This window comes from Mesobacillus sp. AQ2, assembly GCF_030122805.1.
GTDB lineage: Bacteria > Bacillota > Bacilli > Bacillales > Cytobacillaceae > Mesobacillus > Mesobacillus oceanisediminis_A.
Genome location: NZ_CP126080.1, coordinates 3,708,134 through 3,765,804, shown reverse-complemented (window position 1 = coordinate 3,765,804; position 57,671 = coordinate 3,708,134). Strand labels below are relative to the sequence as shown.

The 57,671-nt window shown below is 44.8% G+C and carries 59 protein-coding genes, 1 riboswitch and 2 other annotated features (2 of these 62 running past the window's edge); of the genes, 40 read left to right on the top strand and 19 right to left on the bottom strand.

From position 1 onward, the window contains the following. From menH to hmpA, 5 genes are all read left to right on the top strand, one after another. On the top strand, nt 1–592 hold the 3' portion of the coding sequence (gene menH, locus QNH36_RS18935) for a 2-succinyl-6-hydroxy-2,4-cyclohexadiene-1-carboxylate synthase (RefSeq protein ID WP_144477001.1). Its footprint begins 218 nt before the window's first position; 592 of the gene's 810 nt are visible here — the last part of the coding sequence; its start codon lies off the left edge, out of view; the stop codon is at nt 590–592. A gap of 15 nt (nt 593–607) precedes the next feature. Beyond that, entirely contained in the window at nt 608–1,426 is an 819-nt protein-coding gene (gene menB / locus QNH36_RS18930; RefSeq protein WP_144477006.1) for a 1,4-dihydroxy-2-naphthoyl-CoA synthase, read from the top strand. A gap of 71 nt (nt 1,427–1,497) precedes the next feature. Beyond that, the gene (locus tag QNH36_RS18925; protein WP_144477009.1) at nt 1,498–2,988 is read left to right on the top strand and encodes an o-succinylbenzoate--CoA ligase; all 1,491 of its coding nucleotides are present in this window, start codon (nt 1,498–1,500) and stop codon (nt 2,986–2,988) included. Next, on the top strand, nt 2,978–4,084 hold the full coding sequence (gene menC, locus QNH36_RS18920; RefSeq protein WP_144477011.1) for an o-succinylbenzoate synthase: 1,107 nt from the start codon (nt 2,978–2,980) through the stop codon (nt 4,082–4,084). Before QNH36_RS18925 ends, menC begins: the two co-directional genes overlap by 11 nt. Before the next feature lie 438 nt (nt 4,085–4,522). Further along, nucleotides 4,523–5,737 carry an NO-inducible flavohemoprotein gene (gene hmpA, locus QNH36_RS18915; RefSeq protein ID WP_144477014.1) on the top strand — a complete coding sequence of 405 codons (1,215 nt, stop codon included), beginning with the start codon at nt 4,523–4,525 and terminating at the stop codon, nt 5,735–5,737. A gap of 79 nt (nt 5,738–5,816) precedes the next feature. Here the strand turns inward: hmpA and QNH36_RS18910 are convergent, their stop codons facing one another. Further along, nucleotides 5,817–6,572 carry a hypothetical protein gene (locus QNH36_RS18910; protein WP_144477017.1) on the bottom strand — a complete coding sequence of 252 codons (756 nt, stop codon included), beginning with the start codon at nt 6,570–6,572 and terminating at the stop codon, nt 5,817–5,819. Further along, on the bottom strand, nt 6,556–7,083 hold the full coding sequence (locus tag QNH36_RS18905; protein WP_144477021.1) for an RNA polymerase sigma factor: 528 nt from the start codon (nt 7,081–7,083) through the stop codon (nt 6,556–6,558). Before QNH36_RS18905 ends, QNH36_RS18910 begins: the two co-directional genes overlap by 17 nt. 152 nt (nt 7,084–7,235) lie before the next feature. Further along, nucleotides 7,236–7,510: a binding site (T-box leader), on the top strand. Between the two features lie 51 nt (nt 7,511–7,561). Between QNH36_RS18905 and metG the strand changes: the two genes are divergently transcribed. Further along, nucleotides 7,562–9,199 (top strand): methionine--tRNA ligase, encoded by a 1,638-nt coding sequence (gene metG, locus QNH36_RS18900; RefSeq protein ID WP_283903979.1) that lies wholly within the window; start codon nt 7,562–7,564, stop codon nt 9,197–9,199. 171 nt (nt 9,200–9,370) lie between these two features. On the opposite strand, the gene QNH36_RS18895 is transcribed toward metG, so the two are convergent. After that, the gene (locus QNH36_RS18895; RefSeq protein WP_079510168.1) at nt 9,371–9,526 is read right to left on the bottom strand and encodes a DUF1540 domain-containing protein; all 156 of its coding nucleotides are present in this window, start codon (nt 9,524–9,526) and stop codon (nt 9,371–9,373) included. Nucleotides 9,527–9,774: 248 nt separating this feature from the next. Then, on the bottom strand, nt 9,775–10,740 hold the full coding sequence (locus QNH36_RS18890; protein ID WP_283903978.1) for a metal ABC transporter substrate-binding protein: 966 nt from the start codon (nt 10,738–10,740) through the stop codon (nt 9,775–9,777). Nucleotides 10,741–10,964: 224 nt separating this feature from the next. Between QNH36_RS18890 and QNH36_RS18885 the strand changes: the two genes are divergently transcribed. Beyond that, on the top strand, nt 10,965–11,528 hold the full coding sequence (locus QNH36_RS18885; RefSeq protein WP_144477029.1) for a beta-class carbonic anhydrase: 564 nt from the start codon (nt 10,965–10,967) through the stop codon (nt 11,526–11,528). Between the two features lie 29 nt (nt 11,529–11,557). Here QNH36_RS18885 and yidD read toward each other — a convergent pair whose 3' ends face one another. Both yidD and ytzI read right to left on the bottom strand, forming a co-directional pair. Further along, a complete protein-coding gene (yidD, locus tag QNH36_RS18880) occupies nt 11,558–11,812 on the bottom strand; it encodes a membrane protein insertion efficiency factor YidD (RefSeq protein ID WP_283903977.1) in 255 nt (84 codons plus the stop codon). 59 nt (nt 11,813–11,871) lie between these two features. Further along, the gene (gene ytzI, locus QNH36_RS18875) at nt 11,872–12,039 is read right to left on the bottom strand and encodes a YtzI protein (RefSeq protein ID WP_283903976.1); all 168 of its coding nucleotides are present in this window, start codon (nt 12,037–12,039) and stop codon (nt 11,872–11,874) included. Nucleotides 12,040–12,170: 131 nt separating this feature from the next. Between ytzI and QNH36_RS18870 the strand changes: the two genes are divergently transcribed. Next, nucleotides 12,171–12,611 (top strand): Dps family protein, encoded by a 441-nt coding sequence (locus QNH36_RS18870; RefSeq protein ID WP_144477039.1) that lies wholly within the window; start codon nt 12,171–12,173, stop codon nt 12,609–12,611. Between the two features lie 249 nt (nt 12,612–12,860). On the opposite strand, the gene QNH36_RS18865 is transcribed toward QNH36_RS18870, so the two are convergent. Next, nucleotides 12,861–13,115 (bottom strand): DUF6154 family protein, encoded by a 255-nt coding sequence (locus tag QNH36_RS18865; RefSeq protein ID WP_144477042.1) that lies wholly within the window; start codon nt 13,113–13,115, stop codon nt 12,861–12,863. A gap of 252 nt (nt 13,116–13,367) precedes the next feature. Between QNH36_RS18865 and QNH36_RS18860 the strand changes: the two genes are divergently transcribed. Both QNH36_RS18860 and ytkD read left to right on the top strand, forming a co-directional pair. Continuing rightward, a complete protein-coding gene (locus QNH36_RS18860) occupies nt 13,368–13,688 on the top strand; it encodes a hydrolase (protein WP_144477045.1) in 321 nt (106 codons plus the stop codon). An 86-nt stretch (nt 13,689–13,774) separates the two neighbouring features. Beyond that, on the top strand, nt 13,775–14,233 hold the full coding sequence (gene ytkD / locus QNH36_RS18855; protein ID WP_283903975.1) for an RNA deprotection pyrophosphohydrolase: 459 nt from the start codon (nt 13,775–13,777) through the stop codon (nt 14,231–14,233). A 297-nt stretch (nt 14,234–14,530) separates the two neighbouring features. On the opposite strand, the gene QNH36_RS18850 is transcribed toward ytkD, so the two are convergent. From QNH36_RS18850 to QNH36_RS18840, 3 genes are read right to left on the bottom strand one after another with little or no spacing between them, the layout of a single operon-like run. After that, a complete protein-coding gene (locus QNH36_RS18850) occupies nt 14,531–15,337 on the bottom strand; it encodes an ABC transporter permease (RefSeq protein WP_283903974.1) in 807 nt (268 codons plus the stop codon). Continuing rightward, entirely contained in the window at nt 15,318–16,094 is a 777-nt protein-coding gene (locus tag QNH36_RS18845) for an ABC transporter ATP-binding protein (RefSeq protein WP_144477055.1), read from the bottom strand. Before QNH36_RS18845 ends, QNH36_RS18850 begins: the two co-directional genes overlap by 20 nt. 17 nt (nt 16,095–16,111) lie before the next feature. Then, entirely contained in the window at nt 16,112–17,107 is a 996-nt protein-coding gene (locus QNH36_RS18840; protein WP_283903973.1) for an ABC transporter substrate-binding protein, read from the bottom strand. A gap of 117 nt (nt 17,108–17,224) precedes the next feature. On the opposite strand from QNH36_RS18840, the gene QNH36_RS18835 reads away from it, so the two are divergent. Together QNH36_RS18835 and QNH36_RS18830 are read left to right on the top strand one after the other, a co-directional pair. Continuing rightward, on the top strand, nt 17,225–18,013 hold the full coding sequence (locus QNH36_RS18835; RefSeq protein WP_481825287.1) for an alpha/beta hydrolase family protein: 789 nt from the start codon (nt 17,225–17,227) through the stop codon (nt 18,011–18,013). A gap of 42 nt (nt 18,014–18,055) precedes the next feature. After that, on the top strand, nt 18,056–18,298 hold the full coding sequence (locus QNH36_RS18830) for a DUF2584 domain-containing protein (RefSeq protein ID WP_144477779.1): 243 nt from the start codon (nt 18,056–18,058) through the stop codon (nt 18,296–18,298). A 367-nt stretch (nt 18,299–18,665) separates the two neighbouring features. On the opposite strand, the gene pckA is transcribed toward QNH36_RS18830, so the two are convergent. Continuing rightward, complete coding sequence (gene pckA, locus QNH36_RS18825; protein WP_283903971.1) at nt 18,666–20,255, bottom strand: phosphoenolpyruvate carboxykinase (ATP); 1,590 nt, start codon at nt 20,253–20,255, stop codon at nt 18,666–18,668. Nucleotides 20,256–21,118: 863 nt separating this feature from the next. Next, a riboswitch (SAM riboswitch) is annotated at nt 21,119–21,259 on the top strand. A 286-nt stretch (nt 21,260–21,545) separates the two neighbouring features. Between pckA and metK the strand changes: the two genes are divergently transcribed. Both metK and asnB read left to right on the top strand, forming a co-directional pair. After that, nucleotides 21,546–22,748: a methionine adenosyltransferase gene (metK, locus tag QNH36_RS18820; protein ID WP_144477067.1), complete on the top strand. Its 1,203-nt coding sequence runs from the start codon at nt 21,546–21,548 to the stop codon at nt 22,746–22,748. Nucleotides 22,749–23,002: 254 nt separating this feature from the next. After that, nucleotides 23,003–24,898 carry an asparagine synthase (glutamine-hydrolyzing) gene (gene asnB, locus QNH36_RS18815; protein WP_144477070.1) on the top strand — a complete coding sequence of 632 codons (1,896 nt, stop codon included), beginning with the start codon at nt 23,003–23,005 and terminating at the stop codon, nt 24,896–24,898. 3 nt (nt 24,899–24,901) lie between these two features. Here the strand turns inward: asnB and QNH36_RS18810 are convergent, their stop codons facing one another. Together QNH36_RS18810 and QNH36_RS18805 are read right to left on the bottom strand one after the other, a co-directional pair. Further along, entirely contained in the window at nt 24,902–25,780 is an 879-nt protein-coding gene (locus QNH36_RS18810) for a C39 family peptidase (protein ID WP_481825286.1), read from the bottom strand. 87 nt (nt 25,781–25,867) lie between these two features. Next, on the bottom strand, nt 25,868–26,389 hold the full coding sequence (locus QNH36_RS18805) for a gamma carbonic anhydrase (RefSeq protein WP_144477073.1): 522 nt from the start codon (nt 26,387–26,389) through the stop codon (nt 25,868–25,870). Between the two features lie 106 nt (nt 26,390–26,495). On the opposite strand from QNH36_RS18805, the gene QNH36_RS18800 reads away from it, so the two are divergent. Then, on the top strand, nt 26,496–27,299 hold the full coding sequence (locus QNH36_RS18800; protein ID WP_251544765.1) for an alpha/beta hydrolase: 804 nt from the start codon (nt 26,496–26,498) through the stop codon (nt 27,297–27,299). A gap of 24 nt (nt 27,300–27,323) precedes the next feature. After that, nucleotides 27,324–28,418, top strand: coding sequence for a tetraprenyl-beta-curcumene synthase family protein (locus QNH36_RS18795; protein WP_251544764.1), 1,095 nt, complete (start codon nt 27,324–27,326; stop codon nt 28,416–28,418). A gap of 878 nt (nt 28,419–29,296) precedes the next feature. On the opposite strand, the gene mnmM is transcribed toward QNH36_RS18795, so the two are convergent. Continuing rightward, complete coding sequence (mnmM, locus tag QNH36_RS18790) at nt 29,297–29,869, bottom strand: tRNA 5-(aminomethyl)-2-thiouridylate-methyltransferase MnmM (protein WP_144477081.1); 573 nt, start codon at nt 29,867–29,869, stop codon at nt 29,297–29,299. Further along, nucleotides 29,859–30,833: a tRNA modification radical SAM protein MnmL/YtqA gene (mnmL, locus tag QNH36_RS18785; protein ID WP_144477084.1), complete on the bottom strand. Its 975-nt coding sequence runs from the start codon at nt 30,831–30,833 to the stop codon at nt 29,859–29,861. Before mnmL ends, mnmM begins: the two co-directional genes overlap by 11 nt. Nucleotides 30,834–31,087: 254 nt before the next feature. Here mnmL and QNH36_RS18780 point away from each other — a divergent pair, with 254 nt between their 5' ends. The 20 genes from QNH36_RS18780 (at nt 31,088) to QNH36_RS18685 (ending at nt 47,905) form a co-directional block, all read left to right on the top strand. Beyond that, nucleotides 31,088–31,351, top strand: a complete 264-nt coding sequence (locus QNH36_RS18780) for a YtzC family protein (protein WP_144477087.1) — start codon at nt 31,088–31,090, stop codon at nt 31,349–31,351. Between the two features lie 17 nt (nt 31,352–31,368). Beyond that, nucleotides 31,369–31,548: a glycogen biosynthesis protein GlgD gene (locus QNH36_RS18775; RefSeq protein ID WP_144477090.1), complete on the top strand. Its 180-nt coding sequence runs from the start codon at nt 31,369–31,371 to the stop codon at nt 31,546–31,548. 293 nt (nt 31,549–31,841) lie between these two features. Further along, nucleotides 31,842–32,801 carry a hypothetical protein gene (locus QNH36_RS18770; protein WP_283903970.1) on the top strand — a complete coding sequence of 320 codons (960 nt, stop codon included), beginning with the start codon at nt 31,842–31,844 and terminating at the stop codon, nt 32,799–32,801. After that, nucleotides 32,801–33,250: a cytochrome c maturation protein CcmE gene (locus QNH36_RS18765; protein ID WP_251544761.1), complete on the top strand. Its 450-nt coding sequence runs from the start codon at nt 32,801–32,803 to the stop codon at nt 33,248–33,250. Before QNH36_RS18770 ends, QNH36_RS18765 begins: the two co-directional genes overlap by 1 nt. Before the next feature lie 21 nt (nt 33,251–33,271). Further along, nucleotides 33,272–35,245: a heme lyase CcmF/NrfE family subunit gene (locus QNH36_RS18760; protein WP_283903969.1), complete on the top strand. Its 1,974-nt coding sequence runs from the start codon at nt 33,272–33,274 to the stop codon at nt 35,243–35,245. Between the two features lie 5 nt (nt 35,246–35,250). Beyond that, entirely contained in the window at nt 35,251–35,721 is a 471-nt protein-coding gene (locus QNH36_RS18755) for a cytochrome c-type biogenesis protein CcmH (protein ID WP_251544759.1), read from the top strand. Nucleotides 35,722–35,733: 12 nt separating this feature from the next. Continuing rightward, nucleotides 35,734–36,111 (top strand): hypothetical protein, encoded by a 378-nt coding sequence (locus QNH36_RS18750; RefSeq protein ID WP_144477104.1) that lies wholly within the window; start codon nt 35,734–35,736, stop codon nt 36,109–36,111. 5 nt (nt 36,112–36,116) lie between these two features. Next, entirely contained in the window at nt 36,117–36,458 is a 342-nt protein-coding gene (locus tag QNH36_RS18745; RefSeq protein WP_144477107.1) for a hypothetical protein, read from the top strand. A gap of 14 nt (nt 36,459–36,472) precedes the next feature. Beyond that, on the top strand, nt 36,473–37,177 hold the full coding sequence (ccmA, locus tag QNH36_RS18740; protein ID WP_283903968.1) for a heme ABC exporter ATP-binding protein CcmA: 705 nt from the start codon (nt 36,473–36,475) through the stop codon (nt 37,175–37,177). After that, a complete protein-coding gene (locus QNH36_RS18735; protein ID WP_251544756.1) occupies nt 37,174–37,857 on the top strand; it encodes a heme exporter protein CcmB in 684 nt (227 codons plus the stop codon). The genes ccmA and QNH36_RS18735 overlap by 4 nt, the downstream gene beginning before the upstream one ends. After that, entirely contained in the window at nt 37,857–38,567 is a 711-nt protein-coding gene (gene ccsA, locus QNH36_RS18730; protein WP_251544755.1) for a cytochrome c biogenesis protein CcsA, read from the top strand. The genes QNH36_RS18735 and ccsA overlap by 1 nt, the downstream gene beginning before the upstream one ends. A gap of 20 nt (nt 38,568–38,587) precedes the next feature. Next, entirely contained in the window at nt 38,588–38,719 is a 132-nt protein-coding gene (locus tag QNH36_RS18725) for a CcmD family protein (protein ID WP_251544754.1), read from the top strand. Between the two features lie 16 nt (nt 38,720–38,735). Further along, nucleotides 38,736–39,242 (top strand): TlpA family protein disulfide reductase, encoded by a 507-nt coding sequence (locus tag QNH36_RS18720; RefSeq protein ID WP_283903967.1) that lies wholly within the window; start codon nt 38,736–38,738, stop codon nt 39,240–39,242. A 94-nt stretch (nt 39,243–39,336) separates the two neighbouring features. Next, complete coding sequence (locus QNH36_RS18715) at nt 39,337–39,861, top strand: NapC/NirT family cytochrome c (RefSeq protein WP_144477119.1); 525 nt, start codon at nt 39,337–39,339, stop codon at nt 39,859–39,861. Continuing rightward, nucleotides 39,854–41,287 (top strand): ammonia-forming cytochrome c nitrite reductase subunit c552, encoded by a 1,434-nt coding sequence (locus QNH36_RS18710; RefSeq protein ID WP_283903966.1) that lies wholly within the window; start codon nt 39,854–39,856, stop codon nt 41,285–41,287. The genes QNH36_RS18715 and QNH36_RS18710 overlap by 8 nt, the downstream gene beginning before the upstream one ends. A gap of 791 nt (nt 41,288–42,078) precedes the next feature. Next, a complete protein-coding gene (locus tag QNH36_RS18705) occupies nt 42,079–43,269 on the top strand; it encodes an MDR family MFS transporter (protein WP_144477785.1) in 1,191 nt (396 codons plus the stop codon). Nucleotides 43,270–43,457: 188 nt separating this feature from the next. Then, nucleotides 43,458–43,985, top strand: coding sequence for a CueP family metal-binding protein (locus QNH36_RS18700; RefSeq protein ID WP_283903965.1), 528 nt, complete (start codon nt 43,458–43,460; stop codon nt 43,983–43,985). Nucleotides 43,986–44,075: 90 nt separating this feature from the next. Next, on the top strand, nt 44,076–45,440 hold the full coding sequence (locus QNH36_RS18695; protein WP_283903964.1) for a sigma-54 interaction domain-containing protein: 1,365 nt from the start codon (nt 44,076–44,078) through the stop codon (nt 45,438–45,440). 352 nt (nt 45,441–45,792) lie between these two features. Further along, nucleotides 45,793–47,112, top strand: coding sequence for a GntP family permease (locus QNH36_RS18690; RefSeq protein ID WP_144477135.1), 1,320 nt, complete (start codon nt 45,793–45,795; stop codon nt 47,110–47,112). Nucleotides 47,113–47,128: 16 nt separating this feature from the next. Continuing rightward, a complete protein-coding gene (locus tag QNH36_RS18685; protein ID WP_283903963.1) occupies nt 47,129–47,905 on the top strand; it encodes a 3-hydroxybutyrate dehydrogenase in 777 nt (258 codons plus the stop codon). Nucleotides 47,906–48,079: 174 nt separating this feature from the next. On the opposite strand, the gene QNH36_RS18680 is transcribed toward QNH36_RS18685, so the two are convergent. The 4 genes from QNH36_RS18680 to QNH36_RS18665 all read right to left on the bottom strand — a co-directional run bounded on the left by QNH36_RS18680 (nt 48,080) and on the right by QNH36_RS18665 (nt 51,878). Continuing rightward, nucleotides 48,080–48,802, bottom strand: a complete 723-nt coding sequence (locus QNH36_RS18680) for a LutC/YkgG family protein (RefSeq protein WP_283905438.1) — start codon at nt 48,800–48,802, stop codon at nt 48,080–48,082. Then, nucleotides 48,796–50,226: a LutB/LldF family L-lactate oxidation iron-sulfur protein gene (locus QNH36_RS18675; RefSeq protein ID WP_144477144.1), complete on the bottom strand. Its 1,431-nt coding sequence runs from the start codon at nt 50,224–50,226 to the stop codon at nt 48,796–48,798. Before QNH36_RS18675 ends, QNH36_RS18680 begins: the two co-directional genes overlap by 7 nt. A gap of 24 nt (nt 50,227–50,250) precedes the next feature. Then, complete coding sequence (locus tag QNH36_RS18670; RefSeq protein ID WP_283903962.1) at nt 50,251–50,967, bottom strand: (Fe-S)-binding protein; 717 nt, start codon at nt 50,965–50,967, stop codon at nt 50,251–50,253. A gap of 176 nt (nt 50,968–51,143) precedes the next feature. After that, entirely contained in the window at nt 51,144–51,878 is a 735-nt protein-coding gene (locus tag QNH36_RS18665) for a FadR/GntR family transcriptional regulator (protein ID WP_283903961.1), read from the bottom strand. A gap of 297 nt (nt 51,879–52,175) precedes the next feature. On the opposite strand from QNH36_RS18665, the gene QNH36_RS18660 reads away from it, so the two are divergent. From QNH36_RS18660 to leuS, 4 genes are all read left to right on the top strand, one after another. Next, a complete protein-coding gene (locus tag QNH36_RS18660) occupies nt 52,176–53,870 on the top strand; it encodes an L-lactate permease (protein ID WP_144477152.1) in 1,695 nt (564 codons plus the stop codon). Nucleotides 53,871–53,961: 91 nt separating this feature from the next. Further along, on the top strand, nt 53,962–55,374 hold the full coding sequence (gene glcD / locus QNH36_RS18655) for a glycolate oxidase subunit GlcD (RefSeq protein WP_283903960.1): 1,413 nt from the start codon (nt 53,962–53,964) through the stop codon (nt 55,372–55,374). Next, nucleotides 55,371–56,702, top strand: coding sequence for a (Fe-S)-binding protein (locus tag QNH36_RS18650; RefSeq protein WP_283903959.1), 1,332 nt, complete (start codon nt 55,371–55,373; stop codon nt 56,700–56,702). The genes glcD and QNH36_RS18650 overlap by 4 nt, the downstream gene beginning before the upstream one ends. 191 nt (nt 56,703–56,893) lie before the next feature. Then, nucleotides 56,894–57,113: a binding site (T-box leader), on the top strand. Between the two features lie 74 nt (nt 57,114–57,187). Then, nucleotides 57,188–57,671, top strand: partial view of a leucine--tRNA ligase gene (gene leuS, locus QNH36_RS18645; protein ID WP_144477161.1) — the beginning only. Its footprint extends 1,931 nt past the window's final position; only the first 484 of its 2,415 coding nucleotides appear in the window; the start codon lies at nt 57,188–57,190; the stop codon falls past the right edge of the window.

Here is a 57,671-nt window from a genome sequence, read left to right as displayed (position 1 = left end):
CAATGACATCAAAGTTCTTTTAGACCAGCTCGGTATTGAAAAAACGGATTTGCTTGGATACTCAATGGGCGGACGGACAGCCATTACCTTTGCAAGTCTGTATCCTGAAAGAGTAAGGAAGCTCATTCTTGAGAGCACGACGCCAGGACTAAAAACATCTGAAGAGCGCGAAGCACGAATTCAGCAGGACCATAAACTGGCTGACAGGATTGAAAGGGAAGGCGTGGAGAAATTCATCGATTTTTGGGAAACGATCCCGCTTTTTCATTCGCAGTTGAATCTCCCCGCAGAAGTAAGGGAACAAATAAGAAGTCAAAGACTGAAGAACGACCCCGTTGGCCTGGCAAACAGCCTGCGGGGAATGGGAACCGGCGCTCAGCCTTCATGGTGGGATGAGCTTGTGAACTTTGATTTCGAGACCCTGCTGATTACAGGAGAGCTTGATGAAAAGTTTTGCAAAATAGCCGACGACATGGCCTTGAAGCTGCCAAATCCGACAAAATTGACGATAAATGGATGCGGGCATGCAATTCATGTGGAAGAACGAGAAAAATTTGGTACAATAGTAAGTGAGTTTTTGTCGAATACATAATAGGAGGTTATCTTAATGACAGTTGAATGGGTTTCAGAACGCAATTACGAAGATATTCTGTATGAAACATATAATGGCATTGCGAGAATCACCATTAACCGCCCGGAAGTGCGCAACGCATTCCGTCCGAAAACGGTTATGGAAATGATCGATGCATTTTCTTATGCTCGTGATGATTCAAGCGTTGGTGTTATCGTCCTTACTGGAGCTGGAGACGATGCATTCTGCTCCGGCGGTGACCAGAAAGTACGCGGACACGGCGGATATGTTGGTGAAGACGAGATTCCACGTTTGAACGTCCTTGACCTTCAGCGCTTGATCCGTGTAATTCCTAAGCCAGTTATCGCTCAGGTAAAGGGTTATGCAATCGGCGGCGGCCATGTGCTTCATGTCGTATGTGACCTGACAATCGCGGCTGATAACGCTATATTCGGTCAGACAGGCCCTAAAGTAGGAAGCTTTGATGCCGGTTACGGTTCAGGCTACCTTGCAAGAATCGTCGGCCACAAAAAGGCACGTGAAATCTGGTACCTGTGCCGTCAGTACAATGCCCAGGAAGCGCTGGACATGGGTCTTGTCAACACAGTTGTACCTCTTGACCAGGTTGAAGAGGAAACACTCAAGTGGTGTGAAGAAATGCTTGAGAAGAGCCCAACTGCTCTTCGCTTCCTGAAAGCTGCAATGAACGCTGATACTGATGGTCTTGCTGGACTACAGCAGATGGCAGGAGATGCAACATTGCTTTACTACACAACAGATGAAGCGAAAGAAGGCCGCGATGCATTCAAGGAAAAGCGCAAGCCAGACTTCGGCCAGTTCCCAAGATTCCCTTGATTTTATAATTATGACACAGCTTGATGGACCTCCATCAAGCTGTTTTAGTATGTAGAGAAAGGGTGACATCAATGTCAGAAACGATACCGAATTGGCTGAAAAAGCGGGCCGATCTCTCTCCAGACCGGGAAGCGCTGATATTTGAAGAACATACCTATACGTTTAAGCAAGTTTTTGAAAAAGCAAAAACGTATGCGGGAAAACTTGGCGCACTGGGGATTCAAAAAGGTGTGGCGGCTGCCGTGCTGTTTTCCAATCAGGCTGAATCTGCCTTTATTTTATACGCTTTGCAAATGGCGGGAGTCAGAGCGGTTATTTTGAACAATCGCCTGACATCAGAAGAACTGTCATGGCAGCTGGATGATAGTCAAGCGGTCGTACTTCTATATGAAACTCGCTTCATTGATAAAGTATCAGGAATTCATTCTGATACAAAGAAGGTCAGCATCAATGATTTAAAAGAACTCGAAGGAATAAATCCATTTATTCTTGAAGAATACGATATGGATGAAGTCACTTCGATCATGTATACATCAGGCACAACCGGCAATCCGAAAGGGGTCATGCAAACATATGGAAACCACTGGTGGAGCGCGAATGCTTCAGCGCTCAATCTTGGTTTGCATGTTCAGGATAAATGGCTTTGCACTGTGCCTATTTTCCATATTAGCGGCTACTCTATTTTAATGAGGGGCCAAATATATGGAATGCCGATTGTCTTACATTCTTCTTTCGAGGAGAAAAAGGCAATCGAAGATATCAGTCGATATCAGATCACCATTATGTCGGTCGTCAGCACGATGCTAAGGCGGATCATTGACGAATTGGGCTCTGACAGACTGCCGGGATCATTCCGATGCATGCTGTTGGGGGGCGGGCCTGCTCCTTTACCATTACTTCAATCCTGTCTGGAAAAAGATATCCCGGTATTCCAAACCTATGGGATGACAGAAACTTCTTCACAGTTTGCGACATTATCACCGGAATACAGCATTGAGCGCCTTGGTTCTGCCGGTAAAGCGCTATTTTCCAACCAGATACGGATTGTGGATGCAGATGGCCTGGATGTTCCGCCTGGTGCAGAGGGTGAAATTGTTGTAAAAGGGCCGAACGTGACAGTCGGGTACTTGAACCGCCCTGATGAAACGGCAGATAAAATCCGTGAGAGATGGCTTCATACCGGTGATATTGGCTATGTGGACGGAGATGGATTCCTATATGTTCTTGACCGCCGTTCCGATTTAATTATTTCCGGCGGGGAAAATGTCTATCCTGCTGAAATTGAAGGCGTCCTGCTTTCGCATCCAGGTGTGGCTGATGCCGGAGTGATTGGAATGCCTGATGAGCAATGGGGACAGGTGCCTGTCGCTTTTATTGTGAAAAATGATTTGGGCGTGTCAGAAGAAGAGTTGCTCAAGCTATGTGAACAAAAACTTGCAAAATACAAGCTTCCTAAAAAGTTCTACTTTGTTGACAGCCTGCCGCGTAATGCCGCAAAGAAATTATTAAGGCGCAAACTGCGCGAGTGGCTGGATGTGGAGCGTGATGAAAATGGCGATTAAGTCGGTACATTTATCGGTCATTAAAATGCCATTGAAGCAGCCTTTCATGACTCATTTAGGTTCCGTGACCGACAGGGAAGCGATCATAGTAGAAGTGGAAGATCGTAATGGCATCACTGGATATGGCGAAGGGGTAGCATTTTCATCACCCTGGTATACGGAGGAAACGGTGCAAACCTCATATCATGTGCTTAAAGATTTTTTGATCCCTCTTTTGAAAAAAAAGGGGATCAGCCATCCTGAAGAAGCTTTCGGGTTGTTCAGTTCCGTGCGCAGGAATCATATGGCAAAGGCCGCCCTTGAAACAGCACTCTGGGATCTGCAGGCAAAGAAAGAGGAAATTCCGCTATCGAGACTTATTGGCGGAACGATGTCAGAGATACCTGCAGGTGTGGTTGTCGGGAACCCAAATTTGTCTGAAGTCCTGAAACAAATCGAAAGCTATCTGGATCAAGGCTTCAAGCGCGTGAAAATTAAAATAAGCCCCGAAACTGACTACCAGTTAATTTCGGGAATTCGTCAGCAGTTTCCTGATCTGCCACTGATGGCCGATGCAAACTCGGCATACTCTCTCAGGGATGCGAACCGGTTAAAAGCACTTGATGATTTTAGCCTGCTGATGATCGAACAGCCATTGGGTTTTGATGACATTATTGATCATGCCAAACTTCAGAACCAGATCAAGACACCCATCTGCCTGGATGAAAGCATCGTCACTTTCGATGACGCTAGGAAAGCAGTCGAACTCGGCAGCTGCGGGGTCATTAATATAAAAGTCGGCCGTGTCGGCGGCATTGGCGAAGCAAAAAGAATTCATGACTACTGCCGCTCAAAAGGCATTCCTGTCTGGGCAGGCGGCATGATAGAATTCGGCATTTCAAGAGCCCATAATATTGCGCTCGCTTCACTGCCAGGATTCACAATACCAGGGGATATTTCCGGTTCGGACCGCTATTGGGAAGAAGATATCATAGAGCCGGAGATCAAAGTGGAAAACGGGATGATCCAGGTGCCTGAGAACCCTGGTATCGGTTTTGAACTGAACAGGAAACGAATGAAGGAAGTAACTGTTTTTGAAGAACGGTTTGAGTTTTAGAAAATGTGGAGAGCACTGCTTTGGCAGTGCTTTATTTTTTTGTCAGGTCAAATTGGAAAAAGTGAGTGTTTTTTTCCAATTCGCTATAAAAAGGAAAAAGTCGCTATAAAAACGAAAAACTCGCTATAATAATAAAAAAATCGCTATATAAATGAAATTTTCGCTATATAAATTAAAATCTCGCTATAAAAATTATCGTAAGTCCTTTTTTCGTATAGTTTAATGGTCTTAATCATCCATATTTGGTGATTGATTCATTTTACTCATGAATTACGTTAGGAATGAAGCAAATCCCAATGAAAAAAGCTGATTCAAAAGAACTATTTTACGATAGTGTGATTTGAATCACTTAGTCTGCTGAAATAATTTATTATAATCACTATGGGAATGAGGTAAAACGCCTCAACGAGAAGATATTGACATAGGGGAGTGTTTGAAATGCTAGATCAGAAAACGATTGAGATCATCAAATCAACAGTACCAGTACTTGAAGTGCACGGAGAACAAATCACGACAGTATTCTATAAAACTATGTTCGAAAACCATCCAGAATTATTGAACATTTTTAACCATGCAAACCAGAAGCAGGGCAGACAGCAAAGAGCGCTGGCTGGAACAGTCTATGCTGCTGCAAAATACATCGATAATCTTGAAGCGATCCTTCCGGTTGTAAACCAGATTGCGCATAAGCACCGCAGCCTTGGCATCCTGCCTGAGCATTATCCAATCGTCGGAAAGCACTTGCTGATTGCGATCAAGGAAGTTCTTGGAGATGCGGCTACAGATGAAATCATCAATGCGTGGGCCGCAGCATATGGCGTAATCGCGGACGCATTCATCTCTGTGGAGGCGGAAATGTATGATGAAGCTGCGAACCAAAGAGGCGGCTGGAAGGACTTCCGTCCATTTATTGTTGCGAAAAGAGTCGAGGAAAGTGATGTCATCACTTCTTTCTACTTGAAGCCGGTCGATGGGAAGGCAATCGCTGCATTTAAGCCAGGGCAGTATATCAGCATCAAGCTAGAAATCGAAGGCGAAGAGTTCACACATATCCGCCAGTACAGCCTATCAGATGCTCCTGGAAAAGATTATTACCGTATCAGCGTGAAAAAAGAAGCTGGCATGGAAACTCCGGATGGCAAAGTATCGAACTACCTGCACAACAGCGTAGAAGAAGGCGAAGTTCTGCAAATTAGTGCACCAGCAGGCGACTTCTTCCTTGATACAGAAAAAGATACTCCAGTCGTACTGCTAAGCGGCGGTGTTGGCCTGACTCCGATGGTCAGCATGCTGAACACCGTAGCAGAACTGCAGCCGGAAAAAGAAGTGACTTTCATCCATGCAGCCCAGAATGGAAAAGTGCATGCCCTTAAAGAGGAAGTCGCAGCAACCGCAGCCAAAGCAAAGGTCAATTCAGTAGTATTCTACGACCAGCCAACAGAAGAAGACCGCCAGAACAACAGCTTTGATGTTGAAGGGTATATTACAAAAGAATGGCTAAAAGAAAATGTGAACCTTGAACAATCAGACTTCTATTTCTGCGGCCCAGTACCATTCATGAAAGCAGTCAACTCTGCATTAAAAGATCTTGGCGTTACAGAAGACAGAATTCACTTCGAATTCTTCGGGCCAATGGCAAGCTTAGAGGCTTAACTGGCTATATAAATATATTCAAAATAAAAAAACAACGCTTGGGGATGTTAACGTACCAAGCGTTGTTTTTTTATAAGCTTTATCTCTCAGCTTCAAAGTTAAATAAATTGGCAAGTCGTATTAACTCCTCTGAATCACCCTGCTTTTTATCCAACAACCCATCATTAGTCATATAGTATACATAATTTTTGGTTACGATATATAACGCAGTTGAGCCATACTCTGTTGTCGGTTCATGTAGAAATGCGCGTTGACCTGAAACGTTTATTTCAGTGACTTTTGTTCCGTATAGGGGATGTTCGGGAAAGAAATGCCTACTCATTTCTTCAACTGATCCCGTTTCATTCTTTGTATAATGTACTGAAATAAACCTTCCTTCTGAAGTCGGGTAAAAAGCCTGTGTAAATATTTGTTCTTTACTGCCTATTTTTTCAACAGATACTGCAAGAAGTGGTTCTCCTGAGATTGTATTGATCTCCTTGTAGGCATCCATTGGATAAACGACATATTCCATTCCTTTTTCGGTTAAAACCGGTGTCTCTTTTCCGTTGATCACTTCCATTGTATACAGCTTTTCTTTATTTGATAGCATTCCAGAGACAAATGAATCTTCATTCCCCAATTGAATAATGAGCAAAAACAGTAGAGAAAAAGTTATACTTATGGTTGATGCGTAACCAGAAATTTTAAAAATTCGAGATTTGACCTTTTCTTTATAAATTTGCCTCTCCAGTTTTCTCCTGACTGAATTGGCTTGATCCTGACTCCATTCCAAATCATATTCTACTTTCTGAAGAGCACGATTAAAAGTGTTCAATTCACTTTGTATGTTCATTTAACCACGACTCCTTTATCAATCTTTTTTCCAAAGCTAACATCCCACGATGCAAGGTGGATTTTACTTTACTTTCCGAACAATTCAATATTTCCGCTGTTTCAGTAATTGAAAAACCCTTTATTTTTCTAAGGATGATTACTTCTCGGTGTGATTGTTTAAGTGCACTTAATGCTTCGTATATTTCCTTAGAACTTTCTTTAAGCTGTACTACATTCTCTGGCAATAGTTTTATGTCAACTTGAGGTTGAAACAACTCTTTTATAAAACGAATTGGTTTTTGCTTTCTTAAGTAATCAACAGTTGTGTTATGAGCAATACTGAATAACCAAGTCTTTTCACTAGAATCACGATTGAAATTATGATAATACTTATATGCCTTGAAAAAAGTTTCCTGGGTTAAATCCTCAGCCTGCTGATAGTCTTTGGTGAGCATGAAAATAAATTTGAAAATTGTTTGATGATAAAGATCGTACCATTCATTTATATCTTCATCCCTGTAGTCAGCCATATAAATTCTCTCCCTGCTAATGAACTCAATACTTAGACGTGTGAGATTATAAAAGGTTTTGGTATATTTAAAATCTTTTTTACATCGGAATAAAATGGCAGAATTTTATTGACTTCCTGGAAATTTCTGAATAAAATCAGATTAATAAATTTTTAAAAGCAATGAAGAGAAAAAGTAGGGTGCCCCTGTTTTTTACCAGAGAGCTTCGGAAGCTGAAAAGAAGCAAAGACAGACACTTGAAAAATGGTCTCTGAGCTCCGTCCTGAACATGCTGCAGGCATAAGTAGGTAACGGCGAGAGTTGGCACTCGTTATCAATGTCACAGTATAAGAGCAGGCATTCCATGCTCCGTACTTGGTGAGGCAAATAGTGTAAGCTATTTGCGAAATAAGGTGGTATCACGGGGAATCCAAACCTCGTCCTTAACTTTTACGGTTAAGGGCGGGGTTTTTTTATTCTTCTAAGGAGGTCATATTAAATGAGCATTTTTATTGGAGGAGCATGGGCTTATGTTAATGGATCCTTGCATCTCGGGCATATTTCCAGTCTGTTGCCGGGGGATATTTTAGCAAGGTATTACCGGTTAAAAGGAGAAAAAGTTCTATATGTTTCTGGCAGCGACTGCAATGGTACACCTATTACGATCAGAGCGAAACAGGAGGAAGTTACGGCAAAAGAGATAGCGGATTACCATCATAACGAATTCGTTGATTGTTTTTCTCGTCTGGGGTTCTCTTATGACCTGTATACGAGGACTGATACAGAACATCATCATCAAATTGTTCAAGCCATCTTTTTGGAGTTGTTGGAGAAAGGATTCATTTACAAGAAAGAAATTGATCAATTGTATTGCGAGCATGATAAACAGTTTTTGCCTGACCGATATGTAGAGGGTCTATGCCCAATCTGCGGAGCGAATGCACGGGGTGATCAATGCGACGCCTGTTCAAGTGTATTGGAACCTCTGGATTTGCTGGATAGACGATGCAAAATCTGCGGTCAGCCGCCAACGGTGAGAAAAACGGAACACTTTTATTTTGCCTTAAGAGCCTTTCAAAAGACTCTGGAACACTATGTTGCTGAAGCAGAAAGCAATGGGGACTGGCGTGATAATGCCATCTCTCTGACCAGGAGATATCTGAATGAGGGTCTTCAGGATCGGGCCGTATCACGTGATTTAGACCATGGGGTAAGTGTGCCGATAAAGGGGTATGAGCAAAAGAAAATCTATGTGTGGATCGAGGCTGTTTCTGGTTACTATACCGCCAGTAAATTATGGGCAAAAGAAACAAATGGGGATGACCAGATTTTTTGGAGTTATGGGACTGAATCTTATTATGTACACGGCAAAGACAATATCCCTTTCCATTCCATCATTTGGCCTGCGATCCTAGCCGGGTTAGGAAAAGATCCATTGCCAACTCACATTGTTTCGAATGAATATCTCACATTGGAAAAAAGAAAATTGTCGACCAGCAGAAATTGGGCTGTCTGGGTCCCTGATATTTTAGAGAGGTATGATCCTGATTCTATCAGATATTTTCTGACGATTAACGCCCCCGAAAATCGGGATGCGGATTTCTCGTGGAAGGAATTTATCTATAGTCATAATAGTGAATTGCTTGGTGCATATGGAAACCTTGTGAACCGGACCTTGAAGTTCATCCAGAAATCATTTGATGGCATCATTCCGGAAAAAAGAATTAGCAAAGAAATAGTGGATCGAGTTGCCAGACTATATGAAGACACAGGCCGAAGTATTGAGGAGACAAGGTTTAAACAGGCATTGGAAACAGTATTTGATTTGGTCAGATATTCGAATAAATACTTTGACCAGCAGCAGCCCTGGAGACAGGTCCATGAAAATGTAGAAGAATGCAAACAGACTCTGGCAGACTGTGTCTATATCATAGGGAATCTGGCCAATATCCTGACACCTTTCTTGCCTTTTTCTAGTGAAAAGGTAAAACACATGCTGTCTTTTACAGAAGAATACTGGAAACCGCAGACAATCACAGCTCGTAGTCTAACTGCTGTAGAGCCTTTATTTGATCGGATTAATCCAGAAAGGATTCATATAGAATTAGAAAGTCTGGGCAGAGGACAAAGGATTTGATTGTTTTTAAACGGCAGCAGGGGGCTGTGAAGTTAGAGGGAGGTGTCTAAATAAAAAATAGTGTTGGATTCAAGCCTGAGGTAAGCATATTAGATAAACCGGATTATGAGATTGATTCTTTGTTTACTAAAGGCTTTAATAGGACCGGGAGCAAACCCGATCCTGGATTAATTAACTTAACGCTTCAAACGTCTTGCAGTCGGTTTCCCGGCTATTGTCGGCTGTCTCGCCGGAATGGCTGACTACATAGATTTTATCGGCATTGCAAAGGTTGCCATGCTCCCAATATTGACAGTTATTGACTTCGCACAATACGTCTTTTGCCATAGGGGTACCACTCCTTTTTGATTGATACACCTTTAGCTTGCAGCGTGAGGGTATAACTCATTCAAACTAATTTTAGGTAAAAAGGATCAGGTTTGTTCCCTGGTCTTTTTTTGACGCAAATATCTTTTATTCTGCATGAACAGGCTCCAAAAATAGATGAAGCCGGGAAACAGAAGGAGTCACTTTACGGGAAAATATGTAGGTGGAATCCTATAAAAAAAACCTCCCAAATTGGGAGGCATACACATTTATTCATTCAGTGCTTTTTCTAGAGTGGAAAGGTTCTTTTCCATCAACGTGAAGTATGTTTCTTTGTTTTTTATGTCTTCATCTGTCAAAACAGAAAGGTTGTGGAGTGAAAGTGGCTTACCGTTAATTTCTTCCTGGACCATTTTTGCCAGTTTGGAGTTGAAATTCTGTTCGTTCAAAACATATTTTATTTTTTCATCCCTTGCATGTGATATGAGTTTTTGAAGTTCTTTTTGGGTCGGCTCATTAGTCGTCGACAGGCCGGAAATACTGATTTGCTCAAGGCCGTATCGCTTTTCCCAATAGCTGTAGGCAGCATGGGCTACGATGATTTCCTTGCGCTTTGCAGTCCCGATTACCTCTGTAAATTCCTTGTCCAGACCCTTTAATTGGGCAGCAAGCTCAGAATAATTTTTCTCAAAAGTATCTTTCTGTTCAGGCATTTGTTCAACTAACTGGTCTTTGATAGTAAGAGCAAGTTCGTTTGCATAGATTGGATCCAGCCAGACGTGCGGGTCAATGTCTCCGTGTGCATGGCCGGCACCATCTGCATGTTCATCTTCGCCGTGATCTTCCTGCTCTCCAGAGCCTTCTTCACCAATGTGCAGCGAATCTCCGACGGGAACCATTTTAACATCCTCATTCTTCAAAGTTTTCCCGGCTTTATCAACGAATCCTTCAAGACCCAGGCCGATATAGAAAAATAAATCTGCATCAGCCAGTGCCATCATATCTTTTTGAGAAGGTTCAAATGTATGTTCATCTGCTCCCGGCGGGTAGATTGTTTTTACATCAACAAACTCACCGCCGATTTGCTGTGTGAAATACTGAAGCGGATAGACGGTTGTGTATACCTGCAAAAGGTTTTCATCCTTTTCCTTATTAGAAGTTTCACCTTGCCCGCATCCGCTCAGTAAAGCTGCAATTGTAAAAATTAAAGATAGTATTAAAGCGTATTTTTTCATATTGGCCTCCCTGGTTTAAAACGTATTCATTACGATTTATAAAGTATACTGGTGAAATTCATTTTAGTTTTCTAGACAGCTGTAAAAAATATTAATTCGTAATCGTTACGATTTACCTTCTGTATCATACAAAAGGATTGATTCAAAATCAAGTAAAACATTTTGGCTCAGCCATTATTTGCGGTATTCTATTTAAGAGAACATGTTAAAAAGGAGTAGAGAAGATGAAAATGCTTGAGGAAATCCTTCATTTTAATGAACAATTTGTAGCTGAAAAGAAATATGAAGAGTTTACGACTACCAAATTTCCAAACAAAAAAATGGTCATATTAACATGCATGGATACAAGGCTTGTCGAGCTTTTGCCAAGAGCATTGAACATCCGTAATGGTGATGTGAAAATCGTCAAGAACGCGGGCGCACTCATCATGCATCCGTTTGGAAGTATCATGAGAAGCCTGCTTGTCGCTGTTTATCAGCTTCAGGCTGAGGAAGTTGCGATCATAGGCCATTATGACTGCGGTATGAGCGGGATGAAGCCCGACATCGTGATTGAAGAGATGAAAAAGCGCGGGGTCAGCGATGATATGCTGAATACATTAAACTATTCGGGTATCGATGTGAAGGAATGGCTTCACGGTTTTGACAATGTAAAGGACAGCGTTGCCCACAGTGTCGAAATCGTAAAAAACCATCCCTTGATGCCTAAGGATGTTCCTGTTCATGGTCTCGTGATCGATCCGGCAACAGGAAGGCTGGATCGCGTGATTGATGGATATGAAAAATAATTCAATGATCTAGGTAGAATGAATCACCCTTAATGATCATGTGCCTTGGCTTTTTTCTTAGAAGGCCACTCTTCCGGTACAGGATCGAAGCCGCCAGGATGCAGTGGCTGGCATTTCAGGATCCGGACGATTGTCAGCCATCCGCCTTTGAAGGGTCCGAATTTTTGGATCGCTTCAACCCCGTAATGGGAGCAGGTCGGGTAAAAACGGCAAGTTGGCGGCTTTAATGGCGAAATGACCGTTTGATAAAATCGGATAATGCCGATGAATGCTTTTTTTAGCATAGGTAAATCCCTTCTTGTAAATAGAATCAGGAAAAAGGAGCTGGCTTTCGGCTCCTTTTTTATTTATTTTTACCAGTTTCTTCGTTTTCAGATTCCCTGGTTTCTCCGCTGCTGCTTTCAATCGGGTCGATCGTGTGTTTGAATTGATATGCCTTCGAAGTCGTCAACACGCTTAAAACCAGGACAACGATGACGATAATGACTGAGATAATCAAAACGGTATACATAATACGTCCTCCTTTGTTCAAAATTATTGTAGCATGTTCCATTCCGGGATAGGAAAAAAGTTGCTGCCAGCATGTTTTTTCTCACCCAGGGAGGGGAATATAATTTATGACTAAGAGGAGGATGAATTTACATGGCACAAAATGAACTAATTCAAGCAGTAAACAAACAAGTAGCGAACTGGACGGTTCTTTATACCAAGCTCCACAATTATCACTGGTATGTAAAAGGCCGGCATTTTTTCACACTTCATGTGAAATTTGAAGAACTTTACAATGAAGCAGCGACAATCATCGATGAATTTGCAGAAAGAATTCTCGCGTTGGACGGAAAGCCTGTAGCAACGCTTAAAGAATATTTGGAACTGTCTTCAGTAAAAGAGGCAACAGGTTCTGAAAAAGAAGAAGAAATGGTAAAACAATTGCATGATGACTTTGCAACAATCGTTGAAGAGCTTCAGCAAGCAATCGAACTTGCAGAGAAGGCAGACGATACCGCTACCGCTGATATGATGACGGAAGTGAAAATGAGCCTTCGCAAACATATGTGGATGTTCAAGGCTTATCTTGGATAAAGAAAAGCGGAAGCGCCTCGGTCAGCGCCGACAAGCGTTGGAGGGCCGACCGGTGAAGTCGTTCTTTGACTTCATTGGGCGGACCGAAACGACTCGAGGGGCTAGGCGCTGGAGCTGGACAATTATATAAGTGAATTTTACACTTTCTTATCTAGAAAGAAAAAACTGGCCGTAGCCAGTTTTTTTTTGTTAAATAAAGAAAAAACCGGCTTCAACAGCCGGTTTGTATGTATGGACTATGACTATTCGTTAATGGATGTTGCGGGAAGGATATGTGACAGAGCGCGCGCCAAAGTCATCCTGGGCAAATTTCCCCTTAAGACTCTCGATTAAATAGAGACCCATCAAATCATAAAGCTCCTGCTTATCAAGGTCCTGGATAATCTTCAACAGGTCTTCACGGCTCATTTCTTCAAGGAAGGCAAAAGCGAGCATATCGATATCCTCTTCGTCGCCGGTCAATTTGTTGCGGTATAGTTCGTATAGCTCATCAATCAGTTTCATGGCATTTCACCTCTCCTTCTCTTATCCTCCATAATCCTATACTTATTTAATACCCTCCATAGGAAAAAATATGCCTTCAACTTGAAGTATTTCCCTGTTGGGTTATTGATTCACTTTATTTTTATTTGTGTCTAATTTTAACATACTCCTTACTTTAAAAGTAAATTTGGAGTGCTTAAAAATTAATTATTTTAATGATATTCAGTATAAAGAAATATAGACGCAGGGAACGATATCCATGAGGTGAGAAACATGACAGAAAGCAAAAAAACATACTATATCAACATCAGTGATGGCGAGATTCAAAGCGTATCAACTGCATCTCCATGGAATTTTAAAATTGAGGCAACTGACGAGGAAATCACCGCATTAAGGGAAATATTCGACCAGGGACATTCCACAGGCTGGCAAAACTTCATGAGGGCGCACGTTCCATATGTCCAGTACCATTATGACCGGGAAAATGATGCTCTCGACAGACAACTGATCCAGACATATGAAATGATCTATAAGCTTGGAGATGAAGAAGCGAGGAACCATATTGAAAGCATGGGAATATTACCTGAAAGATAGAGCAGCCGCAGACAAATCGTCTGCGGTTTATTCATTTTCTGTTTTTCTATATAATTAGATCAAGAAATAGAACGGGGAGAGGGAATATGGAAAAGTTTAAAGCGATGAACGGCGAGGACGTAATCTTGTCCTTTCAGGAAAACGCCTTTGAAAAAAAGGCATGCCACGTGCTGGTCATCTGTAAATATCGGGACCAGTGGCTTTTGACCAACCATAAAGTAAGAGGTCTCGAGTTTCCCGGCGGCAAAATGGAGAAAGATGAAACCTTGGAGGATGCCGCTCACCGGGAGGTCATGGAAGAAACGGGTGCATTTTTAAGCAGCCTCGAGTTTGTTGGGGAATATCAGGTTATGGATAGAGAAGGTTCATTTGTAAAAAGAATCTTTTACGGTGAAGTGGAGAAAATCGTACCCCAGGATGATTACCTGGAAACAGGGGGCCCCGTACTTATAAGTGGAGATTTGCTCGCAGAGAGAATGAAGGATGAGTATAGCTTTATCATGAAGGACGATGTCATAAAACATGCGCTTGAATTTTTGCAGTAAAAGAGATGAAAAATTGGCGGCTTGCTGTTGAGACCGCCAATTTTTTAGGTGGATCTGTACGGGAATATGATCTTTCATGGCAAATACGCATTACGAAAGGTCGTTACAAATGCAGTTCACTAACTAATTGGCGAAAAACAAATTTTATCTTATTGGCGAAAATCTGATTTTATTGGCGAAGTTCACACCTTTATTGGTGAAAATCCGTTTTTATTGGCGATGGCACTACTTATTCTAAAGAGAGAATCATTTTTCGCCTAAAACTAAAAGAAGCCAGAAGGATTAAACCTGGCTTCATCACTGGTTACTTTTAATCAGTTTCTTTTCGAGCAGCTCGACCAGCTGATACATCACGGTTGCGAACACAGCGATGACCAGCAGCGACAGGAATACGAGCGTGAAGTTGAATACCTGGAATCCGTAGATGATCATGTAGCCAAGACCACGTGCCGAAACGAGGAATTCTCCAACCATGACCCCTACCCAGCTAAGGCCGACATTCACTTTCAAGGTTGAAATGATGGTCGGGAATGAGGCTGGCAGGATGGCTTCCCTGAAGCACTGAGTCCTTGTGGCACCGAATGTTTGCAGCACTCTTAAATAGTTGGGATCCACTTCTTTAAAAGAGGTGTAGACCACGATTGTCGTGATGATTACGGAGATGATGGCTCCCATTGCAATAATGGAAGTCATATTGGTCCCCAGCGCGACAATCAGGATCGGCCCTAATGCCACTTTTGGCATTGAATTCAAAATGACGAGGTAAGGGTCCAGTATTCTTGATAGCAGCGGCGACCACCATAGTATTGCGGCGAGTATGGTTCCGGCGAGGGTACCCAGGATGAATCCGAGTACAGTCTCTGCCAGTGTTATGCCAAGGTTGACAGCGAGCGAACCGTCGAGCGTCTTCTCAATCAGCAGATTCCAGACTTTTGAGGGTGAACTGAAGAGTAGAGGATCAATCCATTTTTGCTGGCTTGACATTTCCCAGCTTGCAAAAAAAACGATGAAAATCAACAATTGATAGAGGCGGACTTTTTTCTGCTCTCTGCTCAGCTTTTTCAGATACTGTTGATGGAGGAGTTCAGTTTTCTTCTGGTTCAATGGATTCCAACTCCTTCCATATCGTCTGGAACAGATCATTGTATAAAGGGTGATTTCTCGCCTCAAACGGGCTCAGGTTTCTAAGCTCTTCCGGCATTGAGAAGGTTTTATGCAAGCGGCCGGGCCTTGGTGAGAACAGGAATATGCGATCACTCATCGCGATGGCTTCCCCGATATCATGCGTGACCAAAATCGCTGTTTTTCCAAACGACTTGAATGTATTTGAAACCAGGTCCTCAAGCTTCAATTTCGTTTGATAATCCAGGGCGGAAAACGGTTCATCGAGCATGAGCAGCTTGGGTTCTGTTGCCAGTGTCCGCACCAGGGCCACACGCTGGCGCATCCCGCCGGACAGCTGTTTAGGATAAAGTTTTTCTACATTCTCCAGCCCCATCTGTCCCAGCAGCGCTAAAACTTCCTCTTTTTTTGACTCTTCCAATGTTCCGCTGATCTTTAATCCTAGCAATATATTTTCCTCAATCGTTTTCCAGGGGAATAAGTAATCCTGCTGCAGCATGTATCCGGTCTGGTTCGAAGCCTCTTTGACAGATTTCCCTTCGAGTTTTACCTTGCCGTCAGAAGGTTCGATCAGCCCTGCGATAATCGAAAGCAGTGTCGTCTTGCCGCAGCCGCTCGGACCCAGAAAGGAGACGAATTCCCCTTCCTGGACATCGAGTGAAATGTCATTCAGCGCAGTGACAGCGGATGTTTTTGTAAAATAAGTGTGATGAATCCCTCTTAATGTCAAAAAGTCCATTAGGCTGCAACCTCCTGTTATTTCATGACTTTTCCTGCCACTTCTGTATTGACTAAAGTGTCATGGCTGACTTGCTTAGGAAGTTCCCCGGCTTCATCCATGATGGCCTGGAGATTGTTCCACTCTTCCTCATCGAGGATTGGGTCAGTTGCGTATGAACCCTGGCTCTTATAACGGTCAACCACTGTTTCGATTAGCGCTAAATCGGTATCTTTAAAGTATTCCTGTATGGCTTCAGCGGTTTCTTTGGCACTGTGGGAATCGACCCATTTCTGTGCTTTGTAAACGGCACGGGTGAACTTTTCAATCGTTTCCGGGTTTTCCTTCATGTAGCTTTGTTTTGCCATGAATGTGGTATAAGGTACATGACCGGACTCCGTACCGAATGAAGCGACGATATGACCTTTGCCTTCTTTTTCAAACATGCTTGCCTGCGGCTCGAATAGCTGCACAAAGTCTCCGGTTCCGGAAGCAAAGGCATTTGGAATATTGGCGTAATCAATATTTTGGATCATCTTTAAATCTTGTTTCGGATCAATGTCGTGTTTTTTGAGCACGAATTCACCGACCATTTGCGGCATTCCGCCTGTACGCTGTCCGAGATAGGTAGATCCCTTCAGCTCATCCCATGAAAAATTGTCGATCTTCTCTCTGGAAACAAGGAAGGTACCATCCGTCTGGGTCAGCTGGGCAAAGTTGATGACCGGGTCGTTTGAATCCTGGGCATAAACGTAAATGGAAGTTTCCGAGCCAACTAATGCAACATCTGCCGCATTCGAAAGCACGGCGGTCATTGTCTTGTCGCCGCCCCAAGCTGTAGTGAGCTCGATTTTCAATCCTTCTTCCTCAAAAAATCCTTTGGCAAGGGCAACATACTGAGGAGCATAGAAAATCGAACGAGTTACCTCTGCCACTTTAACAGTCTGTACCTTGTCTTGACTGCAGGCTGCAAGAGGTATAATAAGTATGGCAACCAAAAATAAAGCAAAAGCGGCTTTGAACCATTTTTTCATATAGATGCCTCCTAAAATCTGTCTTAAATTGGGCTTACGATAATGTATGAGGAGAGAAAAAATGTGTGAATGCCCAGTAGCAAAATAGAAAAAAATTCATATAGAGGAGTGATGAAGGTGGACAATGACGGTCAAATCATATCAGCATATAAGTTTCCTTCTCCCAACCCCAAAGTCCAACTTGAAATGGTCACTTATTTTGCAGGCGGGCTGCGTGTCAAAGGGCTGCTGGCAAGACCGGCTGAAGGAAGCGGGGCAGAAGGGTTCCTTTACCTTCGTGGCGGAATCAAAAATGTCGGGAAGGTGAGGCCAGCCCGGATTGCCCAATTCGCTTCCGAAGGCTTTACGGTTTTTGCTCCTTTTTACCGCGGCAACCAGGGTGGTGAAGGGGATGAAGATTTTGGCGGGAATGACCGTGACGATGCCTATGCCGGCTTTAGGCTGCTTCAATCACTGCCAGGGGTTGAAAGGGTTCATGTCTTTGGGTTTTCCCGCGGAGGTTTGATGGCTTTGCTGACGGCCATTCAATTTCCGGAGACAGCCTCAGTTGTCACCTGGGGCGGCGTGACCGATATGTTTTTAACCTATGTGGAAAGAAAAGACTTGCGAAGGATGATGAAAAGGGTAATTGGCGGATCGCCGAAAAAGGTGCCGAACCGATATAAATTCAGGACGCCTTTATACGAAATCGAAAACCTTAAAGCACCCGTGCTGCTGATCCACGGCCGAAATGACCGCAATGTCTCGGTTGAACACTCCTATCGGATCGAGAAACGGTTAAAAGAGTTGGACATGCCGGTCGAAAGCTGGTACTTTGATGAATATACGCACTATTTTCCACCGGTGATGAACCGGAAAGTGGTCAGCGATTTAACGAATTGGATGAAATCACAGCCGCAACAATGATAAAATGAATTTGAAGTTACTTGCGAATAGGAGCGAAAAATGATGGGGATGCCATTAGAGTTGAATACAATGATCGTGACAAAAGGCCGCGAAAAAAGGCTCGAAGACAACTTCTTCTCTTTGAAAAAGGAAGGCTACAGGCTTTATCCAATTGACATTCCAGTAGAAGTCAAAAAGACGATCGAAGGCGACCTGACTGGAACAGGAGTCATTTCAAAGGTCGAGTGGACAGAAAATGAAACAACCATTACGTATCAATTAGTTTCCTTGAACTCTACAAACTGAGCAGGGCACATACTGTGCTCTGTTTTTTTTTGAAAAGGGCTGGTGCTAACTGTTAGAAAAACAATCAAGTATGCAAAGTGCATCTTTATTGGTGCCCTGTTTTCTGAGGAGACGGGATATTAGGGCACCAATAGGTTCTATTGGTGCCCTGTTTTCGGATGAAATGGGATTTTAGGTCACCAATGAGTTTTATTGGTGCCCTGTTTTCGGATGGAACGGGAATTTAGGTCAGCAAAGGGCTTTATTGGTGCCCTGTCCTACAAGGGAACGGGATTGTGGCTTTGCTCAATATAAGAATCCATTTATGAATAACAAAATAATAAAATCAAAGGCCATCTCTTTTCCAGAGATGGCCTCACTCAAATTCTTATTTAACGGTTGGTCCGCCTTTTTCTTCGATTTCAGACGGTACGTTTGTGAACTTTTTGAAGTTGTCACGGAACTGGTCTGCGAGTTCGTTTGCTTTTGCGTAGTAGGCTTCCTTGTCACTCCATGTTTTGACTGGCTGGAGGACATCGTCAGGTACACCTGGTACGTGCAGCGGGATATCGAGGCCAAAGATTTCGTCTTTGGCGGTTTCGACGTTGTTCAGTTCGCCTTCAAGTGCTGCCTGGACCATCGCGCGAGTGTACGCCAGCTTCATGCGGCTGCCGGTTCCATACTCTCCGCCTGTCCATCCTGTATTCACGAGGAATACCTTTGCGTTGTGCTCATCGATTTTTTCACCAAGCATTTCCGCGTACCTTGTGGCAGCAAGCGGAAGGAATGGAGAACCGAAGCATGTTGAGAATGTTGCCTGTGGTGAAGTGATGCCGCGTTCTGTTCCAGCAAGCTTCGAAGTGTATCCGCTCAGGAAGTGATACATTGCTTGTTCCTTTGTCAGCCTGGCGATTGGAGGCAAGACTCCGAAAGCGTCAGCTGTCAGGAATACGATCGCGTTTGGATGCCCCGCTATGCTTGGGTCCACGATGTTTTCGATAGCCTGGATCGGATAGGCTGCACGAGTGTTTTCTGTCAGGCTGCCGTCATCATAATCGGCCACGCGTGTTTCGTCATCGACTACGACGTTCTCAAGAACAGATCCAAAGCGGATTGCATCAAAGATTTGCGGTTCTTTTTCCTTGGACAAGTTGATGCATTTCGCATAGCAGCCGCCTTCGATGTTGAACACACCATTAGGTGACCAGCCATGCTCATCGTCACCGATCAAACGGCGATTATTATCAGCAGATAAAGTTGTTTTGCCTGTGCCAGATAGTCCGAAGAACAATGCTACATCCCCTTCGCGGCCTACATTCGCTGAGCAGTGCATCGAAAGGATTCCATTTTCCGGAAGTATATAGTTCATCACGGAGAAAATCGATTTCTTCATTTCGCCCGCATATTCCGTTCCGCCGATCAAGACGACGCGCTGTTCGAAGGAAACAATGATGAATGTTTCTGAGTTTGTTCCATCAACCTCTGGATCTGCTTTGAAAGTAGGAGCCGAAATGACCGTAAACTCGGATTCATGCTCAGGAAGCTCTTCCTCAGTCGGACGGATGAACAATTGATGGGCAAACAGGTTGTGCCATGCATATTCATTGATGACCTGGATTGGCAGGCGGTATTTCTTATCCGCGCCGGCGAATCCCTTGAATACGAAAACTTCCTCTTTATCTTTAAGGAACTTCAATACCTTATTATATAGCTTCGTGAAGGATTCCACGGAGATCGGCTGATTGACCGAGCCCCAGTCAATTTTGTCTTTCACGGATTCTTCTTCGACAATGAATTTATCTTTAGGTGAACGGCCAGTATATTTACCAGTAGTCGCTCTTACTGCTCCAGTTGATGTCAAAAGCCCTTCGTTGCGGTTCAGGACCTTTTCGACAAGCTGGGGCACAGATAGCTGTACCTGTACATTGCTTCCTTTTAATAATGCTGAAAGTTCATTTGATATTCCTACAACGTTCATCGGAGGATACCTTCCTTTTTTATAGATTCAAAATACGTATATCAACTTTCGAGAATCCAGTTCCAGCGCCTGACCGCTCGAGTCGCTTGGCTAGTGTCGCCTCCTAGAAATTCCGAAACTTCAACTCCGCCCGCCGAAGCAAAAAACGCTTCATTGCCGGAGTCTCCAGTTTCTGCGTTTCTAGGCAGACGGCTATACTTTTCGATTTTGGTCTGCCCAATGAAGACAAAAAACGACTTCGCTGGTCAGCCTCCAATGCTTGCCGCGGCAGGTCAAGGCGCTTCCACTTTTCTTGAAAGAATGATAATTTGTAAGTGTTTACATCTCGGTAATAGTATAACACATTGCTTCAATTAATCTATACTAATGATGAAAAAATTACCTTGTACCTAACTTGCGTTATATAATTCTTTCTTTATATAGTCAAGTAATATGGGTTGGTTTGACAACTTTTTATTTTAAGGCTCTGTTAAACAAGACTGTTGATTTTTGTTCCAGGCGCTTCGCTTTCCGCGGGGGAAGAATTATGAAAAAGCTCAAGTGCCAGCTTTTTCAAAGACCAAATTCTTCTTGGCTGGCGCTGAGCCTCCTCGTCGCTTTGCTCCTGCGGGGTCTCACCTAACCAGCTGCGCCCGCAGGACATTGAGAAACTTCCCTGAACCTGCCCACGCACGATGAAAATGCGCTAGCATTTTCGGAGGAGCCTACGCGCCTTCCACTACAATCAACAGGTGTAAAAACAACATTGGGCTTTAACAGAGCCTATTTTAAAGAAATGGTTTCAACAACAATCGACATTTTTGTCGAGAAAATGATTGACATGGCCAGACAGGTTCGTTATGATTTTGATTTGAACGGATACTCTCTTATCCCGAGCTGGTGGAGGGACAGGCCCAATGAAACCCAGCAACCTGCAAACGAGAAAAACAGCCTAAGAATCAGCTGATCTTTTCCGGGCAAAGGTGCTAACCTGACGCAAGGGAATTGCCCTTGAACGATAAGAGCGAAAGGCGCGGTTAAAGCTAAAACCTTTCCTCACAATTGGAGAGGTTTTTTATATTGCTTTTTTCTGTCCGATGCATAGAAATGCAACTGGACTGCCTTCTTTGGTGTCATTGCTCCCGTGGGTGAAAATTAGGAAAAAAAGAAATTCACCATGAATCTTAAACAAATTTTTCTAATAAAAACTCAGCGTTTATTTCATACTACATAGGGAATGAGTACCGTATCAAACCGAGGTTTGTATTGGGACAGCCTCGATCAATTTTTATACATGAGGGAGGAACTCAGATGTCAAACAAACGCCGTTTGTTCACTTCTGAATCAGTAACAGAAGGCCATCCGGATAAAATTTGCGACCAGATTTCTGACGCGATTTTGGATGCGATCCTTGCTAAAGATGCTAACGCACGTGTTGCTGCTGAAACATCAGTTACAACTGGCCTTGTACTAGTTGCAGGCGAAATCACAACATCTACATACGTAGATATTCCTAAAATCGTACGTGAAACTGTCAAGGAAATTGGCTATACTCGCGCGAAGTACGGCTTTGACGCTGAAACTTGCGCAGTGTTAACTTCCATTGACGAGCAGTCTGCAGACATCGCGATGGGTGTTGACCAGGCTCTTGAAGCACGTGAAGGACAAATGTCCGATGCAGAAATCGAAGCAATCGGAGCTGGCGACCAGGGCTTGATGTTCGGTTTTGCATGTAATGAAACGAAAGAGCTTATGCCGCTTCCGATTTCATTGGCGCACAAAATTTCCCGCCGCCTGACTGAAGTGCGCAAGGAAGAAATCCTTCCATATCTTCGTCCGGACGGAAAAACTCAGGTAACGGTAGAATACGATGAGAATGACAAGCCAGTCCGCATCGACACAATCGTTATCTCAACACAGCACCATCCTGAAGTTTCGCTTGAGCAAATCCAGCGCAATCTTAAAGAACATGTCATCAACCCTGTCGTACCGGCAGAGCTGATCGATGAAAACACAAAATACTTCATCAACCCAACTGGCCGTTTCGTAATCGGCGGACCACAGGGTGACGCAGGTCTTACTGGCCGCAAAATCATCGTTGATACTTACGGCGGATACGCTCGCCACGGCGGAGGCGCATTCTCTGGTAAGGATCCTACAAAAGTTGACCGTTCAGCTGCATACGCTGCGCGTTATGTTGCGAAAAACATCGTCGCTGCAGGCCTTGCTGAAAAAGTTGAAGTTCAGCTTGCTTACGCAATCGGTGTTGCCCGTCCGGTATCTATCTCAATCGATACGTTCGGAACAGGCAAGGTAAGCGAAGATGTATTGATCGATGTTGTTGAAAACAACTTCGACCTTCGTCCAGCTGGAATCATCAACATGCTTGACCTGCGCAAGCCAATCTACAAGCAGACAGCTGCATACGGACACTTCGGCCGTTCTGACGTTGACCTTCCATGGGAGCGTACAGACAAGGCAGAGGCACTCCGCACTCAGGCTCAAGGTAAATAAAAAGGAACAACGGGAGTTGCATAGAAATATGTAACTCCCTTTATTATTTGCCGTCTAATTAGGGAGCGCCAGATATTTTCAAGGTTTGCACCTGGTCCAAAAGGTGTAAAATAAAGTATTACCTTAAATTTCCCTCAGATTTTACTGCAAAAATTTTGCGTTTAATGGTAGTATTAGATGGTATGTTTTTTGGAAGTAAAATTACTGGAAAATCACAATAAATTTTTTCTGAAATGGAGAAGGTGAAGTACATAATGTGTGGCTTTATCGGTTGTGTACATGAAAATGCACAGGAATTCAGCAGCGATGATAAGCAGCTGTTCAAAAATATGAATGACATCATCACCCACCGCGGGCCTGATGATGATGGGTATTTCTATGATGAGCATATCCAGTTCGGCTTCCGCCGTCTGAGCATCATCGACCTTGAGGCTGGCCATCAGCCATTGACTTATGAAAATGAACGCTATTGGATCATTTTTAACGGGGAAATCTACAACTATCTCGAACTTCGTGAAGAGTTGATTGAAGAAGGACTGACTTTCGAAACGCACTCTGATACTGAAGTCATCATTGCCCTATACAGCCACCTTAAGGAGCAGGCTGTAGACAAGCTGCGCGGAATGTTCGCATTTGTCATCTGGGATAAGCAGGAACAAGTCCTTTACGGTGCACGTGACCATTTCGGCATCAAGCCATTCTTCTATTTTGAAGATGAAAATCGCACATTCTTCGGTTCTGAAAAGAAAAGCATTTTGCTTGCGCTGCAGAATGATGTGATTGATTATAAGGCACTGCAGCACTATTTAACTTATCAATTTGTCCCAGAACCTAATACAATGTCTGAAGGCATCTACAAGCTTGAGCCAGGGCATTATTTTACAAAGAAAATCGGTTCACCTATGGAAATCAAGCGTTATTGGAAAGCGAGCTTCTCGCCAATCCAAAAATCTGAGGATGAATTCACGAAGGAGATCAGGGATGTCCTGTTCGAATCGGTGAAAATCCACATGCGCAGTGATGTGCCGGTTGGTTCTTTCCTTTCCGGCGGGATTGATTCTTCTATCATTGCGTCGATTGCGAAGCAATACCATCCTGGAATCAAAACATTCTCTGTCGGATTTGAACAGAATGGCTTCAGCGAGATTGACGTCGCCAAGGAAACGGCTGATCGACTCGGTGTTGAAAATATCAGCTATGTGATCAGCCCGCAGGAATACATGGATGAACTTCCTAAAATCATGTGGCATATGGATGACCCGCTTGCTGATCCGGCAGCCATACCTTTGTATTTCGTTGCCCGTGAGGCAAGGAAGCATGTAACGGTAGTCCTTTCCGGTGAAGGTGCCGATGAATTGTTCGGGGGCTATAATATTTACCGCGAACCGCAAGACCTCGAGGTATTCAATAAAATTCCCGGAGTAGGGAAGGCGATGCTTAAGGGCATTTCCAAAATGATGCCAGAGGGTATGAGAGGCAAGAGCTTCATCGAGCGCGGCGTGACTCCAATGGAGGAGCGTTATATCGGAAACGCGAAGATGTTCACGGAAAAAGAGAAGAGCGAACTGCTGCATGTTTATAACGGCCAGTACGATTACAGGGATGTCACGAAGCCTTTATATCGTGAAAGCAGAGGCTATGATCCGGTTGATACAATGCAATACATCGACATCCACACATGGATGCGCGGCGATATTTTATTGAAAGCAGATAAGATGACGATGGCTCATTCTTTGGAGCTTCGCGTACCATTCCTGGATAAGGTTGTTTTTGAAACAGCTTCAAAGATTCCGACAAGCCTGAAGACAGCGAATAATACAACGAAGTATATTTTGCGAAAAGCGGCAGAAGGAGTGGTCCCTGACCACGTGCTTACCCGCAAGAAACTCGGCTTCCCGGTGCCAATCAGACACTGGCTTAAGAATGAAATGAACGAGTGGGCAAAGAACATTATCAAGGAAAGCAACACAGAACATCTTATCAATAAGTCTTACGTTTTAAGACTATTGGATGAACACTGCCAGAACAAGGCGGATAACAGCCGTAAAATCTGGACAGTTCTGATGTTCATGATGTGGCATGATGTGTATGTCGAAAAAAAATACTCCTTCCAGAAGGAGTATGAGGCTCAAAAAGTATTACAATCTTAAAAATTAGGGAAGGTAGGTGATGGCCTGCCTTCCCATCTGCACCCAGGATTCTGCGAAATCCTTAATGGGTGCTTTTTTATTTTTTTCATTTGATAAAGGATCATTGAAATAGACGAAGTTTTCATCATACCCGGTAATCAGGACAGAATGTTCCTTCGTTGTAATTTTAACAGGCCCGCCAGGCGTGTACCATGTCTGGAAAAAGCTGTCGTCCAGCTTTTTGTATTCGGTGTTAATGATCACCCAAACTGGCCTGCCATCTGACAGGTGCGATTTAATATCCTGGAATCCTGCGCCCGTAAGATCTTTTATTTTGCCGGGAAGATACTTTTCTGCCAGTTCAGCAATTGGTTTATGATAGACTCCGAGCCCTGGTTCTGTGTATGTGTACATATTGCCGACAAAGCCCTCATTCGGGTCTCCAAAAAAGACTTTTCCATTATCGAGGCGGTACTCAGCCGGGTTTTTCCTGACTTCGCTGGCGAGTGTCAGCTTGTCCACTTTTACACCCTGATGCATGAGGAGCATGGCCAGGCTTGTTACCTCACATCCTCGAGGGAGCTCAGGCATTTGCCATATGATTGGTGCCTCCAGGAGTACCTGCTTTTTAGTCGGTATGATTTTAGGTTCGCTCTCTTCCTGGACAGCAGGTGCCCTTTCTGTTCTGGGTTCAGGCTCATCCAGCCAGTCTTTCACCGATTGTACGGCCAGGGCTACATGTGAAGCCTGAAGGTTCTCGAGGAGGAAAGCACCAACGATTGAGGTGAAAACAAACAGGAACATCAGGATGGATTTCATCATGCTATTTTGTTTTCGAATCAATAGATAAAACATGAGCAGCAAAGGGATAATTGCTGCAAGAGGTAAATACAGTTTGTCCACATCCATCACCCCGTCCGCATATTTCAAAAATAATAGGGTATATTATATTATTTAGTATCGGACTGGTGAGGGAGTTTTTTTAGCAGATCATTCATCTTTGTTCTGCAAACTTTTATAGTATTGCCCTTTTTCGGCATATTCTCTGGAAATGCGTTCCATATCCCGGATATCGTCTTCGTTCAATTCACGGATGACTTTTGCCGGTCGTCCGAAAGCCAGTGTATTGGGCGGGATCTTCTTACCCTGAGGAACGAGGCTGCCGGCACCAATAAAAGCGCCTTCGCCGATTTCAGCTTCATCAAGAATGATTGACCCCATCCCAATAAGGGCCTTTTTCCTGATGATGCAGCTGTGGAGGACGACCTGATGTCCGACGGTCACCTCGTCTTCGAGGATTAAAGGGTTATTCGGACTTTGATGCAGGACCGAATTGTCCTGGATGTTCACTTTATTGCCAATGATCGTCGGGGCGACATCGCCGCGGATCGAGGTATTGAACCAGACACTCGATTCCTCACCGATTTCAACATCTCCTGTAATTGTTACATAATCCGCGATAAAAGCGGAATCTGCTATTTTAGGTGTTTTGCCATTGTAAGGATAAATCATTTGTGCACACTCCTGTAATTTTATAATGCTTTCGTTTTTATTTTTCGCTAATTATATATTATAGTTCTTTTAAAGAAAGAAAAAGTATTTGAGTGGGGGAATGGTCATGTGGAAATGGGAAGCTGATGGGGATGCTAAGGCTGTGATTGTCATGATTCATGGTGCGCAGGAGCATCATCGCCGGTATGGCTGGCTGATTGAGGCCTGGCGTTCATCCGGTTTTCATGTCATAATGGGTGACCTGCCAGGACAGGGCATGACCACAAGAGCAAACCGTGGCCATATTGATTCCTTTGATGAATATATTTTGGAAGTGAAAGAGTGGATAGAGGCAGCTTATGACTTTGACCTCCCAGTGTTTTTGCTGGGCCACAGCATGGGTGGACTTATTGCCATCCGCTTGCTGCAGGAGGAACGTGTCGAACTTGCCGGATTGATACTATCATCTCCATGCCTCGGATTGGTGAAGTATCCATCAAAAATGCTGGATATGCTCTCGCACGGCCTGAATGTCATTTTACCGACATTCAGGATCTCATCGGGCCTGTCTGTAGATATGGCAACCAGGAATGAGGATGTCAGGGCAGTCGACGCGAATGATTCATTATATATTACCAAGGTATCGGTGCGCTGGTACCGCGAGCTGGCAGCGGCCATGGGGCTTGCGTTCGATAATATGGATAAAGTCCAGGACGTACCGACACTGCTTCTGCAGGGCGGAGATGATAAGATAGTCGATAAGCGAGCGGTTAAAGAATGGTTCAACAATGCCCCGCTTTCAGAGAAACGATATAAAGAATGGCCGAAATGCTACCATGAAGTCTTCAATGAACCTGAACGCGAAGAGGTTTTTGACTATGCGAATGATTTTGTCATGAGCCAGCTGAAGGCGATTGGATATATTTATTAGAAAGAGAAAGGGTGAAGCCGCAGCATGATGATCCCATCAATGCCCATCAGTTTGATGTACCGGGTGTACAGAAAAGTCCTGCCACAGGTACATCGAGAGCTGGCATACTGGAAAAGCAGGGCAGAGGAAATCCCGAATCCTGAACTCAGGAGGCAGGCATTGGCCAGCATCGAGCTCAAGACTTTCCATTGTGAGGGCGGCTCTATTATGAGCCTGACCGCTAAAAAACAATATAAAGAGGCCATCCGGTTCATTGTGGCGTACCAGACGATCAGCGATTATCTCGATAATCTATGTGACCGCAGCACCTCGCTGGATCCAGTGGATTTTGCCGCACTGCATGAGTCGATGGCAGATGCTCTCAGCCTGGACAACCAGTTGAAAAATTATTATCGCGAGCGGGAAGACCAGAATGATGGCGGGTATCTGATCGAGCTGGTGACCGTTTGCCGCGAAGTCCTTGCCGGGCTTGATCATTATCAGGGTATTAAGAAGCATCTGGTTGAACTGTGTGATTATTATTGCGATTTGCAGATACATAAGCATGTCGAGGTGAAAGAGCGTGTGCCGAGATTGCAAACATGGTTCGATGGCCATCGTGAAAATATTCCCGACATGGAATGGTACGAATTCTCAGCCTGCACCGGATCGACGCTCGGCATCTTTTGTCTCGTATCCTACGCGCTTCGCGATGATTTCAAACCGGAATACGCAGATAGCATCCGCAATGGTTATTTTCCATACATACAAGGACTGCACATACTCCTGGATTATTTCATCGACCAGGAAGAGGACCGCGAAGGTGGCGATTTGAACTTCTGTTTCTATTATGAAAATGAAGAAGCTTTGTTTGGGAGGTTGCGGCATTTTGTTGAAAATGCCGACCAGCACACAGCTCGATTGCCGCATCGGAAATTCCACAAACTGATCAACCGCGGACTTCTCGGCGTTTATCTATCCGATGAAAAAGTAAGGCGGCAGGAAAGAATAAGGAAGCTCGCCAGGGAAATGATCAAAACAGCAGGCCCCGTCAGCTACTTCTTTTATATTAATGGACGAGCTTATCGGTCATTGCAGAAGTGGATGCCATCGGGGGTTGTGAAGGCGTTTATAAAATAGGATTGCAGCCAGGGATTGAGCCTTGGCTGTTTTTGAATCAGGAGAATTAAGTCACCCGAATCAACCAAATAAAGGTGATATTTGATTGCGGTTACAGACTAAGACGGGCTGCGCCAAAAAGAGGAAATCACTCGGATACGGTCGCAGAAAAGGAGCAGCTGCGCCCGAAAAGAGGAAACCACTCGGAGTACGGTCGTAGAACTAGAGAGAGGTGCCATGTAAATATGTGTCTTAACTGAAAAAACGTTATACATACCCTTGTATGGTGCCCTTATATGGACAATTTCGCCTGCATAAGGGTATCTATCGACTTGAATGGTGCCCTTATGTGGACAATTTCGCCTGCATAAGGGTATCTATCGACATGAATGGTACCCTTATGTGAACAATTTCGCCTGCATAAGGGTATCTATCGACATGAATGGTACCCTTATGTGAACAATTTCGCCTGCATAAGGGTATCTATCGTCTTGAATGGTGCCCTTATGTGAACAATTTCGCGTGCATAAGGGTATCTATCGACATGAATGGTACCCTTATGTGGACAATGTCAACTGGCATAAGGGTATCTATCGGCTTGAATGGTACCCTTATGAGGATAGCTTCGCCTGCATAAGGTATCTATCGGCTTGAATGGTACCCTTATGAGGATAGCTTTGCCTGCATAAGGGTATCTTTCGACATGAATGGTACCCTTATGTGGACAATTTCGCGTGCATAAGGGTATCTTTCAGCTTGAATGGTACCCTTATGAGGATAGCTTCGATTGCATAAGGGTACCTTTCAGCTTGAACTGAGTGCGACTTCGGACAACATTTGTGGTTACAGGCGAAAAGCTGTCCTAAAGAAAAAAAGCCCCCCATTTCAGGGAACCTCTCTTATCTCTTCTCAATCGCAATAATAAATGGCGGATTGTTCTTTTGGTTCAGGAATTTATACTCTAAAACGTGTGCGATGTTTTGATCCAGTGATTTTACATAACGCAATAAATATTCCCGCTCTACTTTGCCTTCCGGGTGTCCGTGGTAAATCACAATCACGATGATTCCTTCTGGCGCCATGATTTCGAGCAGCTGGTCGATGGCATGGATGGTGGTTTCGGGCACGGTGACAATGTTTTTATCCCCGCCTGGCAGATAGCCAAGGTTGAAAACGGCACCGGTTATTTTACCGAAATGTAGTGGGGGAATGCATTCTGTGATGTTTTCATGTCCGGTATGGAACAGGGTAACCTGATCCTGCAATTCGTGCTCGCGAAGCTTTGTTTTGCATGACATAAGCGCTTCATCCTGAATGTCAAAGCCATAAATACGGCCGGCCGGGCCTACGAGATTAGCCAAAAATAACGTATCATGGCCATTTCCAACAGTAGCATCCACCGCAATATCCCCTGGTTTAACCGCAAGTTCAAGGAGATTCCGTGCAAATGGAAGAATCCTCTCAAGCTTCATTTTCAATCACCACTTTGTTTCCAGTATAGAATTTACCTTGCCAGCTGTCGCGGCGTTTCATTTCTTTGTCGATCGCATTCAGCACTTCCCATTTGTTGACGCTCCACATCGGGCCGACCATCAGCTCAATCGGGCCATCTCCTGTAATCCTGTGGATGATCATTTCAGGAGGCAGGATTTCGAGCTGGTCACAGACCAATTTTACATAATCCTCAAGGCTAAGGAATTCAAGCATCCCCTTTTCATACTGCTTGACCATCGGTGTACCTTTCAGCAAATGGAGAAGATGGATCTTGATGCCCTGGACATCAAGTTTGGCAACTTCTTGAGCCGTTTCCATCATCATTTCCGGTGTTTCCAGAGGCAATCCGTTAATGATGTGCGAACAAACCCTGATGCCGTGCTTGCGGAGCTTGTCCACTCCTTCTTTGTATGTCTGGTAATCATGGGCCCGATTGATTAGATTGGCTGTTTTTTCATGGACAGTCTGAAGACCAAGCTCAACCCATAAATACGTGCGTTCATTCAGTTCAGCAAGGTATTCAACCACATCGTCCGGCAGGCAGTCAGGCCTGGTTGCAATCGAAAGGCCAACGACACCTTCCTCATTCAGAACGGTTTCGTATTTTTCCCTCAGGACCTCGACCGGTGCGTGGGTATTGGTGAAAGCCTGGAAATAGGCCATGTATTTGCCGTCTTTCCATTTTGTATGCATTTTTTCTTTTATCTTCTTGAATTGTGTGCCGAGATCTTCTACCCGGTCACCGGCGAAATCGCCTGAACCAGCTGCGCTGCAGAATGTGCAGCCGCCGTGGGCTACCGTGCCGTCCCGGTTCGGACAATCGAAGCCGCCATCAAGCGCCACCTTGAAAACCTTGTGGCCAAAATGGTTCCGCAAATGGTAATTCCATGTGTGGTATCGTTTATCATCTGTTGCGTATGGAAAAGGGTTGGCCTGTTTCATGCCAGAAACCTCCTTATAACCTGTCAGTCAGTAATAATAAAAATTGTACCACTTAGGATGGGTGAATCCAATTGCAAAAAGATTACAAAAGGCTGTTTCGAATTAATAGCTGCTTTTCGAATTCTGCAGTTTAATTCTCTGTCAAAGCTATTGCCAGCATTAAATATTGACAAAAACGTGATAGGAAAATCAATTGTGAACAAAATAAAGAAGAAGCAGACTTGCTTCAGCATCAAGAAAAGGAGGGGCTAAAATTGGCAACACGTCAATCGGTTGACCAGCTACTTCAGCAATGTGAGGATGCCATCAATCTTGCCCAGGAACAATACAAAAGCGCTGCTTCCCAACAGCATTATAATGACGGCGATTTCACAAACGCTCTTCAGGCCATTGAAGCTGCATATAATGATCTTGCCAAGCTCGCCTTCAGTGCGAATGCACAGCAGCGTGACCAGCTTCACAGAATGAGACTGCAGCTGCAGCAGGTTCAAAACAATATGATATTGCTTGATCATTAAAACGGGAGGGATAAACTTTGAAAAAGCGCTCAAAGCAGAATAATCCTGAACAAAAGACACGGAATGGAATGAACAACCAGGATATTGAACTTGGAATGGAGCATGATCCAATCAAAGAATCCAAGAAGATGTATGAACAAAGTGGCGGGCAGCCTGTAAAGTCAAAATTCCATCCCGAACCAGGGCAATCTTCATAAATTTGTAACACCCTCACTTCCAGAAAGGAAGTGGGGTTTTTTTATTGTGTCAATAGTAGAAGGGCGGCAGTATTGTTCATTTAACAAATACCCCCCGTTCACAATTCGGATAAAACTGACGAAAATTTCGTGATTTAAATCACAGATTGAGGGCTCTGAGAAATGGTTTAAATAAGGTAGTAAAGCAGGAGCAGGAAATTAAAAACGCCAGTAGATGAAATAGTTGTTTTTAAATGAAAGTTGTCTTGTGAAACTATTCACGAATTCGTCACATATAGAAAGGAGTCAAGAAAATGAAAGTTCCTAAGCTAATGATGTCCTTCATCTTATTATTCATTTTTCAGCTTCCTGGTCTGGCTGAAGCAGAGGCTAAACCAGATGTTTTGAATATGGAGGAGCTCACAATCCAGGTGATGCCTGAGTATTCCTACCATCCGAAAGATAAAAAGAAGAATCCGCCACTGCTGGTGGGATACCATGGCGCTCTTAAAAACAATGCTGAACAGCCACAAAAAGGCCAGGTGGTCGTTCCGCTCCCAATGGATGAGAAGAATTTCAGGATTGGTTTTGCCGGTGATTATTCGCGGGACCTCACCGAAATGAATGAAATTGAATACGAGCTGGATCAGGAAAAAGGAACAATTTCCTGGGAAACGAGTGAGGAAATCCAGCCGGGGGAGATTTACAAATTTGTGATTGAGTACTACACAGACAGCATCAGCGAGAAAGACGGCACAAAGGAGCTTGCTTACGATTTTACAAACTTTACGGAAATTGGTTTGCTGAACCTGATTTTCGTTGAACCGCTCAATTCGGAAAGCTTCAAGCTTGAACCGGCTTCAGAGCAGCAGCAGAAAAATTCCTACAACATGAATATGTTCCTTTATCAGAGTCAGGGAATGAAAGCCGGTGAAGCAAAGAATATCAAGCTCGAATACAAACGAACTGACGACAGGACGACCGCTGAGATCATGGAGGACATGGCTGGGGATGCAAAAAAGGCGGGAACTGTTAAACAGAACGACGAGAAAATGCCTTTATGGCTGGTTATCACGGTAGTCGGGAGTATCACAATCATCGCCGCTTTGTTATTAATTTTCTTCATGAAGAGACAGAAAACAAAGCCTGTGCAGGTCAATGCTTCATCTGAATTAGAAGCTAAAAAGGCAAAACTCAGGGCGATGCTCGTTGAAGGAAGCATAACGGAAACTGAATACAATGAACTGCATAAAAAGCTGGGAGGTAAAAAGTGATGTCCAAAAACAAAAAAATCGTGATCGGACTGGGACTTGCAGCAATTGCGTTCGTCATCATGATGTTTTCAACGATGCCAAGTGCGGGAAGCAAGGAAATTACGATTGAAGACCTGAGCAAAAACGGATCGAACTATGAAGGCGACTATATTATGACTCAGGGCTTGCTCAATAAGGAATCGGTGAAATGGGATGCGGATAAGCTGGAGCTTCGTTTCGAACTTTACGAAGAAGGCGAAGGGACACTGCAGGTTTTCCATAAAGGAATCAAGCCAGATAACTTCTCCGAAGATGTCATTGTTTTAGTCGAAGGTTTTATTCAGAAAGACGGAGTGTTCGAAGCGGAAAAAGTCCAGACGAAATGCCCGACAAAATATGAAGGCGAAGACATGGAGAACTATGACAGCGAAATGCATAAGGAAATGTACAAAAATGACAAGAAGGAATAAAACAGATGGGTGGTTATCTGTATGTATCTGATCGGGAATATCTCAATCTACCTAGGAATCGCGATTTCGCTGTATGGAATCATCGCCAATCTTACCGGGTTAAAGAAGAAAAGCAGCAAATGGCTTGAAAGTGCAAGAGGAGCGGTCCTCTCACTGGCTTTCGTTTCGAGCATCTCATCGTTCCTGCTGCTGTATCTTCTCGGAACAAGCCAGTTCCAATATAAATATGTGGCTTCCTATACAAACGAAAGCCTGCCGATGGCTTACAAGCTGACAGCCTTCTGGGCTGGAAATGCCGGATCCCTGCTGCTTTGGGCTTTCCTATTATCGATTTATGCGGCAATGGTCGTATTTTCAAAAGAAAAAAAGAACCCTATGATGCCATATGTCTCAAGTATCCTGATGGTGAATATCCTGTTCTTTTTTACGGTGATGGCCCTCAATGTAAATCCATTTGAAATGACCGATAAAATTCCGGCAGACGGAAAAGGGTTGAATCCGATGCTTCAAAATCCGGGGATGATCCTCCATCCTGTAACGCTCTATATGGGCTATGTCGGACTGGCGGTTCCATTCGCGTTCGGGATTGCGGCACTGATCCTCAAGAAAATGGATTCGGAGTGGATCAAGCTGACGAGAAGATGGACGTTGCTGGCATGGCTGTTCCTGACACTTGGAAACGTGATCGGAGGCTGGTGGGCTTATCTTGAGCTTGGCTGGGGCGGCTACTGGGCCTGGGACCCGGTTGAGAATGCTTCCTTCCTTCCATGGCTGACCGTTTCAGCATTCCTGCATTCAGTGATGATACAGGAACGGAAAAATATGCTGAAAACCTGGAATGTAAGCTTGATCATCCTGTCTTACATCCTGACATTGTTTGGAACATTCCTTGTCCGAAGCGGAGTCCTGACCAGTGTCCACGCATTTGGGGACAGTAACCTCGGAACCTACTTCCTTGTGTTCATGGCATTCATGATGCTGTTTTCACTATATGTCGTCATGACTAGATATGGATTGATCAAGAAAGAGAGCAGTCCGATCGAAGCCTATTTTTCAAAGGAAAGCACCTTCCTGCTGAACAACCTGATTCTTGTGGCCGCAGCGTTCGCTGTCTTCTGGGGCACGATGTATCCATTGATTTCAGAAACATTCACCGGGACTAAGGTCAATGTTGGAGCGCCTTACTTTAATAAAGTCATGGCCCCGATTTTGCTGGTGCTGATTGTGCTGATGGGAATCTGTCCGCTGATTGCCTGGCAAAAAGCCGTATTTGAAAAGTTCATGAAAAATATTCTCTGGCCGCTTGCGATGGGCATTGCGACTGCCATCCTCCTGTTCGTTTTCGGTGTTAAAGGAATATACGCAATCATCGGGTTATCGGCAACAAGCTTCATGTTTGGTACACATTTGCTTGAATTCGCTAGGGGCATTGGCGCAAGACGGAAAGCGACAAAGGAAAACATCCTGAAAGCCGCTTTCAAGCTGACGGTGAAAAACCAGCGCCGCTATGGCGGTTATATCGTCCATATCGGGATTGCGCTGATTGCGGTGGGAGTCATATCTTCTCACTCTTACTCAACAGAAATATTGAAAACCGTCGACGCCGGGAACAGCATCAAGATTGGCGAATACACCCTGAAATTCAATGAACTGACCGAGCATATGAAAAATGGAAATGGCGTAGTCGCCGCGGATGTGGATGTAACTTATAAAGGCAAGGATATCGGCAAAATCAAGCCGGAAAAAATCTTTTACGAAACATGGCCTGAGCCATCAACAGAGGTAGCAATCAAGACGAACTGGAGCCAGGACTTGTACGTGGTGCTCAGTTCCTGGGAAAACAAAGACAAAGTTACCTTCATGGTAAAAGTGAATCCATTCGTCAGCTGGATTTGGATGGGCGGTATCATCATGGTGATTGGCACTGCATTCGCGTTAATTGGAGGCAGACCGGCATCGATCCGCTACCAGACCAATAAATTTGCGGGAAGGTGATGAAGATGAAAAAGAAAATTTTCGTTGCGACATTCCTTTGCTTCATCTTGATTCCTGGTCTGACATCTGCTTTCACTTATAACTCAAAAGAATTCAAGCACGTCATCACCCAGCTTGATATGCAGGGTCATGCAGATCATGATCTATCCACCTGTTCAATCAAGAAAATTTATTATGACGAAGTGGTAGAAATGCTGAATGGCGGCAAATCAGAGCCGGAAATCATCCAATCTTATGTTGATGAATACGGGCAGGCAGCCTTGAGAACACCTGGCGGCGGCACTAGCGGCTGGATTGCCTGGGGAATGCCGGCTGCAGGATTTGGCATCGGAACTGTGATCGTCGGGGTCTGGATCAGGAAATTGACACTCAAAAAGGCGGAAGTAAACGTTGAAGCCAAAGCAGGATGGGATTCCGAAATCGAGAAGGAAATTGCATCCAAAACTTTTGACGAAGAGCGCCGAAAGCTTTTCTAGGAGTTGATGAAAATGGATTATGTATTTTTAATAATTGGATCACTCGTGATCATTACTTGTTTTTACTTTATCATTTCTCCCTTCTTTTCCTCAGGTGAATTCCAGCCCGTAGGAAGGGAAGCAGAAGGTGAAAAGCTGACTCTGGAGCAGGTGTACAGCGCAGTGAATGAGCTGGAAATGGACTTTCTGATGAAAAAAATCAATAGTGATGATTTTGAAAAAATGAAAGAAAATTATCAATTGCTGGCAGCTGACCTATTAAAGGAAGAAACAGAAACGCTTAAGCAAGGCAAAACCAAACTGCCAAAAGGCAAAGCGAAAATGCAGGCTGACGATGCGGAAGAAGAAATTCTCAGGGAACTGAAAAAACTCCGCCAGCAGAAGGGGTGAGTTGAATGGCTCCTGCCTATCACCCTGAATGGCTCGTGAACTTTTGGCTGACGTCGCCTGGATTGAACTTGTTGAATCCTCATTATGTGCTGATGTTTCTGGTAGTTGTAATTGCTCTATTGTGGTTTTTTCAACGAAAACGGACTGCTGTACATGAGGTGATTGACGATAATGAGAAACTGTTCAGGCACCTTTTACTAAGGAAAAAAGTGATTGAGGAGGAGCTTGCCGGATTGGAAGGCAGGCTCGGCTCAGCAGGAATGACCGAAGAAATAAATAAAAAAATGCTTGATTACCAGGGCCGACTGGACCAGGTGAACAAGGAATTGGAACAATACACTGGATGAAAGAGTTGGGGACCATGCTTGAACTGCGAAAAATGACCAAAATGCTGGGAGATAAACTGATACTGCGAAACATCACCCTTACACTCCAAAAAGGGGAGATCCTCGCGGTAATAGGGCCAAACGGTGCCGGGAAAAGTACGTTTTTCAAATGTACGGTCGGATTGCTGCAGCCTACAAGCGGAGAGATTCTCCTTGATGGAAAGCTCGTCAGGAAAAACTCTGCACAGATCAAGCAGCGGATTGGGTTCTTAGGTCATGAATCCTTCCTGTACAATAACCTGTCTCCGCTCGAGAATCTTAGATTTTACGGAAAGCTTTACAAGGTGAAGGACCTTGACAGGAAAGCGAATGAGCTTTTAAAGGAGGTTGGGTTGTACCTGTTCCGCGATATGCCAATCCGCTCATTCTCAAGAGGGATGCTGCAGAGGCTGGCGATTGCCAGGGTGCTGCTGCCTGATCCCGAAATCCTGATGCTCGATGAGCCGCACACCGGACTTGACCAGGAAGCCGTTGCGCTCCTGAATCAAATCATTAAAAACAAACGGAACAGCGGAACGTCCATCCTCATCATCTCACATGATTTTGAACAGGTGCATGCCCTTGCTGACAGGGCTGCCCTGCTGAAAAAGGGGAGAATCATCGCGACCAGGCCACTTGGTGATGGGATCAGCCTGGCAGAGATGAAGCAATGGTATGAATCAGAGGTGAAGAGCTCATGATGTCGATTCTTCTAGATGCCTGGACGATTGCCAGCAAAGACCTTCGCAATGAAATTAAGACAAAGCAGACGATTGGGATGATGGTCATTTTCTCCAGTCTGGTTGTCCTCATTTTCAGCTTTGCCTTCGATCCAACCAACAATATGGTGAAGGCTGTCATTCCAGGTCTGGTCTGGCTGATCACTGTCTTTTCCGGGATTCTTGGCCTGAACCGCTCGTTTCTTTCGGAGCATGAAAATGATGCCCTGACTGGACTGCGCTCGGCACCCATCGATCCTTCGAGTATTTATCTGGGGAAGGCGCTGGCGAATTTCATCCTCGTCACAGCTGTTCAGCTTGTGAGCATTCCGGTGCTGTTCCTGCTGTTCGACTACCGCTTCTTTGGGAAAATAGGCTGGTTCATTCTCGTTGTCGTCATCGGGACACTGGGCTTTATCATTGTCGGCACATTCCTGGCTGCCCTGTCAGCGAATGCCAAAAACAGTGAAATGTTATTGCCGGTGTTGCTGCTTCCGCTTTTAAGCCCATTGCTGATTGCCGGAGTCCAGGCGACAAGAATCGTTCTGGAAAATGAAGTGATTGCTGATGCAGCGTCATGGATCAGATTAATGGGAGCTTATGACTTGTTATTTTTAGCCGCATGCTTTTTCTTATTTGAATTTATTATGGAGGGATCTTGATGAAAAAAAATGCTGGTTTGATTGACCGAATCTTGCTGTTTACGCTGATACCATCATTTTTTATCGCGCTTTACCTGATTTTCATCTGGTCGCCTGTTGAAAAAATGATGGGTGCCACGCAAAAAATATTCTACTTCCATGTTGGCAGTGCCTGGGTCGCTTTCCTCGCTTTCGGTGTAGTTGGTTATTACAGTGTGAGAGTGCTGATAAAACCAAGGCTTCAGTACCATATCAATGCCGGAATCTCAGCTGAAATTGGCGTCCTTTTCACGACAATCACATTAATCACCGGGATGATCTGGGGAAAATCAAGCTGGAATACATGGTGGACATGGGAACCCCGCCTCGCGACAACACTGATCCTCTGGTTCATATACGTCGCTTATCTTTTCGTCCGCAAGATGGACGGTTCAATGGAAAAAATCGCAAGGCTGTCAGCTGTTTTTGGCATCGTTGGTGTCATCAATGTGCCAATTGTCTTCATGGCGATTCGCTGGTGGAACACGAAGCTTCATCCAATCGTGTTCGGTGAAGGCAAAAACCAGTCAGGAGGCGGGATCGAGCCTGACATGCTTGTCACCTTGCTGTTCTCGATTTTTACAATCACCTTGTTGTACACGTTCCTGATGCGAAAAGGCATCGAAATTGAAAAAATGAGACATATCGTCAAAAAGGCTAAGTCAAAAGCAATTGAAAAGCTTGCGGGCTAACTATTAAGGAGGAATGGAAAATGACTTACTTATTCATGGGTTATACAGTGATCTGGACGTTGATAGCGGGATATGTCGTTGTGCTTGGCCGCCGCCAGAAGCAGCTGAAAAAAGAGATCGAAATACTGGAAGAATGGAACTCAGATTTTTAAAAAGCGGGTGATGAAAATGGGCAAAAAAATCGTTCCGGTCATCGTGATTGCTGCTGTCATCGGAGTCCTTGGCTTTTTGGTCAGCGGACTGGGCGGGAAAGCATCCGCCCAGCCTGGTGACCAGTCGATTGATTTTGAACTGCAGGATATCGACGGCAATACTTATAAACTTTCTGATTTTAAGGGCCAGCCGGTCGTCCTGAATTTTTTCGCAACATGGTGCGCGCCATGCATTGATGAAGCGCCAGAATTGGAAGCTTTCGGCAAAGAATACAAGGGTGCAAAGCTTTTGATCCTCGCAAAAGGCGAATCGAAAAAACGGATGGAAAAATATATCGGAGAAAGTGGCTCAAAGCTTACGTATCTTCTAGACACAAAAGAAGACATCTCTAAAGATTACAATGTGATCGGACAGCCTGAGACCATCATCATTGACGGGGACGGCAAGATAGTCGAACGCTTTTCCGGGCCGACAACGAAGGATGATTTAATCAGTCTGATCCAGGAAAAAGTTTCACCATGACCTTGGTTAAAGCACAGTCGTGTTTTAATAAGGCTGTTTTCGTATGAATGCGGGAACAGTTTTTAGTAGTTGGCTATAAGGGAGGTGAAAGAGAATGCTGAAAAAGCTGCTGGGAATAGACAAAAAGATGCTGTTATTCATTGGTGTGTTCGCTGGAATCATTGTTTCGGTCGTCACTGTCAAGACACTCGCTTATACGGATTCACCTGAATTCTGTTCAAGCTGCCATATCATGACAGAGGTCCATGACTCGTTTTCCGATTCCAACCACGCCGGTCTGGCCTGCGGGGACTGCCATTTGCCACACGAGAATATGGTCAAAAAATATACCTATAAGGCAAAGGCTGGCATGACACATGTGTATTTCAATACACTAGGGGAAGCAAAAATACCGAAGGTGCTCCACGCAACAGAAAGCTCTGACGAAGTCATAAATGAAAACTGTATCAGCTGCCATGAAAATACACTGGAAAATATTTCGCATGATGCTAAAGACAGCTGTTCAAGCTGCCACCAGGCAGTGCCGCATGGAAAAGGCTTCAAGACAGAGGATTATTTTAAACCGCCTAAACCAGGCGAGCTTTTAGAGAAAAAAGGAGGTACGATGAACAATGGCTAGAAATTTCCGCTGGGCATATTTGCTCCTTGTGGCTGTCATGCTCATCATTACAGGCTGCTCCAGCTCGGATGAAGAAGCCACTTCAGCCAGTGAGCTAAAAACGGGGCTTAGCAAAGATGAAATCAGCAATGAAGCCTTCAAGGATCTTTTCCCGCTTCAATATGACAGCTACAAACAAAACGAAAAGATGGAAGACACAAAATACAGCGGTTCCGTGAAACGAAGCAAATTCGACCATGACAAGGAACCGTATTTGCCAGTCCTTTTTAACGGCTATGGCTTTGCGACTGAATACAATGAAGATCGCGGCCATATTTACGCGAATGAGGACGTCCGGGCGATCGCGAGGATCACTGACAAGTCGGTCGGTTCCTGCTTGACATGTAAATCGACTGCCGTACCGCACATGATCGAGGAAATGGGTGACGATTACTGGAGCGGCAATTTTAACAAAGACATCTGGCCGAAAGCAGAAGCAATGGGCCATTCACCAATCGGCTGTTCAGACTGCCATGATCCGCAGACGATGGATTTGCGCGTCACACGCCCAAGCTTCATCAAGGCAATGGAATCACAGGGCATCGACATGTCCAACCCAACAAAGAATGACATGAGGAACTATGTTTGCGGACAGTGCCACGTAGAGTACTACTTTGCAGCTGACAATAGTGAAGTTACCTATCCTTGGGCGAATGGATTCAAGCCTGAAGATATGTATGAATACTATGAGACAACTGCCAAGGAACAAGGTTTTGAGAAAGACTGGGTTCACAATATTTCCGGAACGCCAATGCTGAAATCCCAGCACCCTGACTTTGAGACACATATCGAAGGTCCGCATGGCGAGGCTGGAGTCACATGTGCAGACTGTCACATGCCATATGACAGAGTAGACGGCAAAAAGAAAATCAGTTCACACTGGTGGACATCGCCTCTGAAGACAATGGATCAATCCTGCGCAACCTGCCATACCAACAGGGATATGGATGAGCTGAAAGAACGCGTAATCGGTATTCAGGATACTCATATGGAAGCCCTTCATAAGGCCGAGGATATTTCGATTACCTCACACTATTACGTGAATAAGATGATCACATCAGGAGTAAGCGAAGAAAAAATAAAGCAGGCTCAGGAGCATATCAGAAAAGGACAATGGTTCTGGGATATCGTAGCGGCTGAAAGTTCGGCTGGTTTCCATAATCCGCAGGGATCAATGGATTCATTGAGGATTTCGACTGAAGAATCAAACGCAGCCATCAATATTGCCATCGAAGAATTGACCAAAAAAGGCGTCAATTTAGAAGAGGTCAAGACAGAGATTGAAAAGGTGAAGAAGGCTGTTTACGACGAAAAAGATAACTTCAAGAAGAAAGACAAAGCAATCAACAGTTACTTCCCGGCCCAACAGCCAGCTCCAAAAAAATAGAGAATAGTAAATTTAGAGAATAGATAAATAGGAAAACACTGTGCAAATGCTAGTTTGTACGGTGTTTTCTTTAGTTTTGCAGAAAACATGAGAAGTGTCAATCATCCTTGATTAGTTTTTTTATTGATTAAATGGAATCGGGCGAAAACACCGTTTGATTTGATAAAAACACGTCTGGATTCTGCATTGATTTGGGGTAAGTTTTGCTTGGTTCCACGAATAAAGTCTACAATTTATGAAAAATCCTATGTTATTAAGCTTCAATTCCGCGAAAACACTGCTAGATTCCGCGAAAGAACAACCCAATTCCGCGAAAATCACAGGTAATTCCGCGAACTGGAAATAATCAAATATTTTTTCCAATTTCACTACCAAAAAAATAGAAAATTTCAACTTCAAATCCCTGTATAAATTCCTATTGCAACCCACGATAAAAACCACTAAAATTACTTTGGTATTGCATTGGAAATTTAATTTATATACTGTTTGGATAACTATATATGTTTTTCTTAATCCAGCTCCAGCGCCTAGCCCCTTGAGTCACTTGTCTAGTGTCGCCTCCTAGAAACTCCGAAACTTCAACTCCGCCTGCAGAAGCAAAAAGCGCTTCTTTGTCGGAGTCTCCAGTTTCTGCGTTTCTGGGCAGTCGGCTATTCTTTTCGATTTCGGTCCGCCCAATGAAGTCAAAGAACGACTTCACCGGTCGGCCCTCCAGTGCTTGTCGGGGCTGAACGAGGCGCTTTCGCTTTTTGTTTTTTCGAAATTAATTTAGTGAAAGAAGGCGTTATATGATGCCTAGAGCCTTGTGGCTTTTGATTATCGGGATGGCAGTCAATGTTACTGGTTCCTCTTTTTTATGGCCTTTGAACACAATCTATATACATGAGCACCTCGGCAAATCATTGTCTGTTGCTGGAATCGTATTGATGCTGAATTCAGCTGCCAGCGTCATCGGCAATCTTTTTGGCGGGAGTCTTTTTGATAAAATCGGCGGCTACAAATCTATCATTCTTGGAATCAGCATCACCATTTTGGCACTGCTTGGCTTGACTTTTTGGCCTGGCTGGCCGCAGTATATTTTCTTTTTGACATTGGTTGGCTTTGGTTCTGGAATCGTCTTTCCGGCTATGTATGCAATGGCTGGGTCGGTCTGGAAAGAGGGTGGCCGCAAAGCATTCAACGCTATTTATGTGGCTCAGAATCTTGGGGTCGCGGTTGGGGCAGCGCTTGGCGGGCTTGTCGCATCCTATTCATTCCAGCTGATTTTCATAGCGAACGTAGCTATGTACCTGATTTTCATGGTGATTGCTATTTTGGGCTATCGCAGCATCGACACCAGGGCTGCGATGCAAACGAACGTCCTCCAGGAAAACGGCGCGGTAAAAAGCCATACTAAGCTGTATGCTCTTTTGATTCTGTCTGTTGGCTATTTGCTTTGCTGGGTGGGGTACGTACAATGGCAAACAACGATTGCAGCTTATACTCAGGAATTGAATATTTCCTTGAACCAATACAGCATTCTCTGGACAATTAACGGCGCATTGATCGTCCTTGGCCAGCCAATTGTGAACAGGCTGATCAAGCCGTTCCAGAATAAGCTGAAGCTGCAGATCATCATCGGAATGGTCATCTTCATGGTTTCCTATGCAGTGGCTGCGGGAGCTCAAGCGTTCTCTGGCTTCGTTGCTGGCATGGTGATCCTGACGATTGGGGAAATGCTGATCTGGCCGGCCGTTCCGACAATTGCAAATGACCTGGCGCCAAAAGGACGGGAAGGCTTTTACCAGGGAATCGTCAACAGTACCGCTACGGGCGGAAGGATGATTGGCCCGCTTATGGGCGGAATCCTTGTCGACCTGTACGGTATGCCCATGTTATTCGCAATCCTGATTGCGATCATGTTTATCGGGATTTTCACTACACTTGTTTACGACCGGAAAATGAAGGTATCTCATAATGTTGCTGCACAAACGCAAAGTTAAAAGAATCTCAAAACGTGCAGCACAAGCATAAAAAACAACAGGGAGCTGGGCCGAAGGGGGTCCAGCTCCCTTTCTAATCAGTCACAAAATATGCATTTTTTCTCGATAAAAAATGCATATTTTGCATCTAATATAGGAATGTGGGATTATGATATAATCATACTTTGAAAGATAAGGGGGTGAATGGGTTGAAATTTAAAATTCTAGGAATGGCGTTTTTGGCTGCAGGACTGTTAACTGCCTGCAATGGCGGAGAAAAATCTGCTGAACCTGAAAAACAACAACAAAACATCAAGGAATTGGTGAGTGATTACAGCGCGGGCAAAAACAAGGACCACAAGGCATCCATCACCTCACATGAGTTGACGATTGCTGACAGTGAAGGGGACAAGCAAGTCTATGACATCTCAGAAGAAGACTTCTTCGTCTCAATCGCACCTTATGAAAATCAAACCCATCCTTGAACGAATCATAGCTTGACAGGTTGTCAAGGTGAATTGGTTGAAAAAGAGTTTGATGTATATATTGAGGATGAGGACGGAAACGTAGTTGTTGACGAGAAGATGATGTCCCAGCCGAACGGCTTCATCGATTTATGGCTTCCGCGTGATAAAAAGTACAAAACAAAGATTGGATATGACGGTAAAAGTGTTGAATCAGAAATATCCACTTTTGAAAACGATGCGACCTGCATCACGACCATGCAGTTAATGTAGACGAAAGCGCCTTTTCAGGTGCTTTTTTTGTATCCGTTATTATTTTCAGAAAAATGTGATAAAATCAAAAGAAAAACCAGGTGGCGGATTATGAATACAAAGCTTTTACATATCCCTGCAGACATTATTGAAACTATTGTCGAGAATGCATTTGAATGGCTTGTGGTCGTGGATCAAGAAGGAAGGATCATTTATATCAACCATAATTATTGTGAATTCCTTGAAGTCAATCGGGAAGAAACGATTGGCCGGCATGTGACACAAGTGATCGAGAATACCAGGATGCATATTGTGGCCAAGACCGGCCAGGAAGAACTGGCCGACTTGCAATATATCAAAGGCAATTACATGATTGCCAACAGGGTGCCCATCATCAAAAATGGTGAGGTAGTTGCAGCGTTCGGCACTGTCTTCTTCAGGGACACACAGGAATGGATGAAAATGGACAGCCATGTAAAAAGCCTGCTCACGAGAATGCAGCCCTACATTCAAAAAATTGATTCTGGGGTGAAATATACGCTCGATGACATCCTAGGCGAGTCGCAGCAGATTGTCAGTTTAAAAGAGAAAGTGAAAATGGTGTCAAACAGCGATATTTCAATTTTGATCAGGGGAGAGAGCGGCACAGGGAAGGAATTGTTTGCCCACAGCATCCACCAGTTAAGCAGCCGGAGCCAGAAGCCTTTCATCAAGGTGAACTGCGGAGCAATCCCCGAAAACCTGCTAGAATCCGAGTTGTTTGGCTATGAGGAAGGAGCATTTACAGGCGCGAAAAAAGGCGGGAAAAAGGGGAAATTCCAGCTGGCAAATGGCGGCACCCTCTTCCTTGACGAGATTGGCGACATGCCGCTGAGCATGCAGGTAAAACTGTTGCGTGCCTTGCAGGATGGAGAGATTGAACCGATTGGCTCTACTAAACCAGTTTCAGTTGATGTAAGGATCATTGCTGCCACAAACAGGCCGCTTGAGAACATGATCGAGGAGAAACGATTCAGAGAGGATTTATTTTACCGGATCAATGTCGTCCCTTTCAGCGTCCCTCCATTAAAAGAACGTGCGGAGGACTTGAACCTTCTGATCGCCTATTTTATCGAAAAGGTCACAAACCGGTTAGGCAAGCGGATTGCAGGAATGGAAAGAAATGTGATGGAAATCCTGAAATCATACAGTTGGCCGGGGAATATCCGCGAACTGCAAAATGTCATCGAAGCTGCCGTTCATTTGACTAAAGGAGAACAAATTACGCTGGATTCTTTGCCGGATTACCTGCAATCACAGACAGCGATTTATCGATTCAAGAACAAGAAGCTAAAAGATATTGTTGAAGAAACAGAAAAATGGGTATTGAAGCAAAGTCTTGAAAGGAATAATGACGACAAAATGCTGGTGGGCAGGGAGCTGGGGATCAGCAAATCAACACTTTATGAAAAATTGAATAAATACGATCTCTTGTAGTCCGGAAACTCGGAATGCTGTCCGAGTTTCCGGACTTCCCTGTTTTCTAGCAATATTTAAAAGGGTTCCCACTGTATGAATGGTGTTTATCAGTGGGAAAAGCACAGCTCAAAAAAACAGATTCCTATTAAGTAAAAGGAATAGAAGAATGCTAGAGTCCGGAAATCCGGAAAAAAGTGACTGAAAATTATGAATACATACCGATCCGCCTGGTTCGAAAAGTTGGCACGATAGTTGCAATAAGATAATACAGCAATTTTATTCTAGTCTTTTGTAAGCGTTACCATCACATTTGGCAAGGAGGGCAGTTTTTTTTAGTTGTTCACTTTAACATAACAAGGGGGAAAAAAGAATGCTGAGTATGATTGGATTGATTGGCGGTCTGGCTTTATTGATTTACCTGACGATGAGAGGGATGAACCTGCTTATTGTCGGGCCGATTTCCGCGTTGTTTGTAGCTGTGTTCAGCGGGATGCCGCTGTTTCCGCAGCTGGCTGAAGAAGGGGCGGCTAACTTTGTCGGGAACTATATGTCTGGTTTTTCGGGTTTCGTTACCGCATGGTACATGATGTTCCTGCTTGGGGCGATTTTTGGAAAGGTAATGGAAGACAGCGGCGCAGCAGACAGCGTATCTGAGTTCATCGTCGAGAAGCTGGGGATGAAATATGCCGTGCTAGCGATTGTCGTTGCCTGCGCTGTGTTGACATATGGCGGAGTGAGCTTGTTTGTCGTAGCATTTTCTGTTTATCCAATGGCCTTGAGCTTGTTCAGGCAGGCCAATTTGCCAAGGCGTTTCATTCCTGCTGCATTGGCCTTCGGTTCGGTTACGTTCACAATGACTTCTGCAGGTTCTCCGGAAATCCAGAACTGGATTCCGATTGAGTTCCTCAATACTTCTCCGCTTGCAGGCTGGGAGGTCAGCGCCATCGTTGCCGTCTTTATGATGATCTTTGGATACTGGTGGCTGAAACGAATGATCACAAAAGCCATCGCAAAAGGGGAGAAGTTTGAAGCGAGGAAGACCGATCCAATGCTGGAAAAACGAGAACTTCCTCATCCTTTAATGGGTCTCATTCCTTTGGTAGTGGTATTGGTTATTTCCTTCGTTTTCCATGACTCATTAAAACAATCAGCACTCATCATCGCTTTGCTAGGAGGTGTTATATCCGCCTATTTGCTAAATCGCAAGTACTTCAAAAATTTCTGGGAAGCACTATCAGAAGGAACGATGGGTGCTTTGATTGCGATCGGCAACACGGCTGCAGTCGTTGGGTTTGGCGGCGTGGCGAAGGCAGTTCCGGCTTTCCAGACAGCGGTAGATGCGATGACGAATATACCTGGAAGCCCGTTGATTGGGGCGGCGATTGCCGTCAGTGTCATTGCAGGGATGACTGGTTCAGCTTCCGGAGGTCAGGCAATTGCACTTCCACTACTCGCACCACACTACATGGATATGGGCGTCAATCCGGAAGCATTGCACAGGGTAGCGGCCATTTCCTCGGGAGCGCTAGATTCTCTGCCGCATAATGGTTATGTGGTCACGACTGTCAGGGCGATTTGCGGCGAGTCCCATCAGGATGCCTACAATCCAGTGGCAGCAGTGACCGTCATTGTACCGCTGATTGGTGTGGCAATCGCGATTGTACTATTCACACTAGGATTAGGTATTTAGAGAAAGGAGCTTCCCGATGGTAAAAGATAAAGTAGTCCTGATAACCGGTGCCGCCCAGGGAATCGGGTATGAGATCGCCAAAAGTTTTGCTGAACAGGGCGGGAAGGTATTTTTAACGGATTTACAGGAAGGAACGGTGGAAGAAGCAGCAGCTAGTTTGCGTGAATCAGGATTCGAAGCTGCTGGCTGGAAATGTGATGTTACCAGCGAAAAAGACATTGAGCAGGCAGTTGTGAAGTGCGTCGACCACTTTGGCCGTGTCGATGTTCTTATCAACAATGCAGGTCTGCAATATGTATCCATGATTGAAGACTTCCCAACGGAAAAATTTGAATTGCTGATAAAAGTAATGCTCACAGCCCCGTTTGTAGCCTTGAAACATGTATTGCCGGTCATGAAAAAGCAAGGTTTTGGCCGGGTAATCAACATGGCATCGATCAATGGGCTAGTGGGGTTTGCTGGTAAGGCAGCTTATAACAGTGCCAAGCATGGGGTCATTGGTTTGACGAAGGTAGCTGCACTTGAAACCGCAGAGCACGGGATCACCGTCAACGCCGTCTGCCCGGGATATGTCGATACTCCATTGGTCCGCAATCAGCTATCAAGCCTGGCGGAGACAAGGAATGTCCCACTTGAAAAAGTGCTCGAAGAAGTCATTTTTCCGCTCGTGCCGCAGAAACGCCTGCTGGCTGTCGAGGAAATCGCCAGTTATGTTCAATACCTGGCCAGTGATGTTGCAAAAGGAATCACCGGCCAGGCCGCCGTCATAGATGGAGGGTATACGGTTCAATAATACCCAGGGTTCTAATTGAGGATCGGTTTTTATTTCCAATATAAGGATGCCGGTGCAATTCGGGGATAACCATGCAATTAGCAGTTGGAGCTTGTAATATAACTGGGTTAATGTGCAATTAACGAAAAAATGAGCCGGCTTCCTTTTTGGGAGACCGGCTTTAAAACTTAAAAACTATAAATCCTCGATCACAATATATGTCGCTTTAACAGGTCCATGAACTCCGACGACAAGGTTCAATTCGATATCGGCTGAGTTGCTCGGTCCGGTGATGAAATTGACGCAAGATGCAACTTGCTTGCCGGAAAGGTGCATCTCCCGAAGTTTGCGGGCAGCCTGGGTGATCCTTGGCACAATTGTGCTCTTTGGAATGAGTGCAATATAAGTGGCAGGCAGGAAACTGACGGTCCGGCCTTTATTTTTATCGCTTAATAATACGACTGTCCCTGACTCAGCGAGGGTCATTTCGCTGATGGTGAGTCCGACATTCGCTCTTTCAGCCTGGCGGATGTTTTCCTTGCCTTTTGAATGGTCCCATTCATAGACTTCGATGTTTTTCGAAGGCCATTCTTGCTTCATCAGGGAGTCAAGACCCCATTTTGCGAATCGGTCATCCTTCCAGGAAACGACCGGTCCGCCTCCATAGTTGGTTACAACTTCATTCAAGGTTTCAGGCAGATTCTTGGCATCTGTCATGACCAGGCTTGTGTGGATTTTAAGACATTGAGTTTTCAGGACATCAATCAATTCATCTGGTGTCGCATCCTTTAAAACTTCATCCTGCGGACCGTGCTTCCAGACTGGCGGCTTGATGTTGCCGGTTATACGGTTTCTTCCGAGCGAACTTGCGATATTATTTAAAAACGCTTCACGGTTTTGGATTGTTCCTGTCATGATTCATTGCCTCCTTTTTCCCTGTTTTTGAACCAGTCTCTGAATCTTTCTTTATTCGGGGCAGGGAATTCCCTGATCTCAGTCCAGGCTTTCAATGGGCCGGGGCCGTTTGAAATTTTATCGCCGGTTGTGAATGGATTCATCGCTGCAGGAGCAACCTTTGACCCCAGTTTGTACAGCATCGGGGATGCGGCTCCAAGACCGAAAGCCTTCATGGCGAGTTTCTCGGAAATAGGCGCTTTTCCTTCCTCCTCGACAATTACCTGCCGATGTTTATGCAATAGCTGGTGAAGGGGTATTTTTACAGGACAAACATCGGTACAGGCTCCGCAAAGGGTGGAAGCATAGGGAAGCTCCTTATACTGATCGTATCCTCCGAGCAACGGCGATAGAACAGCTCCGATCGGCCCTGAATAAATCGAACCGTAAGAGTGTCCGCCGACATGTCGGTAAACCGGGCAAGTATTGATACAAGCAGCGCAACGGATACATTGGAGGACAGACTGGAATTCGCCTCCAAGAATTTTTGAGCGTCCATTATCGACGATGACGAGGTGGAATTCCTCAGGACCATCGACATTATGATCTTCCCGTGGACCAGTCAGTACAGTGATATAGCTTGTCAGCTTCTGGCCGACAGCGCTTCTTGTCAACAGGCTTACGAGCACTTCCATTTCCTCGAATGTGGGAACAAGCCGCTCCATCCCCATAACCGTGATTTGGGTTTTTGGGAGGGAGGTAACGAGGTCGGCATTTCCTTCATTGGTCACAAGGCTGAAGGAGCCTGTCTCGGCAACGGCAAAATTGCAGCCGGTAATCCCGATATCTGCTGTCAAATATTCCTGCCGGAGCATTTCGCGTGCATGCCAGGCCAGTTCTTCCGGTTTTTCCGTTTTTTGATAGCCAAGCTTCTTTGTAAAAACGTCCCTGATTTGCTCCTTGTTTTTATGCAGGGCAGGAACGACAATATGTGATGGCGGATCATGGTCATCAACCTGGAGGATGTATTCGCCAAGGTCCGTTTCTACAACGGTGCAACCAGCCTGTTCAAGCGTTGTGTTCAAACTGATTTCTTCCGTGACCATTGATTTGGATTTTACGATTTTTGTTGCATTCTTTTTTTCGACAACGCCTTTTATATATTCATTAGCGTCTTCGGCAGTCTGTGCAAAGAAAACATGGCCGCCGCGCTTTGCAACGTTCTCACTGAGCTGTTCAAGGTAAAAGTCAAGATTTTCGAGGACATGCTGGCGGATTTCTTCGCCATGGCTGCGCCAATCTTCCCAGTTTCCCATTTCTTCAGTAACATCCTGTCTCCGGGTGCCCATCCGCTCCTGGGCTCCGGCAACTGCGCCCCTCATGAATGAATCATTTATACCCTGGTCCACACGCTCTTTAAAATTATCTGATCCAATTTTCATTGGCATAGGAAATTCCCCCTTTTCCAAGATTTATCGGCTGTTCAATATTTCTGCTATATGAAGCACCTTGATTGGTTTTCCTTGTCTTTCGATGCGGCCTCCAATGTTCATCAGGCAGCCAGCATCAGCTCCGATCAAATATTCGGCACCCGTTTCTTCTACATGCCGAACCTTTTCATCAACCATTTGCTCGGAAATCTGGGCCATTTTGACGGAGAAGGTCCCGCCGAAGCCGCAGCATTGCTCCTTGCCCGGAAGTTCTGTGAACTCGAGGCCCTTGACATTGCTTAATAGAATCATAGGGGCTTTTTTGACACCTAACAATCTCGTCATGTGGCAGGATGTATGATAGGTAACCTTGCCTTCAAAGCTGGCCCCGACATCTTCAATCTTTAAGACATTTACAATGAATTGCGTCAATTCATAGGATTTGGCCGCAAGTTTCTTCGCTTTTGGTTCCCAAACGGGATCTCCCTTGAAGACATGAGGATATTCACGGAACATGGTAATGCATGAACCGGAAGGGGATACGACGTATTCAGCATCAATAAATGTATCGATCATAGATTTCATTGCTTCTTTTGCTTCTTTCACATATCCACTGTTATAGGCTGGCTGACCGCAGCAAACCTGTGATTCCGGAAAATCGATTTCACAGCCAAGCCGCTCCAGCAGTTCGACTGTTGCTTTGCCCGCACTGCTTTGGAACATATCGACCAAACAAGTAGCAAAAAGGGTTACCTTCATTGTCCAACCTCTTTCCTGAATGATAATTAACAGGTCATCTGATGACCTGAATACTGTATTTGAAATTAATAGTACTACAAAAATATCTCTCTATGAAAGGGGTTTCAGAAAATTTTGTGTGAAAGATTGAATTTTAATCATAAAATAAAAACCACACTTCCAGGTGAGAAATGTGGTTAGAGTGTTGGTTTTGTTTTTGCCTGGTTAATGTATTTATGGAGAATGTCTTCCACACTCTCGATATGGTTTAGCATCAAATTCCTTGCCTCTTCGGAATCCTGCGCATGTATTGCCTCGTAGATGGCATAATGCTCATCATGAAGCCGTGCGGTCGTTGTTTGTTTCGAGTAAAGCCAGAGCCGGCGTGTTTCTTTCATCGTCTCGCCCATCAAGCCGGAAACATGGTTCATCAAGCTGATCAGCAGCGGATTATGCGAACTTTCGGCAATCGCCATATGGAATTGCAGATCCGCTTTTTCTCCAAGCTCCTCATCGCCGTTAGCACGTTTCATTTCATCCAGCGCCTCTCTCATTGTCTGCAGCTGCTTTTCAGTCCGTTTTTTTGCTGCTGAAAAAACAGTGCCGGCTTCCAGGATCTTCCTCACTTCCAGAAGATGCGCCGTATCATGGACATTCATCAGTATAGCAGTGGAAAGGGGGAAGCTGATTTGTTCAGTTTCAAATTCCCTGACATATGTCCCTTCTCCTTGCTTTATTTCAATGAGTCCCATAGCCCTTAAGGCACTCAATGCTTCCCTGATGGCAGAGCGCCCTACATGGAAATTCTCAGCCAGCTGCTGGACCGAATCCAGTTTATCGCCTGGTTTCAGTTGTCCAGACCTGATCATGCCATGGATTGTTTCGGCAACTTCTTCATATATCTTTTTAGGTTTGATTCTTTTATATTGCAAAGTAAAGCCTCCAAAGTTCGTTCTCTTGACTCCCATTATACAATTTTTCCTCAGCTCTGTAATATTGTTTATCACTATAAGCGGGAAATTTCAATTTAAAGAACCGTACTCGCTTCTGATTATATTTTACTAAATTTCAAAAAATATATTGATAATTTTGTAAAGTCCATTCTATAATTCAAATTAGTTAATGACCTAGTCATCAGATGACCTTATCATTTTATGTAAGCGATTACTTGATGACTTTAAGCTGGAAAATGTTTTTAAAAGAAAAATCATCAAAGCAGGGGGTAAAGTATGTCGTTCACACAAAATTTCACAGCGGTAGGGGATAACCTGGCCTTGTCCGCAATCGTCGCACTGATTCCGATTTTATATTTCTTCTGGGCACTTGCTATCAAACAGATGAAGGGGTACATAGCGGGCCTGACAACACTTGCTGTTGCCTTGCTTATTGCAATTGTTGCTTTTAAAATGCCTGCGGGAATGGCTTTGATGTCAGCTTCACAGGGGGCAGTGTATGGTATCCTCCCGATTGGCTGGATCATCATTACATCCGTATTTTTGTACAAGCTGACAGTTAAAACTGGCCAGTTTGACATTATCCGCAATTCAGTACTGTCTATAACAGAAGACCGCCGCTTGCAGGCACTTTTGGTAGCGTTCTCATTCGGGGCATTTCTTGAAGGTGCCGCTGGCTTTGGAGCACCGGTAGCGATTTCGGCTGCTCTTTTGGTGGGATTGGGTTTTAGGCCGCTTTACGCTGCAGGACTTTGCCTGATCGCCAACACAGCACCAGTTGCATTTGGTGCGATTGGTATTCCGATTATTGCTGTTGAAGGCCCTACCGGCATTCCGGCGATGGAAATCTCAAAAATGGTCGGCAGACAGCTGCCATTCTTATCTGTCTTTATCCCATTCTACCTAGTCGTGATCATGGCAGGGTTCAAAAGGGCAATGGAAGTAATGCCAGCTGTCCTCGTTTCCGGAGTTTCATTTGCACTTACGCAATACGTGGCATCAAACTTCCTTGGACCGGAGCTGCCTGACATTTTATCAGCGCTTGTTTCATTGTTCGCGCTGGCAATCTTCCTCAAGTTCTGGAAGCCAAAGACTATTTTCAGATTTGATGCAGAAGAGGAAATGGCAGCCACATCAGCTGTTAATCTGCCAGTAAAAACAAAACAGCAGAATACGGGGGCACAAGTTTTCAAAGCCTGGTCCCCATTCCTTATTTTGACTGCAATCATTTCTGTATGGGGCATCCCTTCCATCAAGCTTGCCCTGATAGGCCATTATGAAGGAACAAATTCGATTTTAAAGGCAATCAACTCTTTAGGACATTCACTGACATATGCACCGGAAGTACCTTTCTTGAATAACAGAATCATCAATTCTGAAGGCGCCCCGATTGCTGCCGTATTTAAACTGGAGGTACTCGGAGCCGCAGGGACAGCGATTTTGATCGCCGCTATACTTACTAAATTCGTTGTCGGCATCTCCTGGAAAAACTGGGCTGCTACCTTTGGAGAGACGCTGAATGAATTAAAGTATCCTGTCATCACCATCGGTTCGGTCGTGGGATTCGCTTATGTGACAAATGCTTCCGGGATGAGCACGACACTTGGCATGACGCTTGCAAAAACTGGTGCTGTCCTGTTCCCATTCTTCTCTCCATTCCTTGGATGGCTTGGCGTTTTCATCACTGGTTCTGATACATCTGCTAACCTTTTATTCGGAAACCTGCAGAAAATCACCGCGACTTCCGTTGGCATGGATCCGATCCTTGCTGTGGCAGCGAACTCTTCGGGAGGTGTAACCGGAAAAATGATTTCGCCGCAGTCGATTGCCGTCGCCTGTGCAGCAGTAGGTCTTGCTGGAAAAGAATCCGAACTGTTCCGCTTCACGATCAAACACAGTTTGTTCCTTGTGACGCTGGTCGGAATTCTTACATTCCTGCAAAATAGCGTCCTGTCCTGGATGATTCCATAAAGATAAGTGAAAAATTTACAAGAAAAATTCCAGGCTTCTTTCAGTTTGAAAAGAAGCCTGGCTTTATTTATCTATTTTAGGGGGAACTTTCATGCTTCCAAACACAGTGAAAGAAAAAATAATCACAATCGTAACTGCTGCTAATTTTGATGATTCCAAAACGGGTCGGCTGGTCTATTCATATGATGCAACACCTAACTTTCAATCAATGCCGGATGCCGTTGTAAGTCCGCGGAACAAACAGGAGATATCTGAGGTTGTTAAACTTTGCAATGAATATAAAATTCCGATTGTGCCTCGCGGATCCGGGACGAATCTTTGCGCAGGCACTTGCCCGACAGAAGGCGGAATCGTGCTTCTTTTTAAACACATGAACAAAATCCTTGAGGTGGATGAAGAGAATCTGACTGCCACCGTCCAGCCCGGGGTGGTAACGCTTGATTTAATCAATGCGGTGGAACCAAAAGGGCTGTTTTTCCCTCCAGATCCTGGCTCTATGAAAATATCAACCATCGGCGGCAATATCAACGAAAATTCCGGCGGCCTGCGCGGATTGAAGTATGGGGTGACGAGGGATTACGTAATCGGTCTTGAAGCAGTGCTGCCAAATGGGGATATCATCCGTACAGGAGGGAAACTGGCAAAGGATGTCGCGGGATATGATTTTACCAGGTTGCTCGTCGGTTCCGAGGGTACGCTTGGCATCATTACTGAAGCTATCCTTAAATTGATTCCGATGCCTGAGACAAAACAAACGATGCTTGCTCTATATCAAGATCTTGAAGCGGCAGCTAAATCGGTATCAAAGATCATTGCGAGCAAAATCATCCCTGCTACGCTGGAATTCCTTGATCAGCCGACTTTAAGGGTTGTCGAGGATTTTGCCAAAATCGGGCTGCCAACAGATGTTGAAGCGGTTCTATTAATCGAGCAGGATGGCCCGATTGAAGTTGTCGAGCGTGACATGGCCAGGATTGCCGAGGTGTGCAAAGAGGAAAAGGCTGTGTCTGTGCAGCTGGCGCAATCTGAAGCTGAGGCGGAAGCACTAAGGACTGCGCGCAGGAGTGCTCTATCTGCATTGGCCAGATTAAAGCCGACGACCATTTTGGAGGATGCCACTGTGCCAAGATCAGAGATTGCCAGAATGGTCAATGCAATCAATGAAATCGCGAAAAAGTATGAGTTGGATATCTGTACTTTTGGCCATGCAGGAGATGGAAATCTTCATCCTACATGTCCGACTGATTCACGCAATCATGAGGAAATGGAAAGGGTCGAGAAGGCATTTGCGGAAATTTTTGAGAAGGCAATCGAGTTTGGCGGTACAATTACGGGCGAGCACGGAGTCGGGGTCATGAAAGCACCGTATCTCGAGCTTAAGCTGGGAAAAGAAGGGATCGCAGCAATGAAGGCTGTGAAAATGGCACTTGATCCAAACAATATCATGAATCCCGGAAAGATTTTTGCGAAAGACAGCAGGAAACGAGTGGTGGTAACAAAATGACAACAGTACAGGAACAGCAAAGAATCCAGACACAATTCCAGGAAAAGATGAACCAGGATGAGCTATTGAACTGCATGCGCTGCGGGTTCTGCCTGCCGACTTGTCCCACCTATATCGAATCTGGCTATCAAGAATCGCATTCTCCCAGGGGCCGCATCGCTTTAATGAAGGCAGTAGTCGATGGCCTTATCGAACCTGATGAAGATTTTGAGCGGTCACTTGATCTTTGCCTCGGCTGCCGGGCATGTGAACCGGTCTGTCCGTCCGGGGTGAATTATGGACATCTTCTTGAAGATGCCCGGGATATTGTCAATCAAAACAAGAAATTCTCAATGCCAGTCAAAATGGTCAGGAAAGCTGTTTTCAAAGGACTTTTTCCTCACCAGGAGCGGATGAGGGGGCTGACGGGCCTTATTGGCTTCTATCAGCGCTCCGGTCTGCAGAAGGTTGCACGCAGCACAGGAGTGATGAAGCTTTTCCCTGAATCGCTCGCCACGATGGAGAAAGTACTCCCTCAGGTGCCGACAATGAAGGAAATGAAAAATCGGCCAGAGCATCTTGAGCCAATCGGCCCGAAGATTCATAAGGTCGCATTCTTCAGCGGCTGCCTGATGGATACAATGTTCCTCGAAACTAACAATGCGACGATGAAGCTTTTGCAGCTCGCTGGATGTGAAATTGTCATCCCTAAGGATCAGGCCTGCTGCGGAGCGCTTCATGGACACAGCGGAGAAAAGGAAGATGCGAAAGCACTTGCGAGGAGGAACATTAAAGCCTTCGAGGATACCGGAGTCGATTTTATCATCACGAATGCAGGAGGCTGTGGCGCCTTCCTGATCGACTATGACCACTTGCTTAAAGATGATCCGGAATGGAAGGAATGGGCACAAGCTTTTACGGATAAAATCAAGGATATCTCACAGATTTTGATGGAGGTCGGTTTTCATGAAAAAGTGAAGCTCGAACTGCCGCCGCAAACTATTACGTATCAGGATTCATGCCACTTGCGCAATGTGATGAAAACAGCTTCAGCACCCAGGACGCTGCTGCAATCAATCAAAGGGGCAGAATTCCGCGAGATGCAGAATGCCGACCGCTGCTGTGGCTCGGCGGGAATCTATAATATTGTCGAAAGTGAAATGTCCATGCAGTTACTAGATTCCAAAATGGTTCAGGCAAAGGCCACCCAAGCAACGACGATTGTAACCGCAAACCCGGGATGTCTGCTGCAGATGAAGCTTGGAGTTGAGCGCGAAGGACTCTCTGAGAGAATGAGAGGCGTGCATATTGTGGACCTGCTATTGGAAGCTGCACAAACCGGGAAGTGATCTTTGAAGGCCCATCTCAATTTGCAGAGATGGGCACTTATCCATATGGGGATATAATTTTCGCATGATGAACAGGTATAAAGACCCGCACCGCCAAGCCGGCTTATTCGTATAATACTCTCTATAATCATTTATTTTCCTCCCTGCTTGCATCTGCAGGGGAATTTTATTACAATATCCCTATATCATAATGAAAGACTTCGACAAGGAGTAGTAGTGGTGATAAACCTGAGGAAGAGAGCTGGCGGTTGGTGCAAGCCAGACGGGACCATCATGAACTCGCCTTTGAGTCGCAGACGTGAACACACAAGTAGCGTTTGCCGTTTTCCGCGTTAAGGATGAATGAAGCGAGTGTTACACACTAATTTGGGTGGTACCGCGGGAGATCATACATAACCTCTCGTCCCTTTTACAGGGGCGGGAGTTTTTTATTTGCAAAAATTCATCCGCTAAAATAAATCGAAACCAAACAGGAGGACATGACGATGAGTTTCAACCATCAGGAAATCGAGAAAAAATGGCAAGCTTATTGGGAACAGAACAAAACGTTCAAAACAACTGAAGATAAAGGGAAAGAGAAGTTTTACGCGCTTGATATGTTCCCGTATCCATCAGGTGCCGGCCTTCACGTTGGACACCCGGAAGGATATACGGCAACAGACATCCTTTCCCGCATGAAAAGGATGCAGGGATTCAACGTCCTTCATCCAATGGGCTGGGACGCATTCGGACTGCCGGCAGAGCAGTATGCACTTGATACAGGGAATGACCCGGCAGAATTTACGGAGAAGAACATTAACACGTTCCGCCGCCAGATCAAGGCATTAGGCTTTTCATACGACTGGGACCGCGAAGTCAACACGACTGACCCTGAATACTACAAGTGGACTCAGTGGATTTTCCTTAAGCTTTATGAAAAAGGGCTAGCGTACATTGACGAAGTCGCTGTTAACTGGTGCCCGGCACTTG

Bases quoted from the DNA above. Each gene is read 5' to 3' on its own strand.
- QNH36_RS18695 (WP_283903964.1), top strand. From the start codon at position 44,076: ATGAATACAAAGCTTTTACATATCCCTGCAGACATTATTGAAACTATT.
- QNH36_RS18830 (WP_144477779.1), top strand. From the start codon at position 18,056: ATGGGGATGCCATTAGAGTTGAATACAATGATCGTGACAAAAGGCCGC.
- pckA (WP_283903971.1), bottom strand. From the start codon at position 20,255: ATGAACGTTGTAGGAATATCAAATGAACTTTCAGCATTATTAAAAGGA.
- QNH36_RS18670 (WP_283903962.1), bottom strand. From the start codon at position 50,967: ATGAAGGTAACCCTTTTTGCTACTTGTTTGGTCGATATGTTCCAAAGC.
- QNH36_RS18720 (WP_283903967.1), top strand. From the start codon at position 38,736: ATGGGCAAAAAAATCGTTCCGGTCATCGTGATTGCTGCTGTCATCGGA.
- QNH36_RS18800 (WP_251544765.1), top strand. From the start codon at position 26,496: ATGTGGAAATGGGAAGCTGATGGGGATGCTAAGGCTGTGATTGTCATG.
- QNH36_RS18860 (WP_144477045.1), top strand. From the start codon at position 13,368: ATGACAGAAAGCAAAAAAACATACTATATCAACATCAGTGATGGCGAG.
- QNH36_RS18885 (WP_144477029.1), top strand. From the start codon at position 10,965: ATGAAAATGCTTGAGGAAATCCTTCATTTTAATGAACAATTTGTAGCT.
- QNH36_RS18745 (WP_144477107.1), top strand. From the start codon at position 36,117: ATGGCTCCTGCCTATCACCCTGAATGGCTCGTGAACTTTTGGCTGACG.
- hmpA (WP_144477014.1), top strand. From the start codon at position 4,523: ATGCTAGATCAGAAAACGATTGAGATCATCAAATCAACAGTACCAGTA.
- ytkD (WP_283903975.1), top strand. From the start codon at position 13,775: ATGGAAAAGTTTAAAGCGATGAACGGCGAGGACGTAATCTTGTCCTTT.
- QNH36_RS18805 (WP_144477073.1), bottom strand. From the start codon at position 26,389: ATGATTTATCCTTACAATGGCAAAACACCTAAAATAGCAGATTCCGCT.
- asnB (WP_144477070.1), top strand. From the start codon at position 23,003: ATGTGTGGCTTTATCGGTTGTGTACATGAAAATGCACAGGAATTCAGC.
- QNH36_RS18910 (WP_144477017.1), bottom strand. From the start codon at position 6,572: ATGAACATACAAAGTGAATTGAACACTTTTAATCGTGCTCTTCAGAAA.
- mnmM (WP_144477081.1), bottom strand. From the start codon at position 29,869: ATGAAGCTTGAGAGGATTCTTCCATTTGCACGGAATCTCCTTGAACTT.
- metG (WP_283903979.1), top strand. From the start codon at position 7,562: ATGAGCATTTTTATTGGAGGAGCATGGGCTTATGTTAATGGATCCTTG.
- QNH36_RS18890 (WP_283903978.1), bottom strand. From the start codon at position 10,740: ATGAAAAAATACGCTTTAATACTATCTTTAATTTTTACAATTGCAGCT.
- glcD (WP_283903960.1), top strand. From the start codon at position 53,962: ATGCTTCCAAACACAGTGAAAGAAAAAATAATCACAATCGTAACTGCT.
- menB (WP_144477006.1), top strand. From the start codon at position 608: ATGACAGTTGAATGGGTTTCAGAACGCAATTACGAAGATATTCTGTAT.
- mnmL (WP_144477084.1), bottom strand. From the start codon at position 30,833: ATGAAACAGGCCAACCCTTTTCCATACGCAACAGATGATAAACGATAC.
- QNH36_RS18845 (WP_144477055.1), bottom strand. From the start codon at position 16,094: ATGGACTTTTTGACATTAAGAGGGATTCATCACACTTATTTTACAAAA.
- QNH36_RS18675 (WP_144477144.1), bottom strand. From the start codon at position 50,226: ATGCCAATGAAAATTGGATCAGATAATTTTAAAGAGCGTGTGGACCAG.
- QNH36_RS18760 (WP_283903969.1), top strand. From the start codon at position 33,272: ATGTATCTGATCGGGAATATCTCAATCTACCTAGGAATCGCGATTTCG.
- QNH36_RS18660 (WP_144477152.1), top strand. From the start codon at position 52,176: ATGTCGTTCACACAAAATTTCACAGCGGTAGGGGATAACCTGGCCTTG.
- QNH36_RS18765 (WP_251544761.1), top strand. From the start codon at position 32,801: ATGTCCAAAAACAAAAAAATCGTGATCGGACTGGGACTTGCAGCAATT.
- QNH36_RS18770 (WP_283903970.1), top strand. From the start codon at position 31,842: ATGAAAGTTCCTAAGCTAATGATGTCCTTCATCTTATTATTCATTTTT.
- ccmA (WP_283903968.1), top strand. From the start codon at position 36,473: ATGCTTGAACTGCGAAAAATGACCAAAATGCTGGGAGATAAACTGATA.
- QNH36_RS18715 (WP_144477119.1), top strand. From the start codon at position 39,337: ATGCTGAAAAAGCTGCTGGGAATAGACAAAAAGATGCTGTTATTCATT.
- menC (WP_144477011.1), top strand. From the start codon at position 2,978: ATGGCGATTAAGTCGGTACATTTATCGGTCATTAAAATGCCATTGAAG.
- ccsA (WP_251544755.1), top strand. From the start codon at position 37,857: ATGAAAAAAAATGCTGGTTTGATTGACCGAATCTTGCTGTTTACGCTG.
- QNH36_RS18650 (WP_283903959.1), top strand. From the start codon at position 55,371: ATGACAACAGTACAGGAACAGCAAAGAATCCAGACACAATTCCAGGAA.
- QNH36_RS18735 (WP_251544756.1), top strand. From the start codon at position 37,174: ATGATGTCGATTCTTCTAGATGCCTGGACGATTGCCAGCAAAGACCTT.
- yidD (WP_283903977.1), bottom strand. From the start codon at position 11,812: ATGCTAAAAAAAGCATTCATCGGCATTATCCGATTTTATCAAACGGTC.
- QNH36_RS18725 (WP_251544754.1), top strand. From the start codon at position 38,588: ATGACTTACTTATTCATGGGTTATACAGTGATCTGGACGTTGATAGCG.
- ytzI (WP_283903976.1), bottom strand. From the start codon at position 12,039: ATGTATACCGTTTTGATTATCTCAGTCATTATCGTCATCGTTGTCCTG.
- QNH36_RS18925 (WP_144477009.1), top strand. From the start codon at position 1,498: ATGTCAGAAACGATACCGAATTGGCTGAAAAAGCGGGCCGATCTCTCT.
- QNH36_RS18895 (WP_079510168.1), bottom strand. From the start codon at position 9,526: ATGGCAAAAGACGTATTGTGCGAAGTCAATAACTGTCAATATTGGGAG.
- metK (WP_144477067.1), top strand. From the start codon at position 21,546: ATGTCAAACAAACGCCGTTTGTTCACTTCTGAATCAGTAACAGAAGGC.
- QNH36_RS18865 (WP_144477042.1), bottom strand. From the start codon at position 13,115: ATGAAACTGATTGATGAGCTATACGAACTATACCGCAACAAATTGACC.
- QNH36_RS18710 (WP_283903966.1), top strand. From the start codon at position 39,854: ATGGCTAGAAATTTCCGCTGGGCATATTTGCTCCTTGTGGCTGTCATG.
- QNH36_RS18905 (WP_144477021.1), bottom strand. From the start codon at position 7,083: ATGGCTGACTACAGGGATGAAGATATAAATGAATGGTACGATCTTTAT.
- QNH36_RS18690 (WP_144477135.1), top strand. From the start codon at position 45,793: ATGCTGAGTATGATTGGATTGATTGGCGGTCTGGCTTTATTGATTTAC.
- QNH36_RS18795 (WP_251544764.1), top strand. From the start codon at position 27,324: ATGATGATCCCATCAATGCCCATCAGTTTGATGTACCGGGTGTACAGA.
- QNH36_RS18840 (WP_283903973.1), bottom strand. From the start codon at position 17,107: ATGAAAAAATGGTTCAAAGCCGCTTTTGCTTTATTTTTGGTTGCCATA.
- QNH36_RS18705 (WP_144477785.1), top strand. From the start codon at position 42,079: ATGCCTAGAGCCTTGTGGCTTTTGATTATCGGGATGGCAGTCAATGTT.
- QNH36_RS18870 (WP_144477039.1), top strand. From the start codon at position 12,171: ATGGCACAAAATGAACTAATTCAAGCAGTAAACAAACAAGTAGCGAAC.
- QNH36_RS18755 (WP_251544759.1), top strand. From the start codon at position 35,251: ATGAAAAAGAAAATTTTCGTTGCGACATTCCTTTGCTTCATCTTGATT.
- QNH36_RS18750 (WP_144477104.1), top strand. From the start codon at position 35,734: ATGGATTATGTATTTTTAATAATTGGATCACTCGTGATCATTACTTGT.
- QNH36_RS18685 (WP_283903963.1), top strand. From the start codon at position 47,129: ATGGTAAAAGATAAAGTAGTCCTGATAACCGGTGCCGCCCAGGGAATC.